This is a genomic window from Streptomyces sp. P9(2023) (assembly GCF_032436795.1).
Lineage (GTDB): Bacteria > Actinomycetota > Actinomycetes > Streptomycetales > Streptomycetaceae > Streptomyces.
Map to the genome: position 1 here is coordinate 1 of NZ_JAUPWM010000042.1, position 56333 is coordinate 56333.

Annotated in this window: 52 protein-coding genes; 14 read left to right on the top strand and 38 right to left on the bottom strand. The window is 71.5% G+C overall.

The window, feature by feature from the left end:
* Nucleotides 1-197: 197 nt before the first annotated feature.
* From Q5762_RS31940 to Q5762_RS31950, 3 genes are read right to left on the bottom strand one after another with little or no spacing between them, the layout of a single operon-like run.
* Entirely contained in the window at nucleotides 198-932 is a 735-nt protein-coding gene (locus Q5762_RS31940) for an SseB family protein (protein WP_315895766.1), read from the bottom strand.
* Between the two features lie 30 nt (nucleotides 933-962).
* Complete coding sequence (gene mycP / locus Q5762_RS31945) at nucleotides 963-2150, bottom strand: type VII secretion-associated serine protease mycosin (protein ID WP_315895767.1); 1188 nt, start codon at nucleotides 2148-2150, stop codon at nucleotides 963-965.
* The gene (locus Q5762_RS31950) at nucleotides 2147-3925 is read right to left on the bottom strand and encodes a hypothetical protein (RefSeq protein WP_315895768.1); all 1779 of its coding nucleotides are present in this window, start codon (nucleotides 3923-3925) and stop codon (nucleotides 2147-2149) included. The genes mycP and Q5762_RS31950 overlap by 4 nt, the downstream gene beginning before the upstream one ends.
* Nucleotides 3926-4051: 126 nt before the next feature.
* Between Q5762_RS31950 and Q5762_RS31955 the strand changes: the two genes are divergently transcribed.
* Nucleotides 4052-5254 carry an amino acid deaminase/aldolase gene (locus Q5762_RS31955; protein ID WP_315895769.1) on the top strand — a complete coding sequence of 401 codons (1203 nt, stop codon included), beginning with the start codon at nucleotides 4052-4054 and terminating at the stop codon, nucleotides 5252-5254.
* Here the strand turns inward: Q5762_RS31955 and Q5762_RS31960 are convergent, their stop codons facing one another.
* The 4 genes from Q5762_RS31960 to Q5762_RS31975 are packed head-to-tail and all read right to left on the bottom strand — an operon-like array spanning nucleotide 5255 to nucleotide 9755.
* The gene (locus tag Q5762_RS31960) at nucleotides 5255-6190 is read right to left on the bottom strand and encodes a DUF2510 domain-containing protein (RefSeq protein ID WP_315895770.1); all 936 of its coding nucleotides are present in this window, start codon (nucleotides 6188-6190) and stop codon (nucleotides 5255-5257) included. It lies immediately after the preceding gene.
* A 30-nt stretch (nucleotides 6191-6220) separates the two neighbouring features.
* A complete protein-coding gene (locus Q5762_RS31965) occupies nucleotides 6221-7012 on the bottom strand; it encodes a 3-oxoacyl-ACP reductase (RefSeq protein ID WP_315895771.1) in 792 nt (263 codons plus the stop codon).
* A complete protein-coding gene (locus Q5762_RS31970) occupies nucleotides 7009-8424 on the bottom strand; it encodes an aldehyde dehydrogenase family protein (protein ID WP_399495316.1) in 1416 nt (471 codons plus the stop codon). Before Q5762_RS31970 ends, Q5762_RS31965 begins: the two co-directional genes overlap by 4 nt.
* A complete protein-coding gene (locus tag Q5762_RS31975) occupies nucleotides 8391-9755 on the bottom strand; it encodes a glutamine synthetase family protein (RefSeq protein ID WP_315895773.1) in 1365 nt (454 codons plus the stop codon). The genes Q5762_RS31970 and Q5762_RS31975 overlap by 34 nt, the downstream gene beginning before the upstream one ends.
* Before the next feature lie 78 nt (nucleotides 9756-9833).
* Between Q5762_RS31975 and Q5762_RS31980 the strand changes: the two genes are divergently transcribed.
* The 3 genes from Q5762_RS31980 (at nucleotide 9834) to Q5762_RS31990 (ending at nucleotide 12927) form a co-directional block, all read left to right on the top strand.
* A complete protein-coding gene (locus Q5762_RS31980) occupies nucleotides 9834-10595 on the top strand; it encodes an FCD domain-containing protein (protein ID WP_315895774.1) in 762 nt (253 codons plus the stop codon).
* Nucleotides 10596-10747: 152 nt separating this feature from the next.
* Entirely contained in the window at nucleotides 10748-12208 is a 1461-nt protein-coding gene (eat, locus tag Q5762_RS31985) for an ethanolamine permease (protein WP_315895775.1), read from the top strand.
* Between the two features lie 38 nt (nucleotides 12209-12246).
* Nucleotides 12247-12927 (top strand): gamma-glutamyl-gamma-aminobutyrate hydrolase family protein, encoded by a 681-nt coding sequence (locus Q5762_RS31990; RefSeq protein ID WP_315895776.1) that lies wholly within the window; start codon nucleotides 12247-12249, stop codon nucleotides 12925-12927.
* 109 nt (nucleotides 12928-13036) lie between these two features.
* Here Q5762_RS31990 and Q5762_RS31995 read toward each other — a convergent pair whose 3' ends face one another.
* Nucleotides 13037-13972 (bottom strand): LysR family transcriptional regulator, encoded by a 936-nt coding sequence (locus Q5762_RS31995; RefSeq protein WP_315895777.1) that lies wholly within the window; start codon nucleotides 13970-13972, stop codon nucleotides 13037-13039.
* 70 nt (nucleotides 13973-14042) lie between these two features.
* On the opposite strand from Q5762_RS31995, the gene Q5762_RS32000 reads away from it, so the two are divergent.
* Complete coding sequence (locus Q5762_RS32000) at nucleotides 14043-15206, top strand: TDT family transporter (protein WP_315895778.1); 1164 nt, start codon at nucleotides 14043-14045, stop codon at nucleotides 15204-15206.
* On the opposite strand, the gene Q5762_RS32005 is transcribed toward Q5762_RS32000, so the two are convergent.
* The 4 genes from Q5762_RS32005 to Q5762_RS32020 form a co-directional block, all read right to left on the bottom strand.
* Nucleotides 15133-15879, bottom strand: a complete 747-nt coding sequence (locus Q5762_RS32005; RefSeq protein WP_315895779.1) for a helical backbone metal receptor — start codon at nucleotides 15877-15879, stop codon at nucleotides 15133-15135. The two genes, Q5762_RS32000 and Q5762_RS32005, sit on opposite strands and share 74 nt — an antisense overlap.
* Nucleotides 15876-16427, bottom strand: coding sequence for a cupin domain-containing protein (locus tag Q5762_RS32010; RefSeq protein ID WP_315895780.1), 552 nt, complete (start codon nucleotides 16425-16427; stop codon nucleotides 15876-15878). The genes Q5762_RS32005 and Q5762_RS32010 overlap by 4 nt, the downstream gene beginning before the upstream one ends.
* A gap of 173 nt (nucleotides 16428-16600) precedes the next feature.
* Nucleotides 16601-18406 carry an ABC transporter permease/substrate binding protein gene (locus Q5762_RS32015; protein WP_315895781.1) on the bottom strand — a complete coding sequence of 602 codons (1806 nt, stop codon included), beginning with the start codon at nucleotides 18404-18406 and terminating at the stop codon, nucleotides 16601-16603.
* A complete protein-coding gene (locus tag Q5762_RS32020; RefSeq protein ID WP_315895782.1) occupies nucleotides 18399-19481 on the bottom strand; it encodes a glycine betaine/L-proline ABC transporter ATP-binding protein in 1083 nt (360 codons plus the stop codon). The genes Q5762_RS32015 and Q5762_RS32020 overlap by 8 nt, the downstream gene beginning before the upstream one ends.
* Before the next feature lie 328 nt (nucleotides 19482-19809).
* On the opposite strand from Q5762_RS32020, the gene Q5762_RS32025 reads away from it, so the two are divergent.
* Nucleotides 19810-20715 (top strand): 5'-3' exonuclease, encoded by a 906-nt coding sequence (locus Q5762_RS32025; protein ID WP_315895817.1) that lies wholly within the window; start codon nucleotides 19810-19812, stop codon nucleotides 20713-20715.
* A 75-nt stretch (nucleotides 20716-20790) separates the two neighbouring features.
* Nucleotides 20791-21627 carry a siderophore-interacting protein gene (locus tag Q5762_RS32030; protein WP_315895783.1) on the top strand — a complete coding sequence of 279 codons (837 nt, stop codon included), beginning with the start codon at nucleotides 20791-20793 and terminating at the stop codon, nucleotides 21625-21627.
* Between the two features lie 362 nt (nucleotides 21628-21989).
* Here the strand turns inward: Q5762_RS32030 and Q5762_RS32035 are convergent, their stop codons facing one another.
* Entirely contained in the window at nucleotides 21990-22622 is a 633-nt protein-coding gene (locus Q5762_RS32035) for a MerR family transcriptional regulator (protein ID WP_315895784.1), read from the bottom strand.
* A 193-nt stretch (nucleotides 22623-22815) separates the two neighbouring features.
* Here Q5762_RS32035 and Q5762_RS32040 point away from each other — a divergent pair, with 193 nt between their 5' ends.
* The 3 genes from Q5762_RS32040 to Q5762_RS32050 are packed head-to-tail and all read left to right on the top strand — an operon-like array spanning nucleotide 22816 to nucleotide 25098.
* Nucleotides 22816-23700 (top strand): hypothetical protein, encoded by an 885-nt coding sequence (locus Q5762_RS32040; RefSeq protein ID WP_315895818.1) that lies wholly within the window; start codon nucleotides 22816-22818, stop codon nucleotides 23698-23700.
* Entirely contained in the window at nucleotides 23697-24128 is a 432-nt protein-coding gene (locus Q5762_RS32045) for an ABA4-like family protein (protein WP_315895785.1), read from the top strand. Before Q5762_RS32040 ends, Q5762_RS32045 begins: the two co-directional genes overlap by 4 nt.
* 40 nt (nucleotides 24129-24168) lie before the next feature.
* A complete protein-coding gene (locus Q5762_RS32050) occupies nucleotides 24169-25098 on the top strand; it encodes an ADP-ribosylglycohydrolase family protein (protein ID WP_315895786.1) in 930 nt (309 codons plus the stop codon).
* Between the two features lie 12 nt (nucleotides 25099-25110).
* Here the strand turns inward: Q5762_RS32050 and Q5762_RS32055 are convergent, their stop codons facing one another.
* The 14 genes from Q5762_RS32055 to Q5762_RS32120 all read right to left on the bottom strand — a co-directional run bounded on the left by Q5762_RS32055 (nucleotide 25111) and on the right by Q5762_RS32120 (nucleotide 40111).
* Nucleotides 25111-26259: a winged helix DNA-binding domain-containing protein gene (locus Q5762_RS32055; protein WP_315895787.1), complete on the bottom strand. Its 1149-nt coding sequence runs from the start codon at nucleotides 26257-26259 to the stop codon at nucleotides 25111-25113.
* Between the two features lie 19 nt (nucleotides 26260-26278).
* On the bottom strand, nucleotides 26279-27658 hold the full coding sequence (locus Q5762_RS32060; protein WP_315895788.1) for a cytochrome P450: 1380 nt from the start codon (nucleotides 27656-27658) through the stop codon (nucleotides 26279-26281).
* Between the two features lie 333 nt (nucleotides 27659-27991).
* A complete protein-coding gene (locus Q5762_RS32065) occupies nucleotides 27992-30820 on the bottom strand; it encodes a DEAD/DEAH box helicase (protein WP_315895789.1) in 2829 nt (942 codons plus the stop codon).
* A gap of 44 nt (nucleotides 30821-30864) precedes the next feature.
* The gene (locus tag Q5762_RS32070) at nucleotides 30865-31779 is read right to left on the bottom strand and encodes a diacylglycerol kinase (RefSeq protein ID WP_315895790.1); all 915 of its coding nucleotides are present in this window, start codon (nucleotides 31777-31779) and stop codon (nucleotides 30865-30867) included.
* A 43-nt stretch (nucleotides 31780-31822) separates the two neighbouring features.
* Nucleotides 31823-32725, bottom strand: coding sequence for a twin-arginine translocase subunit TatC (tatC, locus tag Q5762_RS32075; RefSeq protein ID WP_315895819.1), 903 nt, complete (start codon nucleotides 32723-32725; stop codon nucleotides 31823-31825).
* A gap of 104 nt (nucleotides 32726-32829) precedes the next feature.
* Complete coding sequence (gene tatA / locus Q5762_RS32080; RefSeq protein ID WP_315895791.1) at nucleotides 32830-33120, bottom strand: Sec-independent protein translocase subunit TatA; 291 nt, start codon at nucleotides 33118-33120, stop codon at nucleotides 32830-32832.
* 186 nt (nucleotides 33121-33306) lie between these two features.
* Nucleotides 33307-33504, bottom strand: a complete 198-nt coding sequence (locus tag Q5762_RS32085) for a hypothetical protein (RefSeq protein WP_315895792.1) — start codon at nucleotides 33502-33504, stop codon at nucleotides 33307-33309.
* Nucleotides 33505-33539: 35 nt separating this feature from the next.
* Nucleotides 33540-33803, bottom strand: a complete 264-nt coding sequence (locus Q5762_RS32090; protein ID WP_315895793.1) for a hypothetical protein — start codon at nucleotides 33801-33803, stop codon at nucleotides 33540-33542.
* Between the two features lie 22 nt (nucleotides 33804-33825).
* Nucleotides 33826-34794 carry a WYL domain-containing protein gene (locus tag Q5762_RS32095; RefSeq protein ID WP_315895794.1) on the bottom strand — a complete coding sequence of 323 codons (969 nt, stop codon included), beginning with the start codon at nucleotides 34792-34794 and terminating at the stop codon, nucleotides 33826-33828.
* Nucleotides 34795-34811: 17 nt separating this feature from the next.
* Nucleotides 34812-35768, bottom strand: a complete 957-nt coding sequence (locus tag Q5762_RS32100) for a WYL domain-containing protein (protein ID WP_315895795.1) — start codon at nucleotides 35766-35768, stop codon at nucleotides 34812-34814.
* A 151-nt stretch (nucleotides 35769-35919) separates the two neighbouring features.
* Nucleotides 35920-36300 (bottom strand): FKBP-type peptidyl-prolyl cis-trans isomerase, encoded by a 381-nt coding sequence (locus Q5762_RS32105; RefSeq protein ID WP_315895796.1) that lies wholly within the window; start codon nucleotides 36298-36300, stop codon nucleotides 35920-35922.
* Between the two features lie 60 nt (nucleotides 36301-36360).
* Nucleotides 36361-37299 (bottom strand): FKBP-type peptidyl-prolyl cis-trans isomerase, encoded by a 939-nt coding sequence (locus Q5762_RS32110; RefSeq protein WP_315895797.1) that lies wholly within the window; start codon nucleotides 37297-37299, stop codon nucleotides 36361-36363.
* 118 nt (nucleotides 37300-37417) lie between these two features.
* A complete protein-coding gene (pafA, locus tag Q5762_RS32115) occupies nucleotides 37418-38779 on the bottom strand; it encodes a Pup--protein ligase (RefSeq protein ID WP_315895798.1) in 1362 nt (453 codons plus the stop codon).
* A gap of 9 nt (nucleotides 38780-38788) precedes the next feature.
* Nucleotides 38789-40111 carry an MFS transporter gene (locus Q5762_RS32120; RefSeq protein WP_315895799.1) on the bottom strand — a complete coding sequence of 441 codons (1323 nt, stop codon included), beginning with the start codon at nucleotides 40109-40111 and terminating at the stop codon, nucleotides 38789-38791.
* Between the two features lie 123 nt (nucleotides 40112-40234).
* On the opposite strand from Q5762_RS32120, the gene Q5762_RS32125 reads away from it, so the two are divergent.
* The gene (locus tag Q5762_RS32125) at nucleotides 40235-41275 is read left to right on the top strand and encodes a LacI family DNA-binding transcriptional regulator (protein WP_315895800.1); all 1041 of its coding nucleotides are present in this window, start codon (nucleotides 40235-40237) and stop codon (nucleotides 41273-41275) included.
* Between the two features lie 66 nt (nucleotides 41276-41341).
* Here the strand turns inward: Q5762_RS32125 and prcA are convergent, their stop codons facing one another.
* From prcA to arc, 6 genes are all read right to left on the bottom strand, one after another.
* Entirely contained in the window at nucleotides 41342-42112 is a 771-nt protein-coding gene (gene prcA, locus Q5762_RS32130) for a proteasome subunit alpha (protein WP_315895801.1), read from the bottom strand.
* 45 nt (nucleotides 42113-42157) lie between these two features.
* A complete protein-coding gene (gene prcB, locus Q5762_RS32135; RefSeq protein WP_315895802.1) occupies nucleotides 42158-42997 on the bottom strand; it encodes a proteasome subunit beta in 840 nt (279 codons plus the stop codon).
* Nucleotides 42949-43536, bottom strand: coding sequence for an endonuclease VII domain-containing protein (locus Q5762_RS32140; protein ID WP_399495315.1), 588 nt, complete (start codon nucleotides 43534-43536; stop codon nucleotides 42949-42951). Before Q5762_RS32140 ends, prcB begins: the two co-directional genes overlap by 49 nt.
* A gap of 42 nt (nucleotides 43537-43578) precedes the next feature.
* Nucleotides 43579-43791 carry a ubiquitin-like protein Pup gene (locus Q5762_RS32145; protein WP_315895804.1) on the bottom strand — a complete coding sequence of 71 codons (213 nt, stop codon included), beginning with the start codon at nucleotides 43789-43791 and terminating at the stop codon, nucleotides 43579-43581.
* 147 nt (nucleotides 43792-43938) lie between these two features.
* On the bottom strand, nucleotides 43939-45450 hold the full coding sequence (dop, locus tag Q5762_RS32150; RefSeq protein WP_315895805.1) for a depupylase/deamidase Dop: 1512 nt from the start codon (nucleotides 45448-45450) through the stop codon (nucleotides 43939-43941).
* Between the two features lie 177 nt (nucleotides 45451-45627).
* On the bottom strand, nucleotides 45628-47394 hold the full coding sequence (gene arc, locus Q5762_RS32155; RefSeq protein ID WP_315895806.1) for a proteasome ATPase: 1767 nt from the start codon (nucleotides 47392-47394) through the stop codon (nucleotides 45628-45630).
* A 256-nt stretch (nucleotides 47395-47650) separates the two neighbouring features.
* Here arc and Q5762_RS32160 point away from each other — a divergent pair, with 256 nt between their 5' ends.
* On the top strand, nucleotides 47651-47962 hold the full coding sequence (locus Q5762_RS32160) for a ferredoxin (protein ID WP_315895807.1): 312 nt from the start codon (nucleotides 47651-47653) through the stop codon (nucleotides 47960-47962).
* Between the two features lie 49 nt (nucleotides 47963-48011).
* On the opposite strand, the gene Q5762_RS32165 is transcribed toward Q5762_RS32160, so the two are convergent.
* From Q5762_RS32165 to Q5762_RS32175, 3 genes are all read right to left on the bottom strand, one after another.
* Nucleotides 48012-48584 carry a hypothetical protein gene (locus Q5762_RS32165; protein WP_315895808.1) on the bottom strand — a complete coding sequence of 191 codons (573 nt, stop codon included), beginning with the start codon at nucleotides 48582-48584 and terminating at the stop codon, nucleotides 48012-48014.
* A gap of 205 nt (nucleotides 48585-48789) precedes the next feature.
* Complete coding sequence (locus Q5762_RS32170) at nucleotides 48790-49677, bottom strand: tRNA (adenine-N1)-methyltransferase (protein ID WP_315895809.1); 888 nt, start codon at nucleotides 49675-49677, stop codon at nucleotides 48790-48792.
* An 18-nt stretch (nucleotides 49678-49695) separates the two neighbouring features.
* Entirely contained in the window at nucleotides 49696-50946 is a 1251-nt protein-coding gene (locus tag Q5762_RS32175; RefSeq protein ID WP_315895810.1) for a site-2 protease family protein, read from the bottom strand.
* Between the two features lie 124 nt (nucleotides 50947-51070).
* On the opposite strand from Q5762_RS32175, the gene Q5762_RS32180 reads away from it, so the two are divergent.
* Nucleotides 51071-51973: a RecB family exonuclease gene (locus tag Q5762_RS32180; protein WP_315895811.1), complete on the top strand. Its 903-nt coding sequence runs from the start codon at nucleotides 51071-51073 to the stop codon at nucleotides 51971-51973.
* A 10-nt stretch (nucleotides 51974-51983) separates the two neighbouring features.
* Complete coding sequence (locus Q5762_RS32185) at nucleotides 51984-52652, top strand: response regulator transcription factor (protein WP_315895812.1); 669 nt, start codon at nucleotides 51984-51986, stop codon at nucleotides 52650-52652.
* A 135-nt stretch (nucleotides 52653-52787) separates the two neighbouring features.
* Here the strand turns inward: Q5762_RS32185 and Q5762_RS32190 are convergent, their stop codons facing one another.
* Together Q5762_RS32190 and Q5762_RS32195 are read right to left on the bottom strand one after the other, a co-directional pair.
* The gene (locus Q5762_RS32190) at nucleotides 52788-54371 is read right to left on the bottom strand and encodes an ABC transporter substrate-binding protein (RefSeq protein ID WP_315895813.1); all 1584 of its coding nucleotides are present in this window, start codon (nucleotides 54369-54371) and stop codon (nucleotides 52788-52790) included.
* A 75-nt stretch (nucleotides 54372-54446) separates the two neighbouring features.
* Entirely contained in the window at nucleotides 54447-56036 is a 1590-nt protein-coding gene (locus Q5762_RS32195; RefSeq protein ID WP_315895814.1) for an ABC transporter substrate-binding protein, read from the bottom strand.
* Nucleotides 56037-56333: the final 297 nt, after the last annotated feature.

Genomic DNA, 56333 nt, shown 5'->3' on the forward strand with positions numbered 1-56333 from the left:
GCCACGGACCCGGTGTACGGGTAGCCCGTACGGGGGCACGGGGGTCGCCCCCCGGGAGATCGCAGCCACGGACCCGGTGTACGGGTAGCCCGTACGGGGGCACGGGGGTCGCCCCCCGGGAGATCGCAGCCACGGACCCGGCGTACGGGTAGCCCGTACGGGGGCACGGGGGTCGTCGTGTACGGCCCCGGGCCCCGTCAGTTCCGTACGTAGAAGGGCTCGCCCGGAGGCGTGGCCGTGGCCGGCAGGAGTGCCAGGTCGAGGCCGCGCACCAGGCGGGCCCTCAGTGTTTGGTCGGCGGCCAGGGCACGGGCCACCCGCTGGGCCGCCTCCGCCGGGGCGGCGTCGTCGGCCAGGACGAGGGCGAGGGTGCCGTCGGCGGTGCCGGGGCCGAGGTGGGCCCGGAGGACCGCGGGCTCGGCGGCGACCGCGTTCCGTACCGCCTCCCGTACCGCCGGGTCGTCCAGCGGGTCCAGGCTGGTGCGGCCCTCCGCGAGGGCGAGCAGCGCCGGGCCGGTCAGCTGGTACGGCACCGGGCCCGCGAGGTCGAGGACGACGGTGTCCGCCTTCTCGTGCGCGGCGGCCTGCAGGGCCTGGTGCAGGGGGACGGCGACCGGCCGGGCCTCGGGGTCCCAGAGCGCGAGCGAGGCGATCGAGGTGAACGCGGGGAGCGCGCGGCGGTCACCCGCGGTGAGCGTGGGCACGGCCATGTCGCTGGTCTTCTCGCGGCGCAGCCCCGTCTCCGGGTCCTCCTCGACCTCGCCGAGGACCGCGACGACGGGCACCAGCAGACGCGCGTCCTTCAGGGCCGCCAGGACCGGGCCGTGGGCGGTTCTGTCCGCCGCCCAGGCCGCGAGGGCCTCGGTGAGTCGCGGGTCGGCGGTTCCGTCGTCGTCGGAGAAACCGGGGTCAGGGATGTTCTTGAGCGCCACGCACCGAGCCTAACCGCCGTCGCGGGGCGGTCAGCGCGGAGGGCGGGGCCCGGTGCCGCGGCTGCCGCGCCACAGGACGACCGCGGCGGCGAGCAGGATCGCGCCGAGGCCGCCGGCGGTCGGGGCGAGCAGGCCGATCGGCTTGCCGTCGTCCTCGGCGGCGGGCTGCGGTCCGGGGCCGAAGTAGCGGCCCTGGTAGCCGGCGGCGGCGTTCTTGGGGTCGGCCGCCTTGAGCCGGAGTCCGGCCTTGATGGCGGCGGCCGGGTCGACGGTGCCGTAGCCCTTGTCGTCGCTGCGGCCGCCCTTGGGCCGGTTGCGGGCCGTGTCGATGAGGAGCTGCTTGACCTGGGCGGGGGTCAGGTCGGGGTGGGCGGACCTGACGAGGGCGACGGCGCCGGAGACGAAGGCGGCGGCGGCGCTGGTGCCCCAGCCCGAGTAGTAGCGGCGGTCCGGGTCGGCGATGACGATGTCGACGCCGGGGGCGCTGACGGTGGCGTACCAGCGGCTGGTGGAGAAGGCGGCCTGCGTGCCCCAGCGGTCGACGGCGGTGACGGCGACGACGCCGGGGTAGGCGGCGGGGTACGAGATGTGGTCGCCCTTCTCGCCGCCGTTGCCGGCCGAGGCGACGACGGAGACGCCCTTGGCGAGGGCGTACTGGACGGCGGCGTCCTCGCCCGCGTCGGGGTGGGCGGACTTGGAGTCGTCGCCGAGGGAGAGGTTGATGACGTCGGCGCCCTGGTCGACGGCCCAGCGGATGCCGTCGGCGAGGGCCGTGCCGCGGGTCTTGCGGGCCTTGTCGCGGGACTTGTCGGTGCCTTCGAGGATGACCCGTACGGGCAGGATCTCGGCCTTGGGCGCGATGCCGAGGACGCCGTCCTGGCGGCCGGGGCCGTTGCCGTGTCCGGCGATGATGCCGGCCATGGCGGTGCCGTGGCGGGCCCACGCGCGGTCGCCGCGTGCGGCGCCGAAGCCGACGAGGTCCTTGCCGGGGCGGACGGAGCCGACGAGGTCGGGGTGGCCGGCGTCGACGCCGGTGTCGAGGACCGCGACGGTGACGCCCTCGCCCTTGGTGGTGCGCCAGGCCTCGGTCGTGTGCAGGGCTTCGAGGCCCCACTGGCGGGCCCGGATGGTGTCGGCGTAGGCCGGGGTGGTGGTGGCGGGGAGGACGACGAAGGAGGCGGCGAGGAGGGCGGCGGCGAGGGTACGGGGACGGGTCACCGGTCGTCGCCCTCCTTCGCTGCGGTCGTGACCGTGGCGCGCAGGGCGCGTTCGATCCGGTCGGCGACGCCCTTGGCCTCGTGGCCGAGGCCGGCCTGGGCGGCGGGGGTGGTCTGTCCGTCGGCCATGGCCCGGTCGGCGGGTTCGGGGGCGGCGACGGGGCGGCCGTCGGCGAAGCCGGAGACGGCGGTGACGACGACGGGGAGGTCGGTGAGGGCGCGGGTCGACCAACTGGCGCGCTGCCCGGCGCCGAAGCGGGCGGCCGAGGTGCCGGGGGCGGCGAGCGCGGGCGGCACGTCGGCGCCGAGGTCGGCGGCGGACGGAGCGGCCGCGAGGGCGCGGGTGGCGGTGGGGTCGGCCTGGGTGAAGACGAGGCCGACGGTGATGACGCTAGTGCCGGTGGCGTCGGTGTAGGTGGCGCGCAGGACGCGCTCGCAGCCGACGGGGCGCAGGGCGGTGAGCACGCTCTTGGGCAGGACGGCCGGGGTGCAGGGGGTGTCGGCGGCGACGACGACCCGTGTCCAGGTGCGGTCGGCGGCGCCGGGGCCTTCGCCGGGGCCGGCGAGGGTGCGGGGGAAGAGCGTGTCGACGGGGACGCTGTGCCACAGGGTCCTGGCCTCGGCGAAGCCCGCGGGCTCCGGGGGCGCGCCGACGTCGGTGGCGGCGAGGACGGCACCGGCGAGCGCGCCGCCGACGAGACCGACACCGAGGACGAGACAGGCCCCGGCCGCGACGCCCCGCCCGACGCGGCGCTCACGGATCGGCCGCAGCTGGGTGGTGATCTCGGCGGGCGTCTCGGGCGGCGCGGTGGCGGGCCGGTAGGCCCCGTACATCCCGTACGTCTGCCCCTGCCGGGGCGGAGCCGTCACGAGGGCGGCGTCCCGTATCGGCCGCAGCCGCGTGGTCGTCTCGACGGCAGGCACGTCGCCGACCTGCCCACGAGCCGCCTGCACGGGCGCGACGGTACGCGGAGCAGCGCCCGGACGCGGCGGCAGACCGCCCACGGGCGCGGCGCCGGCGGGCGCGGCGCCGGCGGGCGCGGTACGCGGACCGCCTACCGGGCCGGTCGTGGCGCCGGACGCCGACGTACGCGCGGAGCCGATACGCGGAGCGCCCTCCGGACGCGGCGGCACGCCGTCGGCGGGTTCGGAGGCGCCATCAGGCCGCCCGGTCCGGGGAGCCGTCCCCGGACGCGGGAGCAGGCCGTCAAATGCGCCGGTACGCGGAGCGCCCTCCGGACGCGGCGGCACGCCGTCGGCGGGATCGGTGGTGCCGTCGGAGTGCCCAGCGCGCGGCCTGCCCCCCACCTCGGGTGCGGGGCGCGGCCCGGTGGCCCCGTCGGACCCCGACGTACGGGCGGAGCCGATACGCGGAGCGCTCTCCGGACGCGGCGGCATGCCGGGCAGGGCTCCCGGCCGGCGGTCGCTCGCGTCGGGCGGGCGCGGGGCGGTCGTCGGCATCGGCGGAGCCGCCGGCGGCACCCGGCGCGAGGCGTCGGCGTCGGGCTGCGGGGCCCGGCCGGCGCCGTTCCCGGCCGGCCGGCCCGGGACGATGCCGTTCCCGCTCTGCGGGCGCTGGACGCTGACGTTCCCGGCCTGCGGGGCCGGGACGATGCCGTTCCCGGCCTGCGCGCCCGGGGCCGCGCCGTGTCCGTCCTCCGTGGCCGGGGCGCGGCGTGGTGCGGGGGTCGGGCGGCCGGCGTCGTCCGCGGGTTCCCGGGGTGGTGGCAGCGCGTCCGTGGTGTGGGAGGTGGGCCGGTGCGCGTCGGTGTCCATCGCCCGCCCCCTGAACGTTCCCTCGTCGTGCCTGACCTCGCAATGCCCGCCACTCTACGGGCTGTTCCCCTTGCCACGGGAACTCGGGGGCTACCCACCCGTAGACCCGTCTGGCAAGCTCGGGCCATGACTCCCCGCGCCGCAGACCGGGCCCGGTACGACCGGGCCACCGCCCATCTCGACGCGCCCGTCGCCCTGGTCGACCTGGAGGCGTTCGACGCCAACGCGGACGATCTCGTACGGCGGGCCGGGGGCAAGCCGATCCGGGTCGCGAGCAAGTCGGTGCGCTGTCGGGCCCTCCTGGAGCGGGTCCTGGCCCGCGAGGGGTTCGCCGGGATCATGTCGTTCACGCTCGACGAGAGCCTGTGGCTGGCCCGGGCCGGGTTCGAGGACGTGCTGCTCGCCTATCCGTCCGCCGACCGCACCGCGTTCGGCGAGCTGGCCAACGATCCGAAGCTCGCCGGCGCCGTGACCGTGATGGTCGACGACGTGGCGCAGCTGGACCTGATCGACGCGGCCCGCGCCGGCGGCGGCGAGGAGATCCGGGTCTGTCTGGAGCTCGACACCTCGCTCCGGCTGCTCGGCGGCCGGATCCGGGTCGGCGCGCTCCGCTCCCCGCTGCGCGAGCCCGCGGACCTCGCCGAGCTGGCCCGCTCGATCGCCCGTCGCCCCGGCTTGCGGCTGGTCGGGATCATGGCGTACGAGGGGCATGTCGCCGGCGTCGGGGACGCGCTGGCCGGGCGGCCCCTGCGGTCCCGGGCGATCCGGCTGATGCAGGCGGCGGCCCGCAAGGAGCTCGCGACCCGGCGCGCGGCCGTGGTCCGTGCCGTACGGGCGGTGGCGCCGGACCTGGAGTTCGTCAACGGCGGCGGTACGGGCAGTGTGCAGCACACCGCCGCCGAGGACGCGGTGACCGAGATCGCCGCCGGTTCGGGGCTCTTCGTGCCGCGGCTCTTCGACAACTACACGTCCTTCAGCGGCCGTCCCGCCGCCCTCTTCGCGCAGCCCGTCGTGCGCCGCCCCGGGGTCGGTGTGGTGACCGTGCTGGGCGGCGGCTACCCCGCGTCCGGCGCGGCGGGACCGGACCGGCTGCCGGTCCCGTACCTGCCGGAGGGGCTGCGGTACGACCCGCAGGAGGGGCCGGGCGAGGTGCAGACCCCGCTGCTCGGCTCGGCGGCCGACGATCTCCTCATCGGGGACAAGGTGTGGTTCCGGCACGCGAAGGCCGGCGAGCTGTGCGAGCGGTTCGACAGTCTCCAGCTGGTCGAGGGCGACCGGATCACCGCGACCGTACCGACGTACCGGGGCGAGGGCCGCACGTTCCTCTAGTCAATGCCCCGTGGTCCCCGGCGTGATCGAGCTGCCCACTCCCCCGTTGGTGTCGCTGCCGATCGGCTTGATCCCGCGCGTGATCTCGTCCATCACGGCGAGCGACGGCCCGTCGGGGCCCGCATCGAAGAGGAAGCGCACGATGACCGGGGACCCGCTGCCCGTCGGGGAGGGGAAGACCAGCGACTGGAGGTAGCTGCCGGGGCCCTTGTCCGTGACGACCTTCCAGCGGACCAGGTGGCCGGTGCGGCCGGCGACGACGGCGGGGCGGGCGGCGACCACCGTGTGCGAGCGCTCCCTGCCGTAGGGGTGGCTGCCGAAGACGTCCTCCTCGTAGGTCTCCTTGGCGGCGACGGCGATGTCCTCCTTGGCGAGCGCCTCGGGGGTCGCGGCGTCCGTGCCGGAGGCCGCGTGCGAGGAGACCGTGCCGTGGCGGCACTTCTTGTTGGTGGCCCCCGGGCACGGATATTCGCCGACGGTCGTGATCGACGGCGCCATGCTGGTGGAGTAGTACTCCGGCTTCTCCCATCCCTTGACGACGGGGACGGTGATGCCGTTGAGCTGGTCGACGAGCTGGGTGGGGTTCGGGTCCTCCTCCTCTTCCCCGTCGTCGGCGGGCGCGTCGGTGGTGGCCGAGGAGGTCGGTGCGGCGGTGGTGCTCGCGGTCCCGGTCGGACCAGCCGTGGGCGGGTCCTCCTGGTCGTCGCCGCCGACCACGAGCACGCCCGCGACGACCGCCACGACGACGGCCACCGCGACCGCGCCGAGGACGACGGCCCGGTTCCGCCCGTTGCGTACGGGCGGAACCGGTGAGACGGCGGTGGCGGCGGTCGGCGCCTGCCGGGTGTGTGCCGTCCAGTTCGTGCCGTCCCACCAGCGTTCGACGGTGGGCGTGGCCGGGTCCGGGTACCAGCCGGGAGGGGTCGTCATGCTCATCCCGCAAGCCTAGGACCCGTGTCGCAGCCGCTACATCGGGGTCACGTACGCGCCCGAAATGCCGCCGTCGACAAGGAAGTCGGTGGCGTTGATGAACGAGGAGTCGTCGCTGGCGAGGAAGGCCACCGCGGCGGCGATCTCCTCGGCCTCGGCGAACCGTCCGACCGGGATGTGCACGAGCCGGCGGGCGGCGCGCTCCGGGTCCTTGGCGAACAGCTCCCGCAGGAGCGGGGTGTTCACCGGTCCCGGGCAGAGGGCGTTGACGCGGATGCCCTCGCGGGCGAACTGCACGCCCAGCTCACGGGACATGGCGAGCACGCCGCCCTTGGAGGCGGTGTACGAGATCTGGCTGGTGGCCGCGCCCATGACGGCGACGAAGGAGGCGGTGTTGATGATCGAGCCCCTGCCCTGCCGCTGCATGTAGGGGAGGGCGGCCTTGCAGCACAGGTAGACGGAGGTGAGGTTGACGTCCTGGACGCGCTTCCAGGCCTCCAGGCCCGTGGTGAGGATGGAGTCGTCGTCGGGCGGCGAGATGCCCGCGTTGTTGAAGGCGATGTCGACGGAGCCGTAGGTGTCGAAGGCGGTCTTGAAGAGCGCCTCGACCTGCTCGGGGTCGGTGACGTCGACCTGTACGAAGGTCCCGCCGACCTCCTCGGCGGCGGCCTTGCCGGCCCTCTCGTCGATGTCGCCGCAGACGACGTTCGCGCCCTCGGAGGCGAGGCGGCGGGCGGTGGCCAGGCCGATGCCGCTGCCGGCGCCGGTGATGACGGCGGTGCGGCCGACGAGGCGGCGGCAGACGGACTCGTTGCTCTCGTTGCTCACAGTGCGGGGCCCTCCGTGCTGATGAAGACGTTCTTGGTTTCGGTGAAGGCGGTCAGTGCGTCGGGGCCGAGCTCCCGGCCGAGGCCGGACTGCCGGTAGCCGCCGAAGGGGGTCCAGTAGCGGACGCTGGAGTGGGAGTTGACGGAGAGGTTGCCGGCCCGGACGGCGCGCGACACGCGCAGGGCGCGGCCGACGTCACGGGTCCAGATCGAGCCTGCCAGGCCGTACTCGGTGGCGTTGGCGAGCCGTACGGCGTCGGCCTCGTCCTCGAAGGGCAGGACGACGGCGACCGGCCCGAAGACCTCCTCGACGGCGCAGGGCGCGTCCTCGGCGATGCCGGTGAGGACGGTCGGCGGGAACCAGAAGCCGGGGCCCTCGGGGGCCTTGCCGCGGATGCCGGGGAGGGTATCGGGGATGTACGCCCGTACGCGCTCCAGCTGGGCCTGGGAGATCAGCGGGCCCATCTGGGTCTTCTCGTCGGCCGGGTCGCCGACGACGATCTCCTCGACGGCCGGGGTGAGCAGCTCCAGGAAGCGGTCGTACACGCTGCGCTGGACCAGGATGCGGGTGCGGGCGCAGCAGTCCTGGCCGCTGTTGTCGAGGAAGGACATGGGCGCCGCGGCCGCCGCTGCCTCGATGTCGGCGTCGGCGAAGACGATGTTCGGGCTCTTGCCACCGAGTTCGAGCGTCAGACGCTTCACCTGGTCGGCGCACTTCGCCATGATGCTCTTGCCGACGCGCGTCGAGCCGGTGAAGACGATCTTGGCGACGCCGGGGTGGGTGACGAGCGCGTCGCCCGCGACCGCTCCCTCGCCGGGCAGGACCTGGAAGAGGTGCTCGGGGAGCCCTGCCTCCCGGGCGAGTTCGGCGAGGCGGAGCGCGGTGAGCGGGGTGGTCTCGGCGGGCTTGAGGATCACCGCGTTGCCCGCGGCGAGGGCGGGTGCGGTGGCCCAGGCGGCGATCGGCATGGGGAAGTTCCAGGGCGCGATCACGCCGACGACGCCGAGCGGTTCGAGGATGGTGACGTCGAGCCCGCCGGCGACGGGGATCTGCCGGCCGTTGAGCCGCTCCACTCCGCCGGCCGCGTAGTCGAGCAGGTCGCGGACGTTGCCCGCCTCCCAGCGGGCGTTGCCGAGGGTGTGGCCCGCCTCGCGGACTTCGAGGAGGGCCAGCTCCTCGGTGTGGGCGTCGACCACGGCGGCGAAGCGGCGCAGCAGCCGGGCCCGGTCGGCGGGGGCGGCGGCGGCCCAGCCGCGCTGGGCCTCGGTGGCCCGTACGACGGCGGCGTCGACGTCCTCCCGCGTGGCGGCGGGGACGGTGGCGACGAGCTCCTCGGTCGCCGGATTAAGGACAAGCAGTTCGTGCGGCAACTCGTTCCTCACATGCGTTCGAAGGAGCGGCGCAGCTCCCAGTCGGTCACCGCGGCCTCGTACGCGTCCAGTTCGACGCGGGCCATGTTGCGGTAGTGCGCGACGACCTCGTCGCCGAAGGCGGCCTTGGCGATGGGGCTGGTCTCCCAGAGCTCGGCGGCCTCGCGCAGGGTGGTGGGGACGTGGGCGTAGTCGGCGGTGTAGGCGTTCCCGTCACAGCCGGGCGGGAGTTCGAGGCCCTGCTCGATGCCGTACAGGCCGGCGGCGATCAGGCCCGCGACGGCGAGGTGGGGGTTGACGTCGCCGCCGGGCAGCCGGTTCTCGAAGCGCGTGGAGCGGCCGTGGCCGACGACGCGCAGCGAACAGGTCCGGTTGTCGACGCCCCAGGCGACGGCGGTGGGGGCGAACGAGCCGGGCTGGAAGCGCTTGTAGGAGTTGATGTTCGGGGCGTAGAGGAGGGAGAAGTCACGCAGGGCGGCGAGCTGTCCGGCCAGGAAGTGCCGCATGACCTCCGACATCCCGGCGGGTCCGTCCCCGGCCATCACGTTCGTACCCTCGGCGTCCTGGAGGGAGAGGTGGATGTGGCAGGAGTTGCCCTCGCGCTCGTTGTACTTCGCCATGAAGGTGAGCGAGACGCCCTCCTGGGCGGCGATCTCCTTGGCGCCCGTCTTGTAGACGGCGTGCTGGTCGCAGGTGACCAGGGCCTCGTCGTACTTGAAGGCGATCTCGTGCTGGCCCGGGTTGCACTCGCCCTTGGCGGACTCGACGGTCAGGCCGGCGCCCGCCATCTCGTTGCGGATCCGGCGCAGCAGGGGCTCGATGCGGCCGGTGCCGAGCACCGAGTAGTCGATGTTGTACTGGTTGACCGGCGTCAGGCCCCGGTAGTTCGCGTCCCAGGCCTGCTCGTAGGTGTCCTTGAAGACGATGAACTCGAGCTCCGTGCCGACGTGCGCGGTGTAGCCGTGCTCGGCCAGCCGCTCCAGCTGGCGGCGGAGGATCTGGCGGGGCGCGGCGACGACGGGCGAGCCGTCGCTCCAGGCGAGGTCGGCGATGAGCATCGCCGTGCCCTCGTTCCAGGGCACGCGGCGCAGGGTGGCGAGGTCGGGGCGCATGGCGAAGTCGCCGTAGCCGCGGTCCCAGGAGGACATCGCGTATCCGTCGACCGTGTTCAGCTCGACGTCGACGGCCAGGAGATAGTTACAGCCCTCGGTGCCGTGGTCGAGGACGTCGTCGAGGAAGAACGGTGCGGCGAACCGCTTGCCCTGGAGCCGTCCCTGCATGTCGGGGAAGGCCAGGACGACGGTGTCGATCTCACCGCTCGCGACGAGGGCGCGGAGCTCCTCGACGGAGAGCGGGGCTTTGCGGTCTGCCACGGGATTGTGCCTCCTTGGGTCAGCCGGAAGCCATAAGGTATTGCCGAAGACCATTGCTTGGGAAGGGGAATCGGGAACGTGTCCAGTACGAGTGAATCGCCCGCCCCGGTCGCGGGGCCGGCCGGCGCGCAGGCGGACCGGCTGACGCCCGTGCTCCGGCCGGTCCGGGCGGGCAACGGCTTCGAGGAGGCCCTGGAGCAGATCCTCCAGGTGGTACGGCTCGGGCTCGTGCCCGGCGGTGCACGGCTGCCCGCCGAACGGGAACTGGCCGACCGGATGGGGATCAGCCGGGTCACCCTGCGCGAGGTCCTGAAGGTCCTCCAGGAGCAGGGTCTGGTGGAGAGCCGGCGCGGGCGCTACGGCGGAACGTTCGTGCTGCCGCGCACGCGGACGGCCGGCGAGGACGAGCTGCGGCGCCGGATCGCCGCCGTGGACATCGAGGACACGCTCCGGTTCCGGGAGGTCCTGGAGGTGGGCGCGGCGGGGCTGTGCGCGGCGCACGGCCTGGACGAGGAGGGTGCGGAATGGCTCCGTACGGCCCTGGCGGCCACCCACGACGCGCCACTGGACGACTACCGGCGCCAGGACACGCTGCTCCATCTCACGCTGGCCGAACTCTCCGGTTCGGCGACGCTCACCGGGCAGTACGCGGCCGTACGGGCGACGGTGAACGACCTCCTGGACTGCATCCCGCTGCTCGTACGGAACCTGGAGCACTCCCAGCACCAGCACACGGCCCTGGTGGAGGCCGTCCTCGACGGCGACGCGGACGCGGCCCGCGAGGTGATGCGCGAGCACTGCGGGGGGACGGCGGCGCTGCTGCGGGGCTTCCTGACGTGAGGGGTCGTGACGTGAGGGGTCGTGACGTGAGGGGATCGTGTACGCCTTCCCGCCCGTAACCCGAAAGTAACGCACGGGGGTTGCGTTCCAGCCGGGGCGACGCAAAGGTATGGCACCAATCCATTGGGCCCGACGCGGGAGCTGACGCTGCCATGACGCTCGAAGACACCACCGGGGACAAGCAGGCACCAGGGGACGGGACGGCACCGGACGACTACCTCGAACGCCGGGCCCTGCGCCGCGGCAGCGCCGGCTGGCTGCTGCTCACCGGACTCGGCGTCGCCTACGTCGTCTCCGGGGACTTCTCCGGCTGGAACATCGGCCTCTCCAAGGGCGGCTTCGGCGGCCTCGCCATCGCGACCGTCCTGATGGGCGCGATGTACGCCTGTCTGGTCTTCGCGCTCGCCGAACTCTCCGCCATCCTGCCCACCGCGGGCGGCGGTTACGGCTTCGCACGCCGGGCGCTCGGCACCTGGGGCGGCTTCCTCACCGGTACCGCGATCCTCATCGAGTACATCCTCGCCCCCGCCGCCATCTCCATCTTCATCGGCGACTACGTCGAGTCGCTGGGCCTCTTCGGCCTGGAGTCTGGCTGGCCGGTCTATCTCGCCTGCTTCGCCGTCTTCATCGGGATCCACCTCTGGGGCGTGGGCGAGGCGCTCCGCTTCAGCCTGATCGTGACGGCGATCGCCGTCGCCGCGCTCGTCATCTTCGCGCTCGGCGCGCTCAGCGACTTCCATGTCGACGCGCTGAACGACATCCCGGTCGACGGCGAGGCGCTCGGCGCCAACTCCTGGCTGCCGTACGGGCTGCTCGGCATCTGGGCCGCGTTCCCGTTCGGCATGTGGTTCTTCCTCGGCGTCGAGGGCGTGCCGCTCGCGGCGGAGGAGGCGAAGGACCCGGTCCGCTCGATGCCGAGGGCGCTCGCGCTGTCGATGGGCATCCTGGTGCTGCTCGCCGTGGTGACCTTCTTCGCGGCGACGGGGGCGCGCGGCTCGGCCGCGATCCAGGAGGCCGGCAACCCGCTGGTGGTGGCGCTGCAGGGCGACGGGGAGCCGACGACGCTCAGCCGCTTCGTCAACTACGCGGGACTGGCGGGCCTCGTGGCCTCGTTCTTCTCGCTGATCTACGCGGGCTCGCGCCAGCTCTTCGCCCTGTCCCGGGCCGGCTACCTGCCGCGCTTCCTCTCCCTCACGAGCCGCCGGAAGTCCCCGTACCTGGGGCTGCTGATCCCGGGCGGGATCGGCTTCGCGCTGGCGGCCGGGACCGGGGACGGCGCGCGGATGCTGAACATCGCGGTGTTCGGCGCGACCATCTCGTACGCCCTGATGGCGCTCTCGCACATCGTGCTGCGGCGCCGCGAGCCGGACCTGCCGCGCCCGTACCGGACGCCCGGCGGCATCGTGACCTCGTCGGTGGCGTTCGTGCTCGCCCTGTCGGCGCTGGTGGCGACGTTCCTGGTCGACAAGGACGCGGCGTTCATCGCACTGGGGGTATACGTGATCGCCCTCGCCTACTTCGCGTTCTACAGTCGGCACCGCCTGGTGGCCAAAGCGCCGGAGGAGGAGTTCGCGGCGCTGGCGGCGGCCGAGGCGGAACTGGAACGCGACTGACCACCGTCCCCTTTCCCGAGTTTCCGGAGGAGCTTTCCGTGTCCAAGCCGCTCATCGGCGTGACGACCTATCTGGACCAGGCCCGTTGGGGCGTGTGGGAGATGCCGGCGGCGCTGCTGCCGGCGCAGTACCCCCGACTGGTGCAGGCGAGCGGCGGCCTCGCGACGATGCTCCCGCCGGACGAGCCGTCCGCCGCCGCGTCGGTGGTGGCGCGGCTCGACGGCCTGGTGATCGCGGGCGGGGCGGATGTCGAGCCGGTACGGTACGGGGCCGAGCCCGACCCCCGTACCGGCCCGCCGGCCCGGGCCAGGGACACCTGGGAACTCGCCCTGATCGACGCGGCGCTGGCCTCGGGCACGCCGGTACTGGGCATCTGCCGGGGCATGCAGCTCCTGAACGTGGCCCTCGGCGGCACGCTGGTCCAGCACCTGGACGGCCATGTGGAGTCGGTCGGCGTGATCGGCCGCCACGCGGTGAAACCGGTCCCGGGCACGCGGTACGCGACCCTGGTCCCGGAGCTGACCACGGTCCCGACCTACCACCACCAGGCGGTGGACCGCCTCGGCCGCGGCCTCTCCCCCTCGGCGTACGCGGAGGACGGCACGGTGGAAGCCATCGAACTCCCGGACCCGGTCTGGGCGCTGGGCGTCCAGTGGCACCCGGAAATGGGCGAGGACTTGAGGGTGATGCAGGGGCTGGTCGCGGCGGCGTCGACCTGAGGGGCGGTGGGGGGCGGGGACGGCCCGTTAGGGGCGCGGGGAACTGCGCGAGCAACCCCGACGCACCCGCAGGCACCCCACCGCACCGGCCAAGCCGGCCCCCGCACTCTCACCCCGTCGGCGTCCCCCTCGTCAAGGACAGCAGGTCCCGCGCCGGGCCCGTGGGCCGGTGCCCCGTAGGCCAGACCGCCCGAAGCTCGCGGCGCAGGAGGACCCCGTCCACCGGGATCTCGACCAGGCGGCGGGACGCCAGCTCCTCCGCGATCGCGAGCTCGCTCAGAACCGCAGGACCCGCCCCGCTGACCGCCGCCGCCTTCACGGCCGTCGTGGAGGCGAGTTCCAGCAGCGGCTGCGCGAGCCCCCCGTGCGCGGAGAGCGCCGAGTCCAGGACCTGACGCGTGCCCGAGCCGCGCTCGCGCAGGATCAGCGGGGTCGCCGCCAGCTCGCCCGGGTCCAGCGGCCTGCGGCGGCGGGCCCACGGATGGGACGGAGCCGCGACCACGACCAGCCGGTCGCGGGCGACCACCGCCCCGTCCAGGCCGTCCGGCACCGCCAGCCCCTCCACGAACCCCAGGTCCGCCTCGTCGCCCATGAGCCGTTCCGCGACCACCGCCGAGTTCCCCGCCATCAGCGACACCGCCGTGTCCGGCCGCTCCGCGCGCAGCGCGATCAGCCACCCCGGCAGCAGGTACTCGGCGATCGTCATCGACGCCGCCACCCGCAGCCGCGAGTCCCGCCGCCCCCGCAGCGCCTGCGCGCCCGCGTCGAAGGCCTCCGCCGCCTCGACGATCCGCCGCGCCCAGTCCGTCACCAGCGCCCCCGCGTCCGTGAGCTTCGACCCACGCGGCGAACGGTCCACCAGAGCCACCCCGAGCTGCCGCTCCATCGAGCGGATCCGGCTGCTCGCGGCGGGCTGCGTGATGCCCACCTCACGGGCGGCCCGCCCCAGGCTCCCGTGGCGGGCGACGGCCAGCAGCAGTTCGAGCGCGCCGAGGTCGGGGACCCGGTGGGACAGGGGGGAGGTCTCGGCAGGCTCGTTGCTCATAAAGTCAGCTTATGACGTCATAGCGCCAAGATCCCTGGTCGGCCCCGCGCGACCGCGCGAGGGTGAGGACATGGCAACACTCGCACCTTCCCGTCCGGCCCCCCTCGCCACCACCCCCGGCGTGCGGGCGGCCGCGGTCCGTCACCTCGGCCCCAACTGGTACGCCTCGGTGATGGGCACCGCCATCGTCGCCAACGCGGGAGCCACCCTCCCCGGCGTCGCTGATGCACCTGGCCTCCGAACCGCCTGCACCGCCGCCTGGGCGCTCTCCCTCGCGCTGCTCCTCACCCTCCTGACGGCCCGCGCCCTGCACTGGGTCCACCACCGCGACCGCGCCCGCGAGCACCTCCTCGACCCGGCCGTCGCCCCGTTCTACGGCTGTCTGGCGATGGCCCTGCTCGCCGTCGGCGCCGGCGCCCTGATCGTCGGCCAGGACTGGATCGGCCCGACCGCGGCCATCGCCCTCGACACCGTTCTGTTCACGGCCGGTACGGTGATCGGCCTGGCCGCCGCCGTGACCATCCCGTACCTGATGGTGGTGCACCACAAGATCGAAGGCGCCTCCCCCGTCTGGCTGCTGCCCGTCGTCGCGCCGATGGTCTCCGCCGCCGTCGGACCGCTGCTCCTGCCCCACCTGCCCGCCGGGCAGCCCCAGCAGACCCTGCTGATCGCCTGCTACGCCATGTTCGGCATCAGCCTGCTCGCCACCCTCGTCATGCTCCCCCTGGTCTTCGGCCGACTGGTCACCGGCGGGCCGCTGCCGCTCGCGCTCACCCCCACGCTCTTCCTGGTGCTCGGCCCGCTGGGCCAGTCGACCACCGCCGCGAACAAGTTCGCCGACGCCGCGCAGGGCGTGCTGCCCGCCCCGTACGCGCACGGCTTCGCCGCCTTCGCCGTCCTCTACGGCGTCCCCGTCATGGGGTTCGCCCTGCTGTGGCTGGCGTTCGCCGGGGCGCTGGTGCTGCGGGCCCGCCGCCAGGGCATGGGCTTCGCGATGACCTGGTGGGCGTTCACCTTCCCCATCGGGACCTGCGTGACCGGCGCGGAGGGGCTCGCCCAGCACACCGGACTCGCCGCCTTCCGCTGGCTGGCGATCGCGCTGTACGTGTTCCTCGTCGCGGCCTGGCTGGTGGCCGGATTCCACACCCTGCGCGGGCTGTTCAGGGGTGCGCTGCTCGCAGGGCCCGGGCGAGGATCCGTGGCGCCTCGGCCAGTGACGGCCCGTACCACGTGAGATGACGCCCGCTGACGAGCGCGGCGGCGGTCCCGGGGAACGCCTCGGGGCCGTCGTCGCGCGTGAAGCGGTACGGCTCGTCGGGCAGGACCACCAGGTCGGCGCCGGCCGCCCGCAGCTCGTCGAGCGGGACGCGGGGGTAGCGCTCGGGATGGTCCGCGTACAGGTGCCGGATGCCGAGGCGGGCCAGCAGGTCGCCCGCGAAGGTGTCGCGGCCGAGGACCATCCAGGGGCGGCGCCAGATCGGCACGACGGCGGTCAGCGGCGGGCCCGGCGCCTCGACGGCCGCCCAGGCCTCCTCCGCCTCGTCCAGCCAGCGCGGCCGGTCGGGTACGCCACAGGCCCGCAGCACCCGCTCCAGCTCCCGGAAGGCCTGGTCGAGCGTGCGCACCTCGGTGACCAGGACCTCGATCCCGGCGGCGCGCAGGGCGGCCAGGTCGGGTGCGCGGTTCTCCTCCTCGTTGGCGATCACGAGGTCGGGGCGGAGCGCGGTGATGGCGGCGACATCGGGGTTCTTGGTGCCCCCGATCCGTACGACGTCGAGGTCCGCGGGGTGCTCGCACCAGTCGGTGGCGCCGACGAGCAGGCCGGGCGCGGTGACGGCGACCGCCTCGGTCAGCGAGGGCACGAGGGAGACGACACGGGCCCCGGACGCCCCGCCCACCGGGCTCACGTGTCGTCGGCCTCGATGTGTTCCGCGACGGCCACGACCAGGAGGCGGGTGCCGGGCTCGGTGGCGCGCCACCGGTGCCGTACGCCGCCCGAGAGGTAGAGCGTGTCGCCGCGTTCGAGCCGGTACGCCCGGCCCTCGGCCTCGACCTCGGCGGCGCCGTCCGCGACGAACAGCAACTCGTCGTTGCGGTGCTGGAACTCGCGCCCCGCGTCCCGCTCGCCGGTGAACTCCAGCGCGTGCAGCTGGTGCCGGCCGCGGACCAGGGACCGTACGCCCTCGGGCATCGCGTGCGGATGCTCGCCGGCCCGTACGACGTCGACGGTGCGGGCGGCCTCGGCGGCGGCGAGGAGCTCACCGGCCGTGGTCTCCAGGGCGCCGGCGACCAGCTCCAGGGACCGCCTGCTGGGGCGGGCCCGCTCGTTCTCGATCTGGCTGAGGAAGGGCACGGAGAGCCCGCTGCGCGAGGACACGACGGCCAGGGTGAGCTTGAGGGCTCTGCGGCGCTTCTTGACGGCCGCGCCCACCCTCGGTGATTCCTTGTCGTCCATGTCGGCTCCCTCCCTCGTGCCTCGGTGCCTGCGTACTGGTCGGTTACCTGAACCTTACGCAGCTTTGGGGCGAGGTTTCGCGTCGTGGCGAAAAGGGGTGGCCGCCGAACACGCTCGGCGACCACCCATTTTCGGACAGGAGTCGTAAATCCCTGTTCTCCGCCTCCTCGGCGTTACTGCGGAGCGAGCTTCTCGGCGAGGCCGGGGTTCTTCTCCAGCCAGCCGCGGACGGCCTCCTGCTCCTTGCCCTTGCCGGTCGCCTGGATGTCGGCTTCGAGATCCGTGAGCTGCTTCTCGGTCAGCTCGAAGTTCTTCAGCCAGGCGCCGATCTCGGGGTTGTCGGCGGTGAAGCCCTTACGGGCGAGGGTGTGGACGCCGTCACCGGCGCCCCAGGTGCCCTTGGGGTCCTTGAGCTTCTTCAGGTCGTACGTGGAGTAGGCCCAGTGCGGCGACCAGAGCGTGACGACGACCGGTTCCTTCTTGTCGTACGCGCGCTTCAGCTCGGCGAGCATGCCGGGCGTGGAGCCGTCGACGACCTTGTACTCGCCCTCCAGGCCGTACTCCTTCAGGACCTTGTCCTTGAGGATGCCCATCATTCCGGCGCTCGGCTCGATACCGATGATCCGGCCCTTGAACTCGCCGCTCCTGCCCTTGAGGTCGTCGAGCGAGTCGATGCCCTTCATGTAGGAGGGCACGGACAGCTCAAGGGAGGTCGGGCCGTACCAGGAGCCGAGGTCCTCCAGCTTGTTCTGGTACTTCTCCCAGTACTGGGCGTGCGTGACCGGGAGCCAGGAGTCGGTCTCGAAGTCGATCTGGCCGCCAGCCATGCCGGTGTAGAGCGCGCCGGCCTCCAGCTGCTTGGCGTCGACCTCGTAGCCGCGCCGTTCGAGCAGTTCCTTCCAGAGGAAGGTGGAGGCGATGCCCTCGTCCCACGGGATGTAGCCCATGGTGATCTTCTTGCCGTGGCCGATGTCCTTGCCGCCGGCGGTGGTCGACGCCGTACCGCCGCCGAGGAAGCCCATGCCGCCCGCGACGAGGGCGAGGACGACCACGCCGACGAGCGCGGTGACGGGCTGCGGACGGTGGTTCCAGAGCTTCGCCCCGGCGCGCGCCGCGCTCGCGGCCCGGGCCTTGGCGAGCGCCCGGCGGCCGAGCGGCGAGACCTGGCGGCCGAGCGCGCCGGTCATCCGGTCCAGGTACATGGCGAGGATGACGATGGAGATGCCGGCCTCGAAGCCGAGGCCGATGTCGACGTTGCCGATGGCGCGGTAGACCGCGCCGCCGAGCCCGCCGCCGCCGACCATGCCGGCGATGACGACCATGGACAGGCCCAGCATGATGACCTGGTTGATGCCGGCCATGATCGTCGGCAGGGCGAGCGGCAGCTGTACGCGCAGCAGCGTGGCGCGCGGGGTGGTGCCGAACGCCTCGGCCGCCTCGACGAGTTCGCCGTCGACCTGGCGGATGCCGAGCTCGGTCATCCGGACGCCGGGCGGCAGGGCGAAGACGATGGTGGCGATGATGCCGGGGACCACGCCGACGCCGAAGAAGATGATGCCGGGGATCAGATAGACCATGGCGGGCATGGTCTGCATGAAGTCCAGGACCGGGCGCAGCACGGCGCTGACGTTCTTGGAACGGGCCGCCCAGATGCCGAGCGGGACCGCGATCACCAGGGTCACGAGGGTCGCGACGAGCACCAGCGAGAGGGTCGACATGGCGTCGCCCCACAGGTCGACGGAGTCGACGAGCGCGAAGCCCGCGAAGGCGAGCACACCGGCGGTCAGGCCGCGCAGCCACCAGGCGACGACGGCGAGGATGCCGGCGAAGAGGAGCGGCTCCGGCGCGGACAGGACCGCCTCGATCCCGTCGTAGAGACCGGTGACGACGGTGGTGATGGCGTCGAAGAGCCAGGAGAGCTGGGCCTGGAGCCAGTCGACGGAGCTGTCGACCCACTGGCCGAGGGGGAGCCTAGGCATGGGTGGCCACCTCCTTCGTACCGGTGCTGCCGGGTGTGCAGGCGACGGGCGGGCGCTGCTCGTCGCCGATGAAGCCGATCAGCCGGGACTGCGGCACGACACCGAGGACGGTGCCTCCGGTGTCCTTGACCGCCACCGGGTGCGGGACGCGGGCGCTGACCGCGCACAGGTCGGCGACCAGGGTGTCGGGGCCGACGGTCTCGCAGCCGCAGGCGTCGGGCTGCGGGTGCTCGGCGTCGGTCATCACGGCGGCGGCCGTCAGGACGCGGGAGCGGTCGACGTCCTGGATGAAGGAGGCGACGTAGTCGTTGGCGGGGCGGATCAGGATGTCCTCGGCGGTGCCGAGCTGGACGATCCGGCCGTCGCGCATGACCGCGATGCGGTCGCCGAGGCGCATGGCCTCGTTGAGGTCGTGGGTGATGAAGACGATGGTCTTCTTCAGGCGCTTCTGCAGTTCCAGGAGCTGGTCCTGCATGTCGCGGCGGATCAGCGGGTCGAGGGCGCTGAAGGACTCGTCCATGAGGAGCAGGTCGGCGTCGGTGGCGAGCGCGCGGGCCAGGCCCACGCGCTGCTGCATACCGCCGGAGAGCTCGTCGGGCCAGGACTTCTCCCAGCCGGCGAGGCCGCACATCTCCAGGGCCTCGGCGGCCCGGGTATCACGCTCGGCGCGCGGTACGCCCTGGACCTCCAGGCCGTAGGCGGCGTTCTCGAGGACGCTGCGGTGCGGGAAGAGGGCGAAGTGCTGGAAGACCATGCTGATCTTCGTGGAACGCACGGTGCGCAGATCGCGGGGGCTGAGCGCCGTGAGGTCCTTGCCGTCGAACAGCACGCGGCCCGCGGTGGGCTCGAGCAGGCCGTTCAGCATGCGCAGGAGGGTGGACTTGCCGGATCCGGACAGACCCATGACGACGAAGATGTGGCCGGGCTCGACGGTGAAGGAGGCGTCGATCACCGCCGCCGTCGTGCCGTCGGCACGGAGCTCGTCGCGGTCCGCGCCGTCACTGAGTTTCTTGACGGCTTCGTCGGGTCGTCTGCCGAACACCTTGTACAGGTGATCGGCCTGGAGCCTGGACACACATATACCTCACGCGTTGAAACGAAAACGGCCGGCCACCCCCGCAGCCGGGCCGTGGAGCGGGGCGGTTTCGGCCCGCGACTCCCGTGACGTACGGCGATTCATGGCTGAATCGACATACCGGGTCCGCTCCGGGTCCGCGCCTGCCCCAGGCCTTACGGGCCAAACACAAAGGTGACGGGCGTCACTGAAGGTGGCTCAGGCCAGGGTTCGGGGCGGGTGCCGCCGCGAGGGGCCGTCGCCCGGGGCGTGTGCCGCCGCCAGGGGGCGGTCGCTCGGGGCGGGTGTCGGTGGGGTGCGGCATGATCGGGGTGTGACGCGACGCCTGATGCTCCTCGACACCGCCTCCCTGTACTTCCGCGCGTACTTCGGTGTGCCGGACTCGGTCCGGGCCCCGGACGGCACGCCCGTCAACGCCGTGCGCGGCCTCCTCGACTTCATCACCCGGCTCGTCCAGGACCACCACCCGGACGACCTGGTGGCCTGCATGGACGCCGACTGGCGCCCGCAGTGGCGGGTGGACCTGATCCCGTCGTACAAGGCGCACCGGGTCGCCGTGGAGACGGAGACGGGCCCGGACGAGGAGGAGATCCCGGACACGCTCTCGCCGCAGGTGCCGGTGATCGAGGACGTCCTGGACGCCCTCGGCATCGCCCGGGTCGGGGTCGCGGGCTACGAGGCGGACGACGTGATCGGGACGCTGGCCGGGCTGGCGAAGGGCCCGGTGGACATCGTCACGGGCGACCGGGACCTCTTCCAGCTGGTGGACGACGAGCGTGGGGTGCGCGTGCTCTACCCGCGCAAGGGCGTCGGCGACTGCGACCTGGTCGACGACGAGCTGATCCGTACGAAGTACGGGGTGCGGGCGGACCAGTACGCGGACTTCGCGGCGCTGCGCGGCGACGCCAGCGACGGGCTGCCCGGCGTGAAGGGCATCGGCGAGAAGACGGCCGCGCAGCTGATCACGGAGTACGGCGATCTGGCGGGCGTCCGCGCCGCGGCCGTGGACCGGACGTCGAAGCTGACCCCGGCCAAGCGGCGCGGGATCGTGGAGGCGGCGGAGTACCTGGACGTGGCCCCGACGGTCGTGCGCGTGGCCGGGGACGTACCCCTGCCGGAGTTCGACCCGGCCCTGCCCGGTGGGCCGCGAGACCCGGAGGCCTTGGCGGAGCTGGTACGGCGCTGGGGCATCGGCGGGGCGGTGGCCAGGCTGCTGCCGGTCCTGGAGCGCTGAGCGGCACTCTGGGCCTGCGGCCGCCCGGGATGCTAGCTTAGGCAAACCTAAGTTCGCAGAGTCAGGGAGACGGTCGTGGCAGAGCAGCCGGCGCGCAAGGCACCGAAGGCCCATGAGGCGCGGGTGGTGCGCACGGAGCGCATCACGCCGCACATGGTGCGGGTGGTGCTCGGCGGGGACGGCCTCGACGCGTTCACGGTGGGCGAGTTCTCCGACCACTACGTGAAGCTGCTCTTCGCGCCGGAGGGCGTGAGCTACCCGGAGCCGTTCGACATGGAGCGGATCCGTGCGGAGTTCCCGCGCGAGCAGTGGCCGACCACGCGGACGTACACGGTACGGAGCTGGGACCCGGTCCACCGCGAGCTGACCGTCGACTTCGTCGTCCACGGCGACGAGGGCCTGGCCGGGCCGTGGGCGGCACGCGCCCAGGCGGGCGAGACGGTGCGCTTCCTGGGGCCGGGCGGCGGCTACGCGCCGGACGAGGCGGCGGACTGGCACCTGCTGGTGGGAGACGAGAGCGCCCTGCCGGCGATCGCGGTGGCGCTGGAGCGGCTGCCCGAGGGTGCGAAGGCGCACGCGTTCCTTGAGGTCGCGGACGCCTCGGAGGAGCAGAAGTTCGCGACGGCGGCGGGCATCGAGGTGACCTGGCTGCACCGCGGCGACCGCCCGGCGGGCGAGCTCCTCCTGGACGCGGTCCGCACTCTGGACTTCCCGGCGGGCGACGTCCACGCCTTCGTCCACGGCGAGGCGGGCTTCGTGAAGGAACTCCGCCGCCACCTGCGCATGGAGCGGGAGATCCCCCGCGAACGCCTCTCGATCTCGGGCTACTGGCGCCTGGGCAAGACGGACGAGGCCTGGCGCGCGATCAAGCGCGACTGGAACGACCAGGTGGAACGCGAGCAGGAGAACTGACCGGGGGCGTACCCGCCCCCCACCGCGCGACCGTTGTGGGCAACTGCTCGACAGGGCGGAACGGGCGGGCAACCGCCCCGCCCCGACCACCGTTGGCAAGCGCCCCGCCCGCGACCACCGTTGTGGGCAACTGTTCCGCAGGGCGATGGGGGTCCCCCCGGACGAAGTCTGGGGGAGGGTGGGCACAACCCCCCGGGGGCGGCGCCCGTTTCGGGGGCCGTTCACCCCATGTCCCCGCCGCCCCCGAGGGCCCCGCACCCGTACGGGCCCGGGCCCCGGGGGTCGTCCCTGGGGGCACCCTGAGGCCCCGCGCCCGTAAGAGCCGGGCCCCCGGAGCCGGGGGGCGCCCCGGGGGCGCGCCGCTACTCCCCCGTACCGAACACCCTCCCCGACGCATCCACATGCGCCAGCCTCCGTAGCGCCGCGAACACCGCGTCCCCCAGCACCGTCCCCACCACCACGCTCTCCACCAGCTCGTCCCGCTCCACATTGCGCGCGACGTACTCCAGGTCCGCCCCGGCCACCTGCTCCGCCGCCCCCACGTACGCGTCGAGCACCTCCGCGAAATCGCCGTGGCCGATCTCGTCGAGCGCCGCGAGGGCGACCGCGAGGGCCTCCGCCGCCGGGCTGTCCGCGTGCGTGTGCCAGCCGCGCCGGGCGATCAGTTCGGCGACCGCCCCCCGCGCCTCGGCGACCCCCTCGGCCGCCCCCTCTCCGTAACGCGGCACCACCCGGTCCGCCGCCGCGCCCAGCATCTTGTGCACCGGACGGTCCCGGTCCTCTATCGCCGCGACCACCTCACGGATCGCCGCGACCGAGAGCCCGCCCACGTCCAGGAGCGCCCGGATCAGGCGCAGGCGCCGCTCGTGCGTCTCGCCGTACGAGGCCTGGTTCGGGCTCGTCAACTCCCCGGCAGGCAGCAGCCCTTCCCGTACGTAGAACTTGATCGTCGGCACCGACACCCCGGTCCTGCGACTCAACTCTCCGATGCGCACTCTGCGTTCACCTTCCCGAACCCACTCCGGTCTTGCCGACCGACCCTCCCATCATAGATAGTGCCGCTATCAGATAGCGGAAAGTGCTGCTATCCATAATCTGCATGCCCACAACCCACCGGGGGTACCCATGTCCTCACCGTTTCCGCGGCTCCGCGAGCTCCACCGGCCGCTGGTCTGGTTCTCCGCGTCCATGGCGTTACTCGCCGTCGTCTCCTTCGGCGGCCTGATATTCGACGACCGGATCCTGGTCGGCGTCCCGATATGGACGAAGCCGTTCAAGTTCTCGGTCTCCTTGATCGCGTACTGCATGACGCTCGCCTGGATGCTCACCCTGCTCCCCCGCCGCCGACGGCTCGCCTGGTGGGCGGGGACGGTGGTCGCCGTGACCGGCCTCGGTGAGATGGTGCTGATCACCACGCAGGTGATACGCGGCACACAGAGCCACTTCAACCACGAGACGCCCTTCGACGCGGCCCTCTTCCAGGTGATGGGCGCCATGATCGTCATCCTCTGGCTCGCCGCCCTGGTCCTCGCGATCCTGCTGCTACGGGCCCGGATCCTGGACCGCGCCACCGCCTGGGCCGTACGTCTCGGCTCCCTGATCGCCCTCGCGGGAGCCGCGATCGGCTTCGTCATGACGCAGCCCACCGCCGAGCAGCGCGCGAGCGGGGACGACGCGGCGATCACCGGCGCCCACAGCGTCGGCGTCCCGGACGGCGGCCCGACGATGGCCGTGACCGGCTGGTCCACGACGGGCGGCGATCTGCGCGTCGCCCACTTCTTCGGCATGCACGCCCTCCAGGTGATCCCGCTCCTGCTGCTCCTCCTGGTCGCCCTCGCCCCGAGGTTCGCCCGACTGCGCGACGAGCGGATACGCCTCCGGTTGACGCTCGTGGCCTCGGGAACGTACGCGGCGGTCTTCGCTCTCGTCACCTGGCAGGCCCTGCGCGGTCAGCCGCTCACGCAGCCCGACGCCACGACCCTCGCGGCCGCCGGCACGATCGCCCTGCTCGGCGCGGCGGCGACCTGGGCCTCCCTGCGCACCGCCCCCACCACCCAGGAGTCCACCTCATGACCGGCTTCCTCTTCGAGCTCAGCTTCTATCTGGCCGCGCCCGTCTGGCTGTTGATGATCCTCGCCCCCACCTGGCGGGGCACCGAACGGCTGGCGGCCTCCCCCCTCACCGTCGTACCGATCCTGGCCGTGTACGTCGCCCTGGCCCTGCCGGCCTTCCCCGAGCTGTGGACGGCCGTCAGCAGCCCGGACCTCGACACCTTCCGCGACCTCACGGCCGACGCCAACGGGGCGGCGGCGATCTGGGCCCAGGTCATCGCCTGGGACCTCCTGCTCGGCCAGTGGATGTACCGCGAGTCCCGCAAACGCGCCCTCTCCCCCTGGCTGATGGCCCCCGTCCTGATCCTGACCATTCTCCTGTCCCCCTTCGCCCTGCTCCTCTTCCTCCTCCTCCGCGCAACCCGCAAACCGATCCCCGCCCCCGCCTGAGGAGTTCGGCCGGCCCGGGCAGCCGCCTAGGCTGATCTTCATGACACCGACCACCCGCGCCATGGGCGCCATCCTCGGCTCCGCCGTGGGGGACGCGCTGGGCGCACCCTTCGAGTTCGGGCTTCCCGGCGTCTTCCTCGACCGGTTCCCGGACGGCGTGGGCGAGATGTGCGGGGGCGGTGGCTGGGACCCGGGCGAGGCCACCGACGACACTCAGATGGCCGTCCTGGTCGGGGAGTCGCTCCTCGACCGGGACGGGCTCGACCTGCCGGACATCTTCGATCGCTTCCGCCACTGGGCGGCGTCGGAGCCGAAGGACATCGGCCTGCAGACCGAGGACGTCCTCACGAGCGGCGACCCCTGGGACACGGCCGCCGCCCTCCACTTCCAGGTCAACGGACGTGCGGCGGGCAATGGTTCGCTGATGCGCGCGTCCACCTCCGCCGTGTTCTTCGCCGGGTCCGGCCGCGAGGCCTCGATGGCCGCCGCCCGCCGCATCGCCGCCCTCACCCATGGCGACCGCGCCGCCTGGGAGGGTACGTCGGTCCTCCACGAGCTCGTCCGCGTCGCCCTCCTCGGTGAGGACCCGCTCTCTGCCGTGCCCACCGCACTCGCGGCGGTCGCCGCACCGCACCACGACCGCTGGGCGACGGTCCTGGCCCCGAGCTGGCACCCGGACGACGCGACCGAGTTCAACGGGGCGGTCTGGCCCTGCCTGGGCTCCGCCGTCTGGGCCCTGCGCACCACGGCCTCCTTCGAGGCGGCGCTCGTCGCGGCGATCGACCTGGGCGGCGACACGGACACGGTGGCGGCGGTCACGGGCATGCTGGCGGGCGCGGTCTACGGCCCCGACGCCATCCCCTCACGCTGGTCGACCCCGTTGCACGTCCCCCTCCCGGGCCAGGACCGGGTCCTCCACGCACAGGACCTGGTGACCATGGCGGCGGCCCTCGCACCCGCACGACCCTGACCTGTCGACGCCTTACGCCCCGGGCAGCAGCCGGGTCTCGCCGGGCGGGAGCTTGGTCCACCAGTGGGCGTAGCGGCGGTACACCTGAGGCTCCCGGCCCGCGAGGAAGGCCGTCAGGGCGCGGGCCTCGTCGGCCAGGGCCTCCCAGACGTCCTCGGGGAGGGCGTGGAAGGCGGTGGCCTCGATGCCGCCCTCCGTCGGTCGCCACACCCCGGCGACGTAGCCGTCGACCAGCAGGGTCGGCAGCACGTCCCCGTTCCGGCGGATGACGGACGCGCGGTACTCGGGCGGGATGACCCGGCTGCGGTCGGCGTAGGCGAGCAGGGTGCTGTCCCACATGGCCATCAGCCGAGGCGGGGCGGGGGTTCCCTCGTCCGGCCGCGGTGCGCCCGGTAGGTCGAACAGCTCCTCGCCCTCCGGTCCCTTCCCCGTCTCCAGGTCGTCCCCGAGCGTCCCGAGGGCCTTCTTCACCCTGGCCCGCTGGACCAGCGCGAACTGCGCCATGTCCCCCACCGTCGCCGGCCCGAAGCCCTCCAGGTAGCGGAGGATCAGTGTCCGCAGGGCCGCGTCGGACGCCTCCGGCGGAGCCGGAACGGGCGGCGGGTCGAGGGGTGCGACGTACCGGGGACGTTCCCCGAAGGACCACGGTGTCGTCGTGGGCGCGTGCACCAGCGGGGTGTAGTGCCGCAGCGCCCACCAGGCCCCCGACTTCGGTGCGACCCCCACCCGCTCCTGGAGCCAGGCCTCGTACTCGGCACCCGTCCGGGGCCGGTCGGCGAAGGCCAGCAGCTCCGGAGCGAGCAGGTCCGCGTCCGCCGCGGTCAGGCCCGACGCGGCGAACCGGCGGTCGCCGATCCTGCCCCCTCTCAGCAACGGATGCACGGCCTCCCGGAAGGCCCGGAAGTCGTCGGTGTGGACGGCATGCAGGGTGATCCGCATGAGCGTCGACTTCAGGACCGTCCCGTCGGTGAAGGCCCTGTCGAGTTCGGTGGGGTCGAAGTCGACGGTCCGGTTCCACAGCGCGAGGTAAGGGGAGGCCGGCTGCTGGGCCTGCAGCGCGACCACCTTCCGTACCGCCTCCACGGCCCCGACCCGCTCGCGTCGAAGCAGCAACTGCCGGGCGAGAGTGGACCGGTTGAGCCCCCGTGCGCTGATCTTCATGCCGAAATCATCCCGCACCTCACCCCCGAGCGCGGACCGTGGCGAGCACCTCCCGATCCGGCTGGAGGGTCAGGCTCGGCACCGGGCGGATCTCCCCCTCGCCGAGGTCGAGGTCGAACCGGAACCGGCGGGCGAGGACCGCGAGGATCAGCACGGCCTCGACCATCGCGAACCGGGTCCCGAGGCAGACCCGGGGCCCCCCGCCGAACGGGAACCACGCGTACTCGGGTATCTCCGCGCCCTCCGTCCCGCCCCAGCGCTCCGGGCGGAACTCCTGCGGATCGGTGAACCACCGCCCGTCCCGGTGGGTGGCCCACTGGCTGGTCCACACCCGCGTCCCGGCCGGGATCTCCATCCCGCCGAGGGTCGCGCCGTCCCGGGCGACACCGGTGATGAGCCAGATCGTCGGGTAGAGCCGGAGGGTCTCCTTCACGACGGCCTGGGTGTACGGCAGCCGGGCGTAGTCGTCGAAGCCCGGTTCGTCGTCGCCCAGGACCCGGTCGAGCTCCTCTGCGAGAGCGTCCCGCACGCGGGGGTTGTGGGAGAGGAGCTGCCAGGCCCAGACGAGGGTGGAGCTGGTCGTCTCGTGTCCGGCGATGTACAGCGTGACGGTCTCGTCGCGGATCTCCTGGTCGGAGAGGTGGGCTCCGGTCTCGTCCTGGGCGGTGAGGAGCCGGCTGAGCAGGTCGGGCCGTTCGGTGTCGCCGTCGCGGTGGCGGGCGACGACCCGGGCGACCTCGGCGTCGATGACGGCGGCGGCGCGCTTGATACGGGCCCGTCCCGGGGTTGGCACCCAGTCGGGCAACAGGGCGCCGATACCGCTGAATTCGGCGCCGATCTCCTTCTGGGCGACGTCCATGGCGCGGCCGATGGCGTCCGCGTCGGCGGCGGCGTCCACGCCGAAGATGGTGCGGACGGCGATCAGCTGGGTGAGGGCGGCCATCTCCTTCTTGATGTCGACGCGCTCTCCGCCGCTCCACCGGTCGGCGAGGGCGACGGCGCACTCGGTCATGGTGGTGGCGTAGGAACGCACCTGCCTGGGCCGGACGGAGGGCTGCACGAGCGAGCGCTTACGGCGCCAGTCGGCGCCCTTGGCGACGACGACTCCGTTGCCGAGGAGGGTGCGGAACGCGATGCCGAGATCGGCCGTCTCGAAGGTGCGCTCGACCTCGGTGAGAAGCTCGCCGATCGCGTCCGGGTCGGCGATGAAGAGCGCGGGGCCCGGCCCGAAGCGCCAGCTGACGAAGTCTCCGCGCTCACGCAGCCGCTCGAAGAAGCCGAGCGGGTCCTTGCCGAACTGCGGCATGTTCCCGAGCAGCGGCACACCCCGTGGCCCCGGCACGATCTTCTGTCCGTCCGTCGTCCCCTCGACGGCGGCCGAACCGGTTTGCGTGGTCACGTGGGTCCCCTCCCAGCGGTGTTGCCCGGTGTGGTGCGGTGCTGCGTCCATGGAATCGGAGAGTTCCGACCCTCCGCCACCCCTGTGGACAACGCCCTGTGGACAACACCCGCAAGAACCGGCCAAGACCCCCACGAGCCACCACCCACGGCCCGCGGCCCGCGCCCACGACCCGCAACCCACACCCCACGGCCCCCGGCCCCGCGACCCACACCCCACGCCCCACGCCCCACGCCCCACGCCCCACGCCCCACGCCCCACGACGAGAAGGGGCCCGTGGCATCAACCACGAGCCCCCACCCACCACATGACGCAGCGTCAAACCACCAAGCGTCAGCCCACCGAGCTGTACGCCACCACGCCCCTCAGCAGCGAATCGACCGCCTTCCGCGCGTTCTTGGCGACCGTGCTGTTCTCCTTGGGCGCCGCAGCCGCGATCTGCCCGAGGACGTCGATGACCTGCTTGCACCAGCGCACGAAGTCACCCGCGGGCATCTCGGCCTCCCGCAGCACCTCGTCGAGCCCCTTGTCGGAGGCCCACTGGTACGCCGCCCAGGCGAAGCCCAGATCGGGCTCGCGCTGCCCGACCCCCTCCGCCTGGTTGATCTTGAACTCTTCCTCCAGGGCGTCGAGCCGCCCCCAGATCCGCACCATCTCGCCGAGCGCGGCCTTGGCGTTCCCCGTCGGGAGCTTCGGCGCCACGGCGTCGTCGGACTGCCGGGCCTCGTAGACCAACGCCGAGACGCACGCCGCCAGTTCGGGCGGGGTCAGCCCCTCCCATACCCCGTCACGCAGGCACTCGCTGGCCAGCAGGTCGAGTTCGCCGTAGAGCCGGGCGAGCCGCTTGCCGTTGTCGGTGACGTCGTCGCCGCGCAGATAGTCGAGCTCGGTGAGGAGCGCCACGATCCGGTCGAAGGTACGGGCGATGGTGTTCGTCCGCCCCTCGATGCGCCGCTCCAGCTGCCGGGTGTCGCGCTGCAGCCGGTGGTAGCGCTCGGCCCACCGGGCGTGGTCCTCGCGCTCGTCGCAGCCGTGGCAGGGGTGCGCGCGCAGCTCCGTACGGAGCCGGTTGATCTCGCGGTCGTCGGCTGCGGCCGAACGCTCCCTGCGGTGCCGGTCGGGGTTCAGGTGCCCGGCCTTGGTCCGCAGGGCGGAGGCGAGGTCCCGACGGGACTGCGGGGAGCGGGGGTTGAAGGACTTCGGGATCCTCATCCGCTCCATGGCCTCGACGGGGATCGGGAAGTCGATCGAGGCGAGCCGCTTGACCTGCCGCTCGGCGGTGAGCACGAGCGGGCGGGGCCCGTCGTGGTGCTCGAAGCCGCGGTGGCCGTTGGTCCGGCCGGCCGGGATCCCCGGGTCGAGGACGAGGGCGAGCCCGGCGAACTTGCCCGTGGGCACGTGGATCACGTCGCCCGGCTTCAGCTTCTCCAGGGACGCGGCGGCCGCGGCACGGCGCTGCGCGGCGCCCTGCTTGGCCAGTTCGGTCTCGCGGTCCTTGAGGTCGCGGCGCATCCGCGCGTACTCCTCGAAGTCTCCGAGGTGGCAGGTCATGCCCTCCCTGTAGCCCTCCAGGCCCTCCTCGTTCTTCTGGACCTGGCGGGAGATGCCGACGACCGACCGGTCCGCCTGGAACTGCGCGAACGAGGTCTCGAGCAGCTCGCGCGAGCGGTGGCTGCCGAACTGGTCGACCAGGTTGACCGCCATGTTGTACGACGGCTTGAAGCTGGAGCGCAGCGGGTACGTGCGGGTGCCCGCGAGTCCGGCGAGGTGACCCGGGTCCAGGCCGCGCTGCCAGAGGACGACGGCGTGCCCCTCGACGTCGATGCCGCGTCGTCCGGCGCGGCCGGTGAGCTGGGTGTACTCGCCGGGGGTGATGTCGGCGTGCTGCTCGCCGTTCCACTTGACGAGCTTCTCCAGGATCACGGTCCTGGCGGGCATGTTGATGCCGAGGGCGAGGGTCTCGGTCGCGAAGACCGCCTTCACGAGGCCGCGGACGAACAGCTCCTCCACGACCTCCTTGAACGTGGGCAGCATGCCGGCGTGGTGGGCGGCGATGCCGCGCTCCAGGGCCTCCAGCCACTCGTAGTACCCCAGGACGTGGAGGTCCTCGGACGGGATGGAGGCGGTGCGCTCCTCGACGATCTCGCGGACGCGCTGCCGGGCCTCGTCGTTGTTGAGCCGCAGCCCCGCGTACAGGCACTGCTGGACGGCCGCCTCGCAGCCGGCCCGGCTGAAGATGAAGGTGATGGCGGGCAGCAGCCCCTCGGCGTCGAGGCGTTCGATGACCTCGGGCCGTCCGGGCGTCCAGATGCGGGTGCGCTGACGCCGCTCGCGCTCGCGGTCCGCCTCGCGGACCATCTTGCCGCGCCGCCGCTCGCGCGGGTTGTACGTACGGGAGTTCTCGGTGCGGGCCAGCCGCAGCAGGTCGGGGTTGACCTCGCGGCGGGACGCGCCGCGACCGCCGTGGTCGGTCTCCTCCTCGAAGAGGTCGTACATCCGGCGGCCGGCCAGCACGTGCTGCCAGAGCGGCACGGGGCGGCTCTCGGAGACGATGACCTCGGTGTCGCCGCGGACGGTGTCGAGCCAGTCGCCGAACTCCTCGGCGTTGGAGACGGTCGCGGAGAGTGAGACCAGCGTCACCGATTCGGGGAGGTGGATGATCACTTCCTCCCAGACGGCGCCGCGGAAGCGGTCCGAGAGGTAGTGCACCTCGTCCATGACCACGTAGCCGAGGCCGCTGAGGGCCTGGGATCCCGCGTACAGCATGTTGCGGAGGACCTCGGTGGTCATGACGATGATCGGCGCGTCCCCGTTGACGCTGTTGTCGCCGGTGAGAAGGCCGACCTTGCCCGGTCCGTACCGCTTCACGAGGTCGGCGTACTTCTGGTTCGACAGCGCCTTGATGGGTGTCGTGTAGAAGCACTTGCGCCCCTGGAGCAGGGCGAGGTGGACGGCGAACTCGCCGACGATGGTCTTGCCCGAGCCCGTGGGCGCGGCGACGAGCACGCCTTTGCCCGATTCGAGGGCCTGGCAGGCCTCGATCTGGAAGGGGTCGAGACCGAACTCGTACATCTCGCGGAAAGGGGCCAGCGCCGTGGCCTGCTCGGCAGCGCGGGCCCGGGCGGCTGCGTACGCTTCGGCTGGTGTGAGGTCCTCTGTCATCTTGCTGTCGAGCCTACCCGCCGCCTCTGACAGTGACGCGATCTTTAACGAGGGACCGGAATCCCGGCCGGCGGCGCCAGCACCCGCAGCGCTCCCGGCACGCACTCGGCGGTGAGCGGCAGCGGTCCGAGGGGCTCGCCGTCGGCGTAGCCGGTGATGCCGGGAGCGTCCAGGGTGAGGGAGCGGACGCGGTGGACGGTGACGACCGGGTGGTCGAGGTGGGTGCCGCGGTAGACGCGTGGGAAGACCCTGAGCAGCGTGGTACGGCTGCACTCGCCGACGACGGTGACGTCGAAGAGACCGTCGTCCATGCGGGCGTCGGCGCAGATCCGCATGCCGCCGCCGTACGAGGTGCCGTTGCCGACGGCCACGAGCGTGGCCTCGACGTGCCGCTCGGTGCCGTCGTCCAGGGTGAGGCGGTACGGGACGGGCCGGAAGGCGGCGAGCTCGGCGACCATGGCGAGGTCGTACTTGAAGCGCCCCACGGGCAGCCGCATACGGTTGCCGCGGTCGTTGACCCGCGAGTCGAATCCGGAGGCGAGGACGGTGCCGAACCAGCGGTCGCCGACCCTGCCGAGGTCGATGTCGCGTCCGCCGCCGCCCTTGAGGAGCTCGGCGGCGAGCCGTCCGGCGGCCGCCGGTGCGCGGACGGGCAGGCCGAGGGAGCGGGCGAAGTCGTTGCCGGTGCCGACGGCCACCACGCCGAGCGGGGTACGGGTGCCGGCCAGCGCCTGCAGGGCGAGGGAGACCATGCCGTCGCCGCCGACCGCGACCAGCGCGCCGGTGCCGTCCGCGACGGCCTCGCGGGCGCGCCGCAGGGCATCGTCGGCGTCGGCGCCGAGGACGGTACGGACGGAGAATCCGGCGTCCCGGAGCGCGCGGGCGGCCGGCTGCGCGGCGTGCGCGCCCCGGCCGCGTCCCGCGGTGGGATTGACGAAGAGGATGATCTCACTGGTCATGGATGTCCCCCCGGACGGAGTCTGGGGGGAGGACCCTACAAGATCAGGTGACGTCGTCGTAACTGCCGGGCTTGAGGGACCTGCCGCCGTCGGCCTCGCCGCCGGACTGCTCGGGCAGGGCACGGGCCGCGCCGACGGGCTCGATGGCTCCGACGGCCTCGGGCGTGAGGTCGAGACTGGAGGCCTCGTCGTCGTCCAGCTCGGCGTCCGGGTTCTTACGGGCCCGGCGCCGGTCGTTGAGGAGCGACAAGCCGACGGCCCCGAAGTAGAGGACGGTGATCGGTCCCGCGAGCGCGATCATGCCGATGGGGTCGGTGGTGGGGGTGATGACGGCGCCGAAGACGAAGACGCCCATGATCACGCCGCGCCACCAGCCGGCCATGCGGCGGCCGGTGAGGACACCGGTGAGGTTCAGCATCACGAGGACGAGCGGCAGCTCGAAGGCGAGACCGAAGACGAGCACCATGCGCAGGGTGAAGTCGAGGACGTCACCGAGGGACAGGATGTTCGCGGAGCCACCGGGCGTGAGGCTGATGAGCACCTTCACGCTGATGGGGAGGATGAGGTACGCGAGGTAGGCGCCGGCGGTGAAGAGCGGGACCGCGGCACCGACGAAGGCGTAGGTGTACTTCTTCTCGTTCCTGTGCAGGCCGGGGGCGATGAACGCCCACAGCTGGTACAGCCAGATCGGGCTGGCGACGACGAGACCCGTCACGAGGCTGACTTGGATCGTCGTGCTGAACGGGGCGATCAGCGTGTTGAAGGAGACGATCGCGCAGTTTCCGCCGTCGCTGGTCACGCCGGGTCCGCACTTGGGCACGGACTTCGTCAGGAACTGCATCAGGTCCTCGCTGTACACGAGGGCCACGACGGTGACCGCGGCGACGGCCAGGAGGCCCTTCGCCATGCGGTTGCGGAGCTCACGCAGGTGCTCCACGAGGGGCATGCGGCCCTCGGGATCCTTCTCCTGCTTGCGGGCAGACTTGAGCAACCCACGTCCTCATCTCGTGCGGCAGCCGCCGCTCCGTGCGGCGGCCGCGGCGGACCGGGTCAGCGCTTGGTGGTGTCCGACGGCTCGGTCACGGGACGCGAGCTGGTGACGTCTCCGGGCGCGGCCTGGATCGTGCGCGGGGCGGCCTGGTCCTGGGTGCCGGCGGTCGGCGGGTCGGCCGGGGCGGGGGCGCTCTGCTGGTCGTCCGACTTCATCGCCTTGGCCTCGCTCTTGAGGATGCGGGCCGACTTGCCGAGCGAACGAGCCATGTCCGGGAGCTTCTTGGCGCCGAACAGCAGGATGATGACGACGAGGATGAGAATGATCTCGGTGGGGCCGAGCCTACCCATAGCTGTTTACCTTCTTCACCGAGGCGACATGGAGTGCGGTGCCCGGCGGGTCGGACATGCGTCCGGCCACCGCGCTGTCTGCGATCGTAACCCGCAGGAGTAAACGCGGGGCAATGGCTGCGCATACTCGCGATTGCGGCCCGATCATCCCTCCGGGGACCCTCCTGAGCAGCGTACGGCACCGGTTCAGCGCAGCGCCCCGCCGGTTCGGGTCAAGTCCTCGGCGGCCCTTTCGAGCTCCTCGGCGGCGCGGTTGATGCGCTCGGTGGTGTGGGTCACCTGGCGGCCGAGCCGCTGGGCTTCGAGGAAGACCTTGATCCCGAGGACGCCGAGGACGGCGACGCCGAGGAATCCGAGGGCGATGGCGAGCATGGGCCAGAACATGGGGCGAGCCTAGACCGTGTGCGGCCGGCGGGGCGTCAGACGGTGGAGTGCAGGCGCAGCGTGCGGACGCCACCGCCCGTGAGGAGTTCGACGATCCGCTCGCCCGCGGGCTTACGGACGGAGCTGCCGCACTCGGGGCAGGTGAACGAGTAGAAGGTCGTACGCCGACTGGCGCCGATGGCGAGGCGCAGGCAGCCCGCGCCGAGTTCGAAGTGGGCGCGGCAGTCGGGGCAGGCGGCCTTGAAGAGAACCGGCGCGATCGAAGCCGTCATTCCGTGCATCACGGACATCTCCCTCATTCCTCTCGTTTCCCCTACAGCCTCAGGCCTGGCCCTCGTAGGCCGCGAGCGCCGCGGCCGCCGCCTCCCGCGCGCTGTCGGCGAGGTCCTGCGGGGAGACGATCCGCCCGTCGCTGCCGAGCCGCAGCGCGAGGCGCCGCAGCGAGGCCGGAGCGGGGGTCCGCAGCGTGATGCGCAGCCCGCCGTCGGGTAGCTCGTCGGCCCGGTCGTGCGGGTAGTACTCCGCGACCCAGCGCCCGCCGGGGCCGACCTCCACGACGACCTCGGGGTCCTCGGCGGACGGCTGGACGAGCCCCTCGGACAGATCCCGGAGCTCGATCTCCGGCGGAGCGGACTGCTCGTCCAGGATCCGGATCTCGGCGACCCGGTCGAGACGGAACGTGCGGCGCGCCTCGGAGAGCCGGCACCACGCCTCCATGTAGGTGTGCCCGACGGCGAACAGCCGGATCGGATCCACCTCGCGCTCGGTCAGCTCGTCACGGGCCGGCGAGTAGTACCGCACCCACAGCCGCTTGCGCTCCGAGATCGCCCGGTCCACCTCGGCGAAGACCCCGCCCTCGGACTCGAAGGTGACCGAAAGCCGCGCGCTGGCCCCGGCGACCTCACCGGCGGCGTTCTCCAGCTTGGCGGTGGCCCGCAGCAGGGCGTCCCTGTCGCCCTCGCGCAGTCCGGGCAGGGTCGACACGGCCCGCGCGGCCACCAACAGGGCCGTCGCCTCGTCGGCCGCGAGCCGCAGCGGCTCGGCGGCTTCCGCACCGAGGGCACCCGGGTTGCGCCACCAGATCCGGTCGCCGTCGGTGTCGATGTCGAGCAGGTCGCCGCCCCGGAAGCTCGTACCGCACATCGGCAGCACGTCGAGGTCCGAGATCAGCTCGTCCTCGGTGATCCCGAAGGCCCGCGCCACATCGGCGACGTGCGCGCCGGGACGCTCACGGAGGTAGGTGACGAGGGAGAGCATCCGCCTCGTCTGGTCGATCGCGTTCGCAGCCATGCTGTACGTCTCCCCCTTCAGCCCTTGGCCACGGCGCGCAGCCGGTCCACCACGTCGGCCCGCAGGTCCGCGGGCTCGATGACGACGACATCGGGACCGAACTCCACCAGCCAGGCGTCAAGCCCGTGCCCGTACGGAATCTCCAGCTCGTCCCAACCGTCCGCGCCCTCCGCCACCGACTGGGCACGGGCCCGCAGCGGGTAGCCGCAGCCGGCCCGCAGCCGGATCCGGGCGGACCGGGTGGCGGTCTCACCGGCCCAGCTCTCCACGGTCTCGCGGACCGTGACGACGTCGGGCACGGGCGCGGTGAAGGCGCCGGCCCGGGAGCGGACCTTGCCGGTGATGCGGGAGAGGCGGAAGACCCGCTCGGCGCCGCGGTCCCGGTCCCAGCCGGCCAGGTACCAGTGGCCGCGCCAGCACTCCAGGGTCCACGGCTCGACCTGGCGGGTCTCGGGGCGGGCCGCCGTCGCCTTGCGGTAGTCGAAGACGACCGGGCGCCGGTCGCGGCAGGCCAGCATCAGCGGCTCGAACGCGGCCTCATGGACCGGAATGCGCGGTTCGAGGGCGCTGTGCTGGGTGTCGTACGTGTCCTCGGCCTCGGGCATGCCGGCCGCGCGGAGCTTCTGCAGGGCGCCGCTGGCGGCCCCGGCGAGCCGGGCCTGCTGCCAGACCTTGGCGGCCAGGCCGAGCGCCGCGGCCTCCTCGGCGTCCAGGGTGATCGGCGGGAGGCGGTTGGAGTCGCGGCGGGCCAGATAGCCGGTCTCGCCCTCCAGGTTCTCGACGGTCTCGATGACCAGGCCGAGTTCGCGCAGATCGTCCTTGTCCCGCTCGAACATCCTGTTGAAGGAGTCGTCGGTGCCGGCTTCCAGGTAGGCCTCGATGGAGCCGCGCAGCTCACGCTTGCTGAGCGGTCTGCGGGTCCCGAGCAGGCAGAGGGCCAGATTCATCAGCCGCTCGGCCTTGGCAATCGCCATCGACGCCCTGCACCTCTTCTGCCGGATTGACTTCGGGGACATCCGACCGTACCGCCCCGGGGTGTCGTGGGAAAAGCCGAGGGCCCGCGCCTGGACAGGCACGGGCCCTCGTTCGAGCGGATCCGGTCAGCGCTCGATGACGCGGATCCGGTCAGCGCTTGGTGACGCCGACCAGGTCGCAGACGAAGATCAGGGTCTCGCCGGGGGCGATCGCGTTGCCCGCGCCCCGGTCGCCGTAACCGAGCTTCGCGGGGATGACCAGCTGGCGGCGGCCACCGACCTTCATGCCCGCCACACCCTGGTCCCAGCCCTGGATGACCCGGCCGGCACCGAGCGGGAAGTCCAGCGGGGTGCCACGGTTCCAGGAGGCGTCGAACTCCTCACCGGTGGAGAAGGCAACACCCACGTAGTGGACCTTGACGAGGTCGCCGGCTTCGGCCACCTCGCCGTCGCCCTCCCAGATGTCCTTGATCTCCAGGTCGGCCGGCGGCTCGCCGCCCGGGAAGTCGACCTCGGGCTTCTCGATGCTCACTGCAGTGTGCTCCTCAAACGAATGAACCGCGCAACGGTGAACTGCGCGACGGGGACAGTCTTACATCTTCGCCAGGATGTCGACGGCGAACACCAGCGTGGAGTTCTTCGGGATGCCCTGCTGCTCCTTGTCGCCGAACGCCTCGGACGGCGGGGCGACGATCAGGACGCGGCTGCCGACCTTCTTGCCGGTCATGCCGTCCTTGAGGCCCTTCAGGGTCAGCTGCGCGAGCGGGAAGTTCGCGGTCTTGCCCGTCTGGTAGGTCGAGTCGAAGACCTTGCCGTCCTTCCACAGCGCGGCGACGTAGTTCACCACGACCGTGTCGGTGGCCGCGACGACCTCGCCCTTGGACTCCAGGATGTAGTTGGAGACGAGCTTGGTCGGCGGGTCGACCTTCGGCACCGTCAGCGAGGGGGCCTTGCCGTCGGTGTTCGTCCCGACCTTCGGCAGGTCCTTGTTCTCCTGGGCGACCTCGGTGCCCTCGGCGGACTTCGGGATCGTGGTGGACTTCAGGATGTCCACGACGAAGACGAGGGTGGCGTTGGGCTTGATGTCGCCCTGGCCCTGCGCCCCGTAGCCGAGCTCCGGCGGGATGCCGATCTCGATGCGGCTGCCGACCTTCTGCCCCTCAAGACCCTGGTCCCAGCCCTTGATGACCTGGCCGGCGCCGAGCGTCAGGTCGAACGGCTTCCCCCGGTCGAAGCTGTTGTCGAAGGGCTTGGTGGAGTCCCAGGCCTGACCCAGGTAGTTCACCTGGAGCGCGTCGCCCTTCTTCGTGACGGCGCCGTCACCCTCGCTGATCACATTGACCTTGAGGTCCTTCGGCGGGTCGCCCTCCCCCTTCGCGAGGGTGGGCTTCTCCCCGAACTTCGCACCCGCGGTGATGGCGGGCAGTCCGTTCTTCATCGAGGCGTTATCGGAGCCCTTGTCGTCGCTGCCGCACGCCGCTGTCGAGAGCAGCAGCAGTGGGACGACCAGTAGGCCGGCAAGTCGGCGCACGTGTTCCTCAGATCTCAGACGGCACAGTAGTTGCTCGACACTCTAGGGGACCGCCCGGACAGGCCAAGGGCCCCGCACGTCACACGCACGGGGCCCCGGCATTTCGTACAGCGATGTCCTACATTCCGGCGATCAGCTTTTCCACCCGGTCGTCGACCGACCGGAAAGGGTCCTTGCACAACACGGTGCGCTGCGCCTGGTCGTTGAGCTTCAGGTGGACCCAGTCGACGGTGAAGTCCCGCCGCTGCTCCTGCGCACGGCGGATGAAGTCGCCGCGCAGCCGCGCCCTGGTGGTCTGCGGGGGCACGGACTTGCCCTCGAAGATCTTCAGGTCGTTGCAGATCCGGGCCGCCTGCCCCTTCCGCTCCAGGAGGTAGTACAGCCCGCGGCGGCGGTGGATGTCGTGGTACGCGAGGTCTATCTGGGCGACCCGGGGGTGCGACATGGTCATGTTGTTCTTCGCCCGGTAACGCTCGATGAGCTGGTACTTCATGACCCAGTCGATCTCGGTGCCGATCCGGTCCAGGTCCTCCGCCTCGATGGCGTCGAGCGTACGGCCCCACAGCTCCAGGACCTGGGCGACCGTGCCCGTACGGATGCCGCGGCGGTCGACGAAGTCGGCGGCCTTCTCGTAGTACTCCCGCTGGACCTCCAGGGCGGAGGCCTCGCGTCCGCTGGCGAGGCGGACCTTGCGCTGGCCGGTGATGTCGTGGCTGACCTCGCGGATGGCCCGGATCGGGTTCTCCAGCGTCAGGTCACGCATCACGGTGCCCGCCTCGATCATGCGCAGCACGAGGTCGGTGGCACCGACCTTCAGCAGCATGGTCGTCTCGGACATGTTCGAGTCGCCGACGATGACGTGCAGCCGGCGGTAGCGCTCGGCGTCCGCGTGCGGTTCGTCGCGGGTGTTGATGATGGGCCGGGAGCGGGTCGTCGCGGAACTGACGCCCTCCCAGATGTGCTCGGCCCGCTGGGAGACGCAGTAGACCGCGCCGCGCGGGGTCTGAAGCACCTTTCCGGCGCCGCAGATGAGCTGTCGGGTGACGAGGAAGGGAATGAGGATGTCCGCGAGCCGGGAGAACTCGCCGTGCCGGGCGACCAGATAGTTCTCATGGCAGCCGTAGGAGTTTCCCGCCGAGTCGGTGTTGTTCTTGAAGAGATAGACGTCGCCGGCGATTCCCTCCTCGTGCAGGCGGCGTTCGGCGTCGACGAGCAGACCTTCGAGAATGCGTTCGCCGGCCTTGTCGTGGGTGACCAGTTCGGTCACGTTGTCGCATTCCGGCGTTGCGTATTCCGGATGCGAACCCACGTCGAGGTACAGGCGGGCGCCGTTCCGCAGGAAGACATTGCTGCTGCGGCCCCATGACACGACACGGCGGAAGAGGTAGCGCGCCACTTCGTCAGGAGACAGTCGGCGCTGTCCCCTGAACGTGCACGTGACGCCGTACTCGTTCTCCAGCCCGAAAATGCGGCGGTCCATGTCTGAACATTACGCCTGATGGCCTGAGCTGAAACCGGGTTCGACAGCCCCGTTTCGATCATTTTCCGATGAGTGCGTGTTCTTTTCGGTCTGTACGGCCCCGACGGCGGCGGCACTGACGGCGTGTCGCACGCTGCGGCCCGGTGCGCCGAGCACCCGTCCGGTGGCCAGCAGCACCAGGAGCGCGACGAGTCCGCCGCCGCCGGCGACGGCGAAGCCCGCGGTCGTTCCGGCCAGTTCGACGGCCGGACCAGCGACGGCGGAGCCGAGCGCCGACCCCACACCGAAGGTGGTGACGAGCCAGGAGAACGCCTCGGTGACGGTGCCGCGCGGCGCGTGCCGGTCGACCACGATGAAGCCGCAGGCGAGGGCGGGGGCCAGGAAGACACCGGAGAGCGCGGCGAGGGCCGTCATCGGCACGACGCCGGGGGTGAGCATGAGCGGCAGATAGCCGAGGGCGAGCAGGCCGACGATGACCGTCAGGCGCCGCTCCGGGGCGCCCGCCCAGCGGCGGGCGCCGTAGAGGACACCACCGATCAGCGCGCCGAGACCGAGCGCGGCCATCAGCCAGCCGTACGCCGCCTCGTTGCCGCGGTCGTCGGCGTAGGCGAGGCCCGCGACGGTGATGGAGCCGAGGGCGAGCCCGACGAAGAAGAAGGAGCCCAGCAGGGCCAGCAGGCCGGGCGAGCGGAGGGCCCCCAGCCAGTGCGCCTCACGGGGCGCCGAGCGCCACGCGCGCGAGGGCTCGGAGAGGACGACGGAGAGCGCGCCGAGGACACCGAGGACGTTGATGACGAGCAGGGCCGCGGCCGGGGACCAGACGGCGACCAGCAGGGTCACGAGCAGCGGTCCGACGGTGAACATGACCTCCTGGGCCACGGCGTCCAGGGCGTAGGCCCGGTGGACCCGGTCCTCGCGCCCGAGGACGCTCGGCCACAGGGCCCGCAGTCCGCCCTCGAGCGGCGGCGTGAAGAGTCCGGCGACGACGACCGCCGCGTACGCGAGCACGAGGGGGCTGATTCCGGCCACGGCGAGGACGATCATGCCGAGCGCGGATATCAGCGCGGCGGGCAGCTGGACGCGCGGCTGGCCCTTCACGTCGACGGCGCGGCCGAGGAGCGGCTGGCCGATGGCGGTGGCGATGCCGTACGCGGCGGTGAGCCCGCCCGCCAGGCTGTAGCTGCCGCCCTCGGAGCGGACGAAGAGCACGATGGCGATGGGCCCGGTGCCGTTGGGGAGCCGGCCGACGAGGGTGCCGGTGAGCAGTCGCAGGGCGTGCCGAGCCCTGAGCAGGTCGAGATAGCCGCCGCTCTCCTGGGCCTCCGTGGCCATGTCCATCTCCTCTCCCCCGGTCCACCCCCGAGGTTTTACGTATAACGCCAGGCGTCATACGTACCATGGCGACATCCCACGGGTCCATCCCGCAGGCGACGACCACCCCTCGCGGAGGCACGAGTGCAGACCCCAGAGTCCCCCGGCGCGGCGCGCCCCACCAGCCGGGACGTCGCCAGGGCGGCCGGGGTCTCACAGGCCACCGTCTCCCTCGTCCTCGGCGACAAATGGCGGGGCAGGGTCTCCGAGCGCACCGCCGGGACCGTACGCGAGGCCGCGCGCACCCTCGGATACCGGCCGAATCTCGCCGCCCGCAACCTGCGCCTCGGCCGCACCAGGACCGCCCTGCTCGTCGTCCCCGCCCTCACCAACGAGTTCTTCGCCCGCGTCTACACCGGCGCGGCCACCGTCGCCGCCCGCCACGGCTTCGGCGTCGTCCTCTACCCCTCCCCCGACGGCGTCGGCCCCGCCAAGGACCCCTTCGCCTCCGCCCGCGCCGCCCTCGACGGCATCATCGCGTCCTCGATGGCCGCCGACGCGCTCAAGGCCTTCCACGGCACCGACCTGCCGCTGGTCATGCTCGACAGCGACCCCGCCGACAGCGGGGCCGCCGCCCACGTCAACCTCGACATCGCCGACGGGATGCGCCAGGTCGCCGCGCATCTCCTCGGCCACGGCCACCGCCGCTTCCTCCATCTCGCCTCGGCCGTGCCGTCCTGGACCTTCGACGTCCGCGCGGCCGCGCTCGCGGAGGTGCTGGGCCAGGAGGCGGGGAGCGCGACGGGGGACGTGACCGTACGGACGGTCCGCGCGCCGCTCGACGTGGACGGCGCCCGCACCGCCGCCGAACGTGCCCTCACCGGCCCAGGCCCCCGCCCCACCGCCCTGATCTGCGACGACGACATCCTCGCCGCCGGCGCCTGCAAGGCCGTCCGCCGTCTCGGTCTACGCGTCCCCGAGGACGTCTCCGTCACCGGCTTCGACGACCTGGCCCTCGCCACCGCCGTGGAGCCCGAACTCACCACCGTCCGGCTGCCCGCCGAGCGGATCGGCGAACGCGGCATGGCCGCCCTCCTGGCCGTCCTGGCGGGCGGGACCCCCGAGCCCGGCGACCTCCCGGTCACGCTCATGGCCCGCGACTCCTCGGGCCCGGCACCGGCCTGAGCGGGCACGACGAAGGCCCCGGCCCGCCGAAGCGGACCGGGGCCACCGAGCGTGCGAGGGAGGGAACTACTCCTCCGCGTCGTCCAGATCATCCAGAACGTCGTCCGACGGGTCGTCCGTCTTCGCGATCGCCGCGTTGTCCGCCTCAAGCAGACGCGCCAGCTGACGCCCCACGATCCGCTTGAACTTGCGCGCCTGCGGACGCGTACGGTCCAGGACCGCCACCTCCAGGCGCTCGGCGGGGATCTCCCGCTCGCTGCCGTTGGTGTCCCGCGAGAGGGCCTGCACGGCCAGCTTCAGCGCCTCGGCGAGGGACATCCCGTCGCGGTGCCGCTGGTCGAGGAAGCTGCCGATCTGCTCCGCGTTGCCGCCGACCGCGACCGAACCGTGCTCGTCCACGATCGATCCGTCGTGCGGCAGCCGGTAGATCTGGTCGCCGTCGGGCTCGGCGCCCACCTCCGCGACGACCAGCTCCACCTCGTACGGCTTCTCGCCGGCGCTGGAGAAGATCGTGCCCAGCGTCTGCGCGTACACGTTCGCGAGGCCCCGGGCCGTCACGTCGTCCCGGTCGTAGGTGTAGCCCCGCAGGTCGGCGTAGCGCACGCCGCCGATGCGGAGGTTCTCGTACTCGTTGTACTTGCCGGCCGCGGCGAAACCGATCCGGTCGTAGATCTCGCTGAACTTATGCAGCGCGCGGGACGGGTTCTCGCCGACGAACACGATGCCGTCGGTGTACTGGAGGACGACCAGACTGCGCCCTCGGGCAATGCCCTTGCGGGCGTACTCCGCCCGGTCGGCCATGGCCTGCTGGGGTGAGACATAGAACGGAGTCGACACCGGTTACCCGTCCCTTTCTTCTGGGGTTCTACGGACGACGAGGGATCAGAGCAGGGCCGCGCGCGGGCCGTCGGGCTGCTCCAGGCGCCGATCGGTGACCGCGCGGGCGAGCGCCGAGGACTCGTCCTCGTCGAGCCTGCGGAAGCCCTCGTCGGTGATGACGGTGACGATCGGATAGATACGGCGGTACAGGTCCGGACCGCCGGTCGCCGAGTCGTCGTCGGCCGCGTCGTAGAGGGCCTGCACGACCAGCGTGGCGGCCTGCTCCTCCGTCAGTTCCGGGTGGTACAGCTTCTTCATGGAACCGCGGGCGAAGACCGAACCGGAGCCGGTGGCGGCGAAGCCGTGCTCCTCGGAGCGGCCGCCGGTCACGTCGTACGAGAAGATGCGGCCCTTCTCCTTGCCCTCGTCCCAGCCGGCGAAGAGCGGGACGACGGCGAGGCCCTGCATGGCCATGCCGAGGTTGCCGCGGATCATGGTGGACAGGCGGTTCGCCTTGCCCTCCAGGGAGAGGGTGGCGCCCTCCACCTTCTCGAAGTGCTCCAGCTCCAGCTGGAACAGCTTGACCATCTCGACGGCGAGACCGGCGGTGCCGGCGATGCCCACGGCCGAGTACTCGTCGGCCGGGAACACCTTCTCGATGTCGCGCTGCGCGATCATGTTCCCCATGGTCGCCCGCCGGTCACCGGCCAGCACGACCCCGCCGGGGAACGTCACGGCGACGATCGTGGTGCCGTGCGGCGCCTCCACGACCCCGTCGGGCAGCTTCCGGTTCCCCGGGAGAATCTCCGGCGAGTGGGCGGACAGGAAGTCCATGAACGAGGACGAGCCCGGCGTCAGGAAGGCAGCTGGTAGACGCCCGGTGCTACGAGTGTTGGCTTCCACGCGTGTCCCTCCACGTATGCGGCGGCCCGCCTCATGGCATCGGGCCGATCCTTGAACTGCCCCAGGGCTGCATTGCAGCTGAAGCACAGTACGCCACGGACCCTACCCGTCTCGTGACAGTGATCCACATGCTCGGCCGGAGCAGCGAGACAGATGCAGCAGACGCCTACCTGCTCCTTGATCATCTCGTCCCGCTCGGCTTCCGTGATGCCGTAGGACCGCTTCAGGTGGCCGGCCCGACCTTCGATTGCACGGCACGCCTTGCATCGCGTGGACAATCCATCGGAAGCGGTCTTGTTGCGATCCCACTCCGAGTGCGGCTTGATCTCGCCACAGCGGCGGCAGCACTTGTGCCCGCCGGGCGCCTCGACCCTGGGCCGCACGTTCTTGCCCTTGGCTTTCTGGCGCTGCTGGTGATAGTCCGCCGCGCACGGCCTGCAGTAGCACTGCAGGCCGTCCCGCATGGCCCTGTTGCTTGCGAAAGCCTCCCGCGGCTTCGTCTCCCCGCACCGACTACACCGCTTGAAACTTTCAGACATTGACCCCCCTAGCGCAATTCCACCTTCGAATCAAAGGTGAAATCACTGCCCGCCTTTCTGAACGAAGGAGCGCACGAAATCCTCCGCATTTTCCTCGAGCACATCATCGATTTCGTCGAGAACAGAGTCCACGTCGTCGCTGAGCTTCTCCTGGCGTTCCTGGAGGTCGGAGCTTGCCTCCGTGGTCGTCTCCTCGACCTCCTCCGTGGAACGCGTCGCCTTCTGCTGTCCGCCGCCGGTGTCCTTGGTCGCCATATCCCTCACCCCGCTCGAATCGGCCCGCTCGGTTGGGTCTCTCAAGATCAGACCCTACAAGCCAGGTCTGACTTCGGCCCCGCAGTTTCGTACAACGTCCGGGCACTAGTCCCATGATTCCCAGTGTCCGGGTATTTCAGCCCCGCCTCAGCCGCCGGAAAGGACGCGGACCAGTTCCTCCGCCGTCCGGCAGCGGTCCAGGAGTTCCTTCACGTGGTTCCGGGTGCCGCGCAGGGGCTCCAGGGTCGGGACCCGCTGGAGGGAGTCCCGGCCCGGGAGGTCGAAGATCACCGAGTCCCAGGACGCGGCCGCCACGTCGTCCGCGTACTGCTCCAGGCAGCGGCCCCGGAAGTAGGCCCTGGTGTCCTCCGGAGGCTTCGTCTCGGCCCTCTCGACCTCGGTCTCGTCCAGGAGCCGCTTCATCCGCCCCCGGGCCACCAGACGGTTGTACAGGCCCTTCTCGGCGCGCACGTCCGCGTACTGCAGGTCCACCAGCTGCAGCCGGGCCGCGTCCCAGTCCAGGCTGTCGCGCCGCCGGTAGCCCTCCATGAGCTCCCGCTTGGCGACCCAGTCCAGCTCGCCGGCCAGGCTCATCGGGTCGTTCTCGAGCCGGTTGAGGGTGTCCTCCCAGCGGACCAGGACGTCCTTGGTCTGCTCGTCGGCGTCCGCGCCGTAGCGCTCCTCCACGTACTTCCTGGCCAGCTCGAAGTACTCCATCTGGAGCTGGACCGCGGTCAGTGTGCGGCCGCTGCGCAGCGTGACCAGGTGCTGGAGCCCCGGGTCGTGGGAGACCTGGTGGAGGGTGCGGACGGGCTGGTCGACGGCGAGGTCCACGTTGATGAACGAGTCCTCGATCATGGACAGGACCAGGGCGGTCGTGCCCAGCTTGAGGTACGTGGAGATCTCCGACAGGTTCGCGTCGCCGATGATCACATGGAGCCGGCGGTACTTCTCGGCGTCCGCGTGCGGCTCGTCGCGGGTGTTGATGATGGGCCGCTTCAGGGTCGTCTCCAGACCCACCTCGACCTCGAAGTAGTCGGCGCGCTGGCTGAGCTGGAAGCCGTGCTCGCGGCCGTCCTGGCCGATGCCGACCCGTCCCGCGCCGGTGACGACCTGGCGGGAGACGAAGAACGGGGTGAGGTGGCGGACGATGTCCGAGAAGGGCGTCTCCCGCTTCATCAGGTAGTTCTCGTGGGTGCCGTAGGAGGCGCCCTTGTTGTCGGTGTTGTTCTTGTACAGATGGATGGGCTGGGCGCCGGGGAGCTGGGCGGCCCGCTCGGCGGCCTCCGCCATGATCCGTTCGCCGGCCTTGTCCCAGAGGACGGCGTCCCGGGGGTTGGTGACCTCGGGTGCGCTGTACTCGGGGTGCGCGTGGTCCACGTAGAGCCGGGCTCCGTTGGTGAGGATCACGTTGGCCAGGCCGATGTCCTCGTCCGTGAGCTGGCTGGAGTCGGCGGCCTCGCGGGCGAGGTCGAAGCCGCGGGCGTCCCGCAGCGGGTTCTCCTCCTCGAAATCCCAGCGGGCGCGGCGCGCCCGGTGCATCGCCGCCGCGTAGGCGTTGACGATCTGGGACGAGGTGAGCATGGCATTGGCGTTCGGGTGGCCCGGAACGGAGATCCCGTACTCCGTTTCGATGCCCATTACTCGCCGTACGGTCATGCGGCCCTCCTTGCCCGGCGGCGCTCCCCTTCGGGTGCGGCGCTACAAGTACCGACGAGCCTAGAGCGACTCCGCGCCGGTGGGGAGATCGATTACGTCATTCCCGCGGGAAACCGCGGGGAAAAGCGTCCGGCTGCGGAGGTCCGTGGGTCCGGACCTCCGCAGCCGGTCTGCGATCTACAGGTACTGACCGGTGTTGGCCACCGTGTCGATGGAGCGTCCGGTGTCCGCGCCCTGCTTTCCGGTGACGAGGGTGCGGATGAACACGATCCGCTCGCCCTTCTTTCCGGAGATCCGGGCCCAGTCGTCGGGGTTGGTGGTGTTCGGCAGGTCCTCGTTCTCCTTGAACTCGTCCACGCAGGCCTGGAGGAGGTGGGAGACGCGGATGCCCTTCTGGTTGTGGTCGAGGAAGGCCTTGATGGCCATCTTCTTGGCCCGGTCGACGATGTTCTGGATCATCGCTCCGGAGTTGAAGTCCTTGAAGTACAGGACTTCCTTGTCGCCGTTGGCGTAGGTGACCTCGAGGAAGCGGTTCTCCTCGGATTCCGCGTACATCTGCTCGACCACGGACTGGATCATTCCGTGGGCGGCGGCCTCCTTGGACCCGTGGTGCTCGGAGAGGTCGTCGGAGTGCAGCGGCAGGGTGGCCGTGAGGTACTTCGCGAAGATGTCCTTCGCGGCCTCCGCGTCCGGGCGCTCGATCTTGATCTTGACGTCGAGCCGGCCGGGCCGCAGGATCGCGGGGTCGATCATGTCCTCGCGGTTGGAGGCGCCGATGACGATGACGTTCTCCAGGCCTTCCACGCCGTCGATCTCGGCGAGCAGCTGGGGGACGATCGTGTTCTCGACGTCCGAGCTGACTCCGGATCCGCGGGTGCGGAAGAGGGATTCCATCTCGTCGAAGAAGACGATGACGGGGGTGCCCTCGCTCGCCTTCTCCCGGGCACGCTGGAAGACGAGGCGGATGTGCCGCTCGGTCTCGCCGACGTACTTGTTGAGGAGCTCGGGCCCCTTGATGTTCAGGAAGTAGGACTTCCCTGCGGGCTGCCCGGTCACCTCGGCGACCTTCTTGGCAAGGGAGTTGGCGACGGCCTTCGCGATCAGCGTCTTGCCGCAGCCGGGCGGACCGTAGAGCAGGATGCCCTTCGGCGGCCGCAGCTCGTGCTCCTTGAAGAGGTCCGGGTAGAGGTACGGAAGCTCGACGGCGTCCCGGATCATCTCGATCTGGCCGCCGAGGCCGCCGATCTTGGTGTAGTCGACGTCGGGGACCTCTTCGAGGACGAGCTCCTCGACCTCGCTCTTCGGCACCACCTCGTAGACGTAGCCGGAGCGGGGTTCGAGCAGCAGGGCGTCGCCGGGGCGGATGGTGATGTCCAGCAGCGGCTCGGCGAGCCTGACCACCCGTTCCTCGTCGGTGTGCCCAATCACCAGGGCGCGCTCGCCGTCCTCGAGGATCTCCTTGAGGGTGACGATGTCCCCGGCGCGCTCGAACTCCATGGCGTCGACCACGTTGAGCGCTTCGTTGAGCATGACTTCCTGGCCGCGCCGGAGCTCGTCGAGCTCGACGCTGGGGCTCACGTTCACCCGGAGCTTGCGGCCCCCGGTGAAGATGTCGCACGTGCCGTCCTCGTTGGCGTGCAAGAACACTCCGAAGCCGGCCGGCGGCTGTGCGAGCCGGTCGACCTCCTCCTTGAGGGCCACGATCTGGTCGCGGGCCTCACGGAGTGTGTTGGCGAGCCGCTCGTTCTGCGCGGACACGCCGGCCAGGTTTGTCTGCAGCTCGACGATCCGCTCCTCGAGAATCCTCGTATGACGCGGAGAGTCGGCGAGCTTGCGGCGCAGGACGGCGATTTCCTGCTCGAGATAGGCAACCTGGCCGGCGGGGTCTTCAGACCCCCGCCCGGGCCGGATGCCGCGGTTGATGTCGTCGTCGTGGGCTGCCACGGTCCTCACCTCCTCCAAGGGGAGCTGGACGCTTCCTGACCCTACCTGCGTGGGTGGTGATTGAAACCCCTAGATCACAAAGACTGTCGGGGTGTGTCCGATCTTCACCCTTGCGCTTCCCCTCACGCCAGGTGAATACCCACCCATCAACATCGGAAAGCGGGCGGTTGTATCGTCGTCAGTGGTCAACACCCGTCAGGCTTGACCGGACTTAGAAGAACGATCTCTTTTTCGACGCTCAGGAACGGCAGGAGACATGACGGTGCAGCACGAGGCCCCGACGCAGGGCGCCGGCGAGGCGCTGGAGGTCTGGATCGATCAGGATCTCTGCACCGGGGACGGGATCTGCGCGCAGTACGCTCCGGAGGTCTTCGAGCTGGACATCGACGGCCTCGCGTATGTGAAGAGCGCCGACGACGAACTGCTGCAGGACACCGGGGCGACGACTCCGGTGCCGCTGCCGCTGCTCCAGGACGTGGTGGACTCCGCGAAGGAGTGCCCGGGCGACTGCATCCACGTACGCAGGGTTTCGGACAGGGTCGAGGTCTACGGCCCCGACGCGGAGTGACGGTTCAGGCACTCTTCGTGACGGACTAGGTAGCGCTCTTCGTGACGGACTAGACGCTTCTCGCGTCGGTGCGCTCGGAGCGGACGAAGCTTCCGCCCTTCCAGCGCCAGCTGACGTGTTCCTGTTCGTCGGGGCAGCAACTGGGTACGTCGGGGGACGAGTAGCCGAGCAGGGTGGCGGTGACCGCCCCGTCGCGTACGGCGATGTCGGCGACGGTCTGCTGCCGGCTCGGCTCGACGAGCGTGGCGACCACGCGCGCGTGCGGGCCGGTCTGGCCGTGGGTCAGGACGTAGACGGCGTGCGGGGGCGTGCCGGAGCCGGCTTCGCAGTGTACGACTGCGACGGTCTCGGGGTTTCCGTCGCCGTCGAGGTCTCCGCTCGCGCGCTGCGCGACCTTCACCGGGGCTCCCCCGCATTCCAGGGGGTAGTCGGCCGTCGCGGCGTCGGGCGCGGGCCGTGCGATGGCCGGTTCGCCGCCGGGGGCGGCGGTGGTGGCGGTGGCCGGGCCGGGTTGCAGCAGGCCGGCGGCTGCGACGACGGCGGCCATGGCGGTCGCGGTGGCCAGCCAGTGCACCGGCCGGGCGTGGGTGTGCGCGAGGTCCGGGACGGCGGGGAGCTGCACGCGGGATGTCTCCTGGGAACGTGGTGGCGAAGGAGTTGCGGGCATCGTGCCATACGTCACAGGTGGGTGGAACAGGCGGGGTGCGGGCTGTCCGCAAAGATGCCGAACGTGAAGGTGCCGCCGTCGAGTTCCTTGCCCTGGGGCGGGAACTCGGCGGCGGCACGCGTTCGTTGTGGGGGCGTCAGCCCGGGTGGGTGGTCTTCCGTCAGCCCTTGTTGGGACCTTCGTAGTCGTCGCCGTACGCACCCTTGGCGGGGCGGCGGCGGCGCATGGGCGGCTCGACGCCGTCGGCCAGGCGCCGGGCGGTGACGAGGAAGCCGGTGTGCCCGATCATGCGGTGGTCGGGGCGGACGGCGAGGCCCTCCACGTGCCAGTTGCGGATCATGGACTCCCAGGGCTGCGGTTCGGCGTAGCAGCCGAACTCGCGGATGGATTCCACGGTGCGCGCGAGCTGGGTGGTGGTCGCCACGTAGCAGCAGAGGATGCCGCCGGGGACGAGCGCCTTGGAGACGGCCTCCAGGCACTCCCAGGGGGCGAGCATGTCCAGGATGACGCGGTCGACGTCGGTGTCGGACAGGTTGTCCTGGAGGTCGCCGACGGTCAGCTGCCAGGCGGGGTGCGGGCCGCCGAAGTAGCGCTCGACGTTGCCCTTCGCGATCTCGGCGAAGTCCTCACGGCGCTCGTAGGAGTGCAGCATGCCGCTGTCTCCGATGGCGCGCAGGAGGAAGCTGCTGAGAGAGCCCGATCCCACGCCGGCCTCCACGACGCGGGCGCCGGGGAAGATGTCGGCGAAGGCCAGGATCTGCCCCGCGTCCTTGGGGTAGACCACGGCGGCGCCGCGGGGCATGGACAGGACGTAGTCGGGGAGCAGGGGGCGCAGCGCGAGGTAGGCGACGTTTCCCGTGGTACGGACAACACTGCCCTCGGGAGCACCGATCAGCTCGTCGTGGGGGAAGGAACCCTTGTGGGTGTGGAAGTTCTTCCCGGCCTCGAGCGTGAACGTGTAGTGGCGTCCCTTGGGGTCGGTGAGCTGGACCTGGTCCCCGACCTTGAAGGGCCCGCGACGGCGGGCGGCACCGGTCGGTTCGGACATGTGACCAGAGTACCGGGGTTATGCGGAGGGTCTTGCCATGGCCTTGACGAAGGCGCGTTCCACGTCGGCGGTGGACAGGACGCCGTAGATGTCGCCGGTGTCCTCGATGACGAGGTACTCGGTGGCGGGGCTGGCGCGGAGGTGGTCGAGGAGGGGTTGGCCGGCGAGTTCGGCGGGGACGCGCATGCCGTCGCCGAGGTCCTGGGCGAGGGTGCTGACGGCGACCCAGGGGCGGCGGTGCTGGGGGACGCCGGCGATGGCGGTCTCGCGGACGAGGCCGGTGGGGTTGCCCAGGCCGTCGACGACGACGAGGGCGCGGGCTCCGGCCTCGTTGGCGCGGCGGAGTGCCTCGGAGAGCGGGGTGGCGGGCTCCACCGGGATGGCGCGGCGGGTGAGGGTGCGGGCGCAGAGGTCGGGGAGGTGTTCGCGGAGCCGGGCCATGCGGAGGCTGTTGCCGGCGCCGGTCCAGATGATGGCGGCGAGGATCGCGGCGAGCAGGGCGTCGGTGACGGTGTCCACGCCGCTGATCTCGTCGGTGTTGTTGCCGAGGAGGCCGGTGCGGGTGAGGAGGGGGAGGCCGATGAGGACGGCGACGGCGAGGGCGCGGCCGACCCAGGCGGCGGCGATGGTGCCGCTCATGGGCTTGCCGGTGATCTTCCAGATGACGGCGCGCAGCATGCGGCCGCCGTCGAGGGGCAGGCCGGGCAGCAGGTTGAAGATCGCGACGATCAGGTTGGAGATGAACAGGCCGGCGAGGAGGACACCGGGGACGGTGCCGGGTTCGACCGCGTACATCGTGAGGTAGAAGACGCCCGCGAGGACGAGGGAGAGCAGAGGGCCGACGAAGGCGAGGACGAATTCGCGGCCGGGGGTCTCGGTCTCCTTCTCGATCTCGGAGACGCCGCCGAAGAACTGGAGCTGGATGCGGCGGACCGGGAGCTTGAAGCGGAGCGCGGCGATGGTGTGGGCCAGTTCGTGGACGAGCACGGAGGCGTAGAACGCGATGGCGAAGAAGAGGGAGACCAGGTAGCGGGCGGCGCCGAGGTCGGGCAGGACGCGCTGGATCTGGTCGCCGAAGACCCAAGTGATCAGGGCGGCGACGAGGAACCAGCTGGGGGCGACGTAGACGGGCACGCCGAAGGGGCGGCCCATGAGGATCCCTCCACCGGGTTCCCCGCCGCGCCGGGTGCGGGAGTCGGCGCCGGGCGGCGGTTCCGCGTCGCCGGACCGCGGCCGCTGGTTCTCGCCGCGCTCGTCGTCCTGGTTCACGGGTTCCTCTCGTAGCCTTCCGCTCGACCCCTGTCGTGCGTCACTCTTCGATCATGCAGCGTGACGGGGTCTTGAGTCGATGGTATTCGGCTCGCTGTCAGTGGCGGGTCGTAGGGTCTGGGTCATGAGTACGAGCGAGCAGCCGCCCGCGGGGCCCAGGGCGCCCATGTCGTTGTCGCCTTCGCGGGCGAACGACTTCATGCAGTGTCCCCTGCTGTACCGGTTCCGGGTGATCGACAGGCTTCCCGAGAAGCCGAGCGCGGCGGCGACGCGGGGCACGCTGGTGCACGCGGTCCTTGAGCGGCTTTTCGACGCTCCCGCGGGGGAGCGGACGGCGCCGCGGGCGAAGGCGTTGATTCCGGGGCAGTGGGACCGGCTTCTGGAGTCGCGGCCGGAGCTGGGCGAGCTGTTCGCGGAGGACGCGGAGGGCGAGCGCCTCGCGGGCTGGCTGATCGAGGCCGAGCAGTTGGTGGAGCGGTGGTTCACGCTGGAGGATCCGACCCGGCTGGAGCCGGCGGAGCGTGAGCTGTTCGTGGAGGCGGAGCTGGAGTCGGGGCTGCGGCTGCGCGGGGTGATCGACCGGGTCGACGTGGCGCCGACCGGTGAGGTGCGGATCGTCGACTACAAGACGGGCAAGGCGCCCCGCCCCGAGTACAGCGAGGGCGCGCTGTTCCAGATGAAGTTCTACGCGCTGGTGGTCTGGCGGCTGAAGCAGGTCGTGCCGCGCCGGCTGCAGCTGGTGTACCTGGGCAGCGGTGATGTGCTGACGTACGACCCGGTGGAGGCGGATCTGCTGCGGGTGGAGCGGAAGCTGCTGGCGCTGTGGGAGGCGATCCGGCTGGCGACGGAGACCGGTGAGTGGCTGCCGAGGCCGACGAAGCTGTGCGGCTGGTGCGACCATCAGGCGGTGTGTCCGGAGTTCGGTGGGACTCCCCCGGTGTATCCGCTGGAGATCGTTTCCGCGCGCCCGCCGGAGTCGGACGATTCGGGGCAGGGCAGAATGGGGCCGGTCCAGCCCGCGCCGTGAAGGAGTTCTCGTGGCTATCCGCGTCCTACTGGTCGACGACCAGCCGCTGCTGCGCACCGGTTTCCGGATGATTCTGGAGGCGGAGCAGGACATCGCGGTCGTCGGAGAGGCCGGGGACGGCCTGCAGGCCCTGGATCAGGTGCGGGCGTTGCAGCCCGACGTGGTGCTGATGGACATCCGGATGCCGCGGATGGACGGCGTCGAGGCGACGCGGCAGATCACGGGTCCGGGCCGGGACGGTCCGGCGAAGGTGCTGGTCCTGACGACGTTCGATCTGGACGAGTACGTGGTGGAGGCGCTGCGCGCGGGGGCCAGTGGCTTCCTGCTGAAGGACGCGCCCGCCAACGAACTGGTGCAGGCGATCCGGGTGGTGGCGGCGGGCGAGGCGATGCTGGCGCCGTCGATCACGCGTCGTCTGCTCGACAAGTACTCGGCGCATCTGCCGTCGGGCGACGAGCAGGTGCCGGACACGCTGAACACGCTGACCGATCGTGAGGTCGAGGTGTTGAAGCTGGTGGCGCGGGGTCTTTCGAACGCGGAGATCGCGGCGGATCTGTTCGTGAGCGAGACGACGGTGAAGACGCACGTCGGCCATGTGCTGACGAAGCTGGGGCTGCGCGATCGGGTCCAGGCGGCGGTGTACGCGTACGAGAGCGGTCTGGTGCGCCCCGGGGCGTAGTAGGCGGGTTCTCCGGCAGGTTCTCCCGGAGTACGAGAAGGGGCCCGGCGCGCGTGTCGCGTGCCGGGCCCCTTCCCTTGGGGTGGCGGGTGGCGGCCCGCCGGCCGAATAGCCGTAGGAGGCCGCGGTGGCCCGTCAGCCCTTCGTGATCTCCCAGAAGCGGAAGACCGTCGAGGCGTCCAGGGTCCAGTCCAGGCCGGTGACGCCGTCACGGGCGACGGCGTACTGCTTGCCCTGCCACAGCGGCAGCAGCGGAAGCTCCTCGGCGACCAGGTCCTGGAGCTTGCCGAAGTCCTGCTCGGTCGCCGAGCGGTCGGCGGCGGCCGCGGTCTTCGGCAGCAGGCTGCCGGTGATGGTGGCGTTGGCGTAGTTGTTGCCGAGGACGTTCCCCTCGCCGAAGAACGGGGCGGTGAAGTTGTCGGCGTCCGGGTAGTCGGGCACCCAGCCCTTGACGTACACGCCGTACTTGCCGTCCGCGATGTCCTTCTCGTACTGCTCGAACTCGACCGACTTCACGTCGGCGTCGAACAGGCCGCTGGTGTTGAGCTGCTCGGCTATCGCCTTCAGTTCCTGGTCGGTGGCGGGGCCGTAGCGGCTCGGCGTGGACCAGAGGGTGAGCTTCACCTTGCCGGTGAGGCCGGCCTTGCGGAGCGCCTTCTTGGCCTTGGCGGCGTCGGGGCGGTCGCCGTAGGTGTCGATGAAGGCGGTGTTGTGGCCCGCGACGCCCGCCGGGACGATCGAGTAGAGGGGCGTGGCGGTCGACTTGTAGACGTTCTGGACGAGCGCCTCGCGGTCCACGAGGTGGGCGATGGCCTGGCGGACGCCGAGCTTGCCGACGACGGGGTCCTTGACGTTGAAGACGAGGTGCTGGACCTCGGCGCTGGTGCCCTGGACGACCTCGACGCCCTTGTCGTCGGTGCCGGCGGAGGCTTCGAGGCCGGCGATGTCGTCGGCGGCGAGGCCTCGGTAGGCGACGTCGATCTCGTCGTCGGCGAGGGCCTTGGAGAGGGCCGCGCGGTCGCCGCCGTACAGCTTGAGGGTGACACCGCCGTTCTGCGCCTTGGCGGAGCCGGTGTACTCCTTGTTGACGGCGAAGACGGCCTCGCTGTCGCTGATGGACTGCAGCGTGTACGGGCCGGAGCCGACCGCCTTGCCGTCGGTGCGCAGCCCGTCCCCGGCGTATTCGCGGTGGTCGACGATCGAGCCGGCGCCCGAGGCGATCTTGCTGGGGAAGGTCGCGTCAGGCGTCTTCAGCCGGAAGACGACGGTCCGGTCGTCCGGGGTCTCGATGGACGCGATGGAGGAGAGCAGCGGCGCCGGGCCCGACGGGTCGTCGATCTTCAGCGCGCGGTCGAAGGAGAACTTGACGTCCTTGGAGGTCAGCGGGTTCCCGTTGGAGAACTTCAGGCCGTCGCGCAGGGTGCAGCGGTAGACCTTGCTGCCGCCTTCGAAGGCGCACTTCTCGGCGGCCTCCGGCTCGGGCTCGGTCGCGCCCTTGGGGAAGCTGAGCAGGGACTGGAAGACGTTGTTGAACAGCAGCCAGGAGCCGGGGTCGTAGCCCGCGGCCGGATCGGGGCTAAGGACCTCGTCGGACATCCCGACGCGGACGTTGCCCCCGGAGCCCTCGGCTCCGCCGCCCTGCTGGGTGCCGCAGCCGCTGAGCAGGGCGGCGGACAGGCCCGCGGCGAGGGGGGCTGTCAGCCACTTGTTGTGCTTCACAGAACGTGCCTCTTGATCTCTTGCCAGACCGGCCGCGCGTGGGGCGGGGCCGGTGGAGCCGAACTGGTTGAGGGGTCAGGCGCTCCCGCGACCGAGCTCCCAGAGGAGCAGGTCGGAGGAGGTGTTCAGCGCCCATTCGACGCCGGTCACGTCGTCGCGTGCGGCGACGTACTGCTTGCCCTGCCAGAGCGGCAGGACGGGGACGTCCTGGGCGACGATCTTCTGGATCTGGCCGAAGACGGGGGTCGCGGCGGTGCGGTCGGCCGAGCGGCGCGAGCGCGGGATCAGCTGGTCCCGTACCGAGGCGTTGACGTAAGGGGTGTTGAGGAAGTTGTCGGAGTCGAGGAAGGGGGCGACGTAGTTGTCCGGGTCGGGGAAGTCGGGGAACCAGCCGAGTCCGTAGACGGGGAAGTCGCCGCGCTTCTGCGCGGGGCGGAAGGTGGACCACTCGCTGCCCTGGACGGTCACGTCGAAGAGTCCGGTGGCGTTGAGCTGGTCGCGCAGCGCCTCGAACTCCTTCTTCGTGCCGGAGCCGTAGTGGTCGGTGGTGTAGTGCAGGGTGAGCGCGACCGGGGCGGTGATGTCGGCCTTGCGCAGGATGCCGGCGGCCCGGCTCTTGCTGGGCTCGCCGTAGGCGTCGAAGAAGGCCGTGGAGTGGCCGGTGACGCTGGAGGGGATCAGCGAGTAGAGCGGCTGGGCGGTGGGTCCGTAGACCGAGTTGACGATCGCGCCCCGGTCGATCACGGCGGCCATCGCCTGCCGGACGGCCTTGTCCTTGACGGAGGGGGCGTCGGTGTCGAAGGCGAGGTAGCGGATCTCCAGGCCGGGGACCTCGGTGAGGTCGATGCCGTCCTTGGGCTGCTCGGTGAGGGTCTTGACCTGTTCGAGCGACATGGCGCGGGTCATCATGTCGATGTCGCGCTTCTCCAGGGCCTCGCCCATGGTGTCCGCGTCGGTGAAGGAGCGCAGCTCGACCTTGTCGTTGCGGAGCTTGATGTCGCCCTTGTACGAGGGGTTCCTGGTGAAGACGGCCTTGACGATGTGGTCGCCCTGGCGCTCGGTCTTCATGGTGTACGGGCCGGAGCCGTCGACGTCGAAGCCCTCACGGAGCTTCCTGCCGTCGTACGTGTTCTTGCTGAGGATGCCGGCGACCGGGGTGGAGAGCTTGTACGGGAAGGTCGCGTCGGGCGTCTTGAGGTGGAAGACGACACCGCGTTCGCCGTCGGTCTCGACGGTGTCGACGTTGGCGAGGAGGGCGGCGGTGCCGTTGTCGGACTTGATGGCGAGGACGCGTTCGACGGAGAACTTCACGTCGGCGGCGGTCAGCGGCGTGCCGTCGGCGAAGGTGAGACCCTCGCGGAGGACGCAGCGGTAGCTCTCGCTGGCGCGGTCGCTGAAGGAGCAGCTCTCGGCGGCTTCGGGGACGGGCTCGCCGCCGCCGCGCGGCACGTGCATCAGGGTCTGCACGGTCTGCCGGAGGATGTTCCAGGCGCCGGTGTCGTAGGCGAAGGCCGGGTCGAGCGGGGCGGGGGCGTCGCTCGTGGAGACGAACTGGTCCGTGGTGCCGACGACGATGGCTCTGGACTCGTCCGCGCCGCCGCAGGCGGTGAGCAGGGGGGCGAGCAGACCGGCGACGGCCGGCAGGGCCAAGGTCTTGCGGTGCATCAGGGACTTTCTCCTCATCCGGCACTGGGATACAGCGGCGTACGGACACTCCGCCGCGTCCGCCCGGTCGGGGCGGGCGATCGGGCCGGGATGGTGAGCGATCGGTCCTGTGTGCGCGGCGACGTGGATGGGTCGCCGGGGCACGGAAAGTGCGGCGTAGTTCTCGCGAAAGATTAGTGCGAGACGCCGTGGCGCCGGACCGCGCGGAGTCCGCCGTGGATGCGGATAGTGATCATGAATACGGAGGGTTCGATAGTCATGCGCGGGGATGATTCATGAAGGAAGGCGCGAATCAGG

What these genes read in the sequence shown, in the direction of transcription:
- Q5762_RS32195 (WP_315895814.1), bottom strand. Translation starts at nt 56,036, where the DNA reads ATGCACCGCAAGACCTTGGCCCTGCCGGCCGTCGCCGGTCTGCTCGCC.
- Q5762_RS32100 (WP_315895795.1), bottom strand. Translation starts at nt 35,768, where the DNA reads ATGGCGATTGCCAAGGCCGAGCGGCTGATGAATCTGGCCCTCTGCCTG.
- Q5762_RS32140 (WP_399495315.1), bottom strand. Translation starts at nt 43,536, where the DNA reads ATGTCTGAAAGTTTCAAGCGGTGTAGTCGGTGCGGGGAGACGAAGCCG.
- Q5762_RS31955 (WP_315895769.1), top strand. Translation starts at nt 4,052, where the DNA reads ATGACTCCCCGCGCCGCAGACCGGGCCCGGTACGACCGGGCCACCGCC.
- tatA (WP_315895791.1), bottom strand. Translation starts at nt 33,120, where the DNA reads ATGGGTAGGCTCGGCCCCACCGAGATCATTCTCATCCTCGTCGTCATC.
- Q5762_RS32180 (WP_315895811.1), top strand. Translation starts at nt 51,071, where the DNA reads ATGAGTACGAGCGAGCAGCCGCCCGCGGGGCCCAGGGCGCCCATGTCG.
- Q5762_RS32040 (WP_315895818.1), top strand. Translation starts at nt 22,816, where the DNA reads ATGGCGTTACTCGCCGTCGTCTCCTTCGGCGGCCTGATATTCGACGAC.
- Q5762_RS32070 (WP_315895790.1), bottom strand. Translation starts at nt 31,779, where the DNA reads ATGACCAGTGAGATCATCCTCTTCGTCAATCCCACCGCGGGACGCGGC.
- pafA (WP_315895798.1), bottom strand. Translation starts at nt 38,779, where the DNA reads ATGGACCGCCGCATTTTCGGGCTGGAGAACGAGTACGGCGTCACGTGC.
- Q5762_RS32085 (WP_315895792.1), bottom strand. Translation starts at nt 33,504, where the DNA reads ATGTTCTGGCCCATGCTCGCCATCGCCCTCGGATTCCTCGGCGTCGCC.
- dop (WP_315895805.1), bottom strand. Translation starts at nt 45,450, where the DNA reads ATGACCGTACGGCGAGTAATGGGCATCGAAACGGAGTACGGGATCTCC.
- Q5762_RS31960 (WP_315895770.1), bottom strand. Translation starts at nt 6,190, where the DNA reads ATGAGCATGACGACCCCTCCCGGCTGGTACCCGGACCCGGCCACGCCC.
- Q5762_RS32055 (WP_315895787.1), bottom strand. Translation starts at nt 26,259, where the DNA reads ATGAAGATCAGCGCACGGGGGCTCAACCGGTCCACTCTCGCCCGGCAG.
- Q5762_RS32120 (WP_315895799.1), bottom strand. Translation starts at nt 40,111, where the DNA reads ATGGCCACGGAGGCCCAGGAGAGCGGCGGCTATCTCGACCTGCTCAGG.
- Q5762_RS32000 (WP_315895778.1), top strand. Translation starts at nt 14,043, where the DNA reads ATGGCAACACTCGCACCTTCCCGTCCGGCCCCCCTCGCCACCACCCCC.
- Q5762_RS32090 (WP_315895793.1), bottom strand. Translation starts at nt 33,803, where the DNA reads ATGAGGGAGATGTCCGTGATGCACGGAATGACGGCTTCGATCGCGCCG.
- Q5762_RS32015 (WP_315895781.1), bottom strand. Translation starts at nt 18,406, where the DNA reads ATGCCTAGGCTCCCCCTCGGCCAGTGGGTCGACAGCTCCGTCGACTGG.
- Q5762_RS32095 (WP_315895794.1), bottom strand. Translation starts at nt 34,794, where the DNA reads ATGGCTGCGAACGCGATCGACCAGACGAGGCGGATGCTCTCCCTCGTC.
- Q5762_RS32160 (WP_315895807.1), top strand. Translation starts at nt 47,651, where the DNA reads ATGACGGTGCAGCACGAGGCCCCGACGCAGGGCGCCGGCGAGGCGCTG.
- Q5762_RS31995 (WP_315895777.1), bottom strand. Translation starts at nt 13,972, where the DNA reads ATGAGCAACGAGCCTGCCGAGACCTCCCCCCTGTCCCACCGGGTCCCC.
- Q5762_RS32010 (WP_315895780.1), bottom strand. Translation starts at nt 16,427, where the DNA reads ATGGACGACAAGGAATCACCGAGGGTGGGCGCGGCCGTCAAGAAGCGC.
- Q5762_RS32065 (WP_315895789.1), bottom strand. Translation starts at nt 30,820, where the DNA reads ATGACAGAGGACCTCACACCAGCCGAAGCGTACGCAGCCGCCCGGGCC.
- Q5762_RS32050 (WP_315895786.1), top strand. Translation starts at nt 24,169, where the DNA reads ATGACACCGACCACCCGCGCCATGGGCGCCATCCTCGGCTCCGCCGTG.
- Q5762_RS32170 (WP_315895809.1), bottom strand. Translation starts at nt 49,677, where the DNA reads ATGTCCGAACCGACCGGTGCCGCCCGCCGTCGCGGGCCCTTCAAGGTC.
- tatC (WP_315895819.1), bottom strand. Translation starts at nt 32,725, where the DNA reads ATGCCCCTCGTGGAGCACCTGCGTGAGCTCCGCAACCGCATGGCGAAG.
- Q5762_RS32045 (WP_315895785.1), top strand. Translation starts at nt 23,697, where the DNA reads ATGACCGGCTTCCTCTTCGAGCTCAGCTTCTATCTGGCCGCGCCCGTC.
- Q5762_RS31950 (WP_315895768.1), bottom strand. Translation starts at nt 3,925, where the DNA reads ATGGACACCGACGCGCACCGGCCCACCTCCCACACCACGGACGCGCTG.
- eat (WP_315895775.1), top strand. Translation starts at nt 10,748, where the DNA reads ATGACGCTCGAAGACACCACCGGGGACAAGCAGGCACCAGGGGACGGG.
- Q5762_RS32145 (WP_315895804.1), bottom strand. Translation starts at nt 43,791, where the DNA reads ATGGCGACCAAGGACACCGGCGGCGGACAGCAGAAGGCGACGCGTTCC.
- Q5762_RS32025 (WP_315895817.1), top strand. Translation starts at nt 19,810, where the DNA reads ATGCTCCTCGACACCGCCTCCCTGTACTTCCGCGCGTACTTCGGTGTG.